General features: G+C 68.9%; 57 protein-coding genes and 3 tRNA genes (1 of these 60 only partly in view). 25 read left to right on the forward strand and 35 right to left on the reverse strand.

What is annotated here, in order from left to right:
* Positions 1–99: 99 nt before the first annotated feature.
* The gene (locus HOV77_RS22045; protein WP_290864559.1) at positions 100–621 is read right to left on the reverse strand and encodes a hypothetical protein; all 522 of its coding nucleotides are present in this window, start codon (positions 619–621) and stop codon (positions 100–102) included.
* Positions 622–699: 78 nt separating this feature from the next.
* Here HOV77_RS22045 and HOV77_RS22050 point away from each other — a divergent pair, with 78 nt between their 5' ends.
* Complete coding sequence (locus tag HOV77_RS22050) at positions 700–1,839, forward strand: D-alanine--D-alanine ligase family protein (RefSeq protein ID WP_290864560.1); 1,140 nt, start codon at positions 700–702, stop codon at positions 1,837–1,839.
* 133 nt (positions 1,840–1,972) lie between these two features.
* Here the strand turns inward: HOV77_RS22050 and HOV77_RS22055 are convergent, their stop codons facing one another.
* From HOV77_RS22055 to HOV77_RS22065, 3 genes are all read right to left on the reverse strand, one after another.
* Entirely contained in the window at positions 1,973–3,088 is a 1,116-nt protein-coding gene (locus HOV77_RS22055; RefSeq protein ID WP_290864561.1) for a cystathionine gamma-lyase, read from the reverse strand.
* Between the two features lie 118 nt (positions 3,089–3,206).
* Positions 3,207–4,196, reverse strand: a complete 990-nt coding sequence (locus HOV77_RS22060) for an NAD(P)H-dependent glycerol-3-phosphate dehydrogenase (RefSeq protein WP_290864562.1) — start codon at positions 4,194–4,196, stop codon at positions 3,207–3,209.
* Positions 4,193–4,936, reverse strand: a complete 744-nt coding sequence (locus HOV77_RS22065; protein WP_290864563.1) for a lysophospholipid acyltransferase family protein — start codon at positions 4,934–4,936, stop codon at positions 4,193–4,195. The genes HOV77_RS22060 and HOV77_RS22065 overlap by 4 nt, the downstream gene beginning before the upstream one ends.
* Before the next feature lie 42 nt (positions 4,937–4,978).
* On the opposite strand from HOV77_RS22065, the gene cofC reads away from it, so the two are divergent.
* The 4 genes from cofC to HOV77_RS22085 are packed head-to-tail and all read left to right on the forward strand — an operon-like array spanning position 4,979 to position 8,699.
* Complete coding sequence (cofC, locus tag HOV77_RS22070) at positions 4,979–5,566, forward strand: 2-phospho-L-lactate guanylyltransferase (RefSeq protein WP_290864564.1); 588 nt, start codon at positions 4,979–4,981, stop codon at positions 5,564–5,566.
* A gap of 9 nt (positions 5,567–5,575) precedes the next feature.
* A complete protein-coding gene (locus HOV77_RS22075) occupies positions 5,576–6,370 on the forward strand; it encodes a CHAD domain-containing protein (protein WP_290864565.1) in 795 nt (264 codons plus the stop codon).
* Positions 6,371–6,379: 9 nt separating this feature from the next.
* Positions 6,380–6,577, forward strand: a complete 198-nt coding sequence (locus HOV77_RS22080) for a cold-shock protein (RefSeq protein WP_290864566.1) — start codon at positions 6,380–6,382, stop codon at positions 6,575–6,577.
* A 55-nt stretch (positions 6,578–6,632) separates the two neighbouring features.
* Positions 6,633–8,699 carry an RNA degradosome polyphosphate kinase gene (locus HOV77_RS22085; RefSeq protein ID WP_290864567.1) on the forward strand — a complete coding sequence of 689 codons (2,067 nt, stop codon included), beginning with the start codon at positions 6,633–6,635 and terminating at the stop codon, positions 8,697–8,699.
* 72 nt (positions 8,700–8,771) lie between these two features.
* Here the strand turns inward: HOV77_RS22085 and HOV77_RS22090 are convergent, their stop codons facing one another.
* The 3 genes from HOV77_RS22090 to leuC form a co-directional block, all read right to left on the reverse strand.
* On the reverse strand, positions 8,772–9,401 hold the full coding sequence (locus HOV77_RS22090) for an HU family DNA-binding protein (protein WP_290864568.1): 630 nt from the start codon (positions 9,399–9,401) through the stop codon (positions 8,772–8,774).
* 191 nt (positions 9,402–9,592) lie between these two features.
* Positions 9,593–10,180, reverse strand: coding sequence for a 3-isopropylmalate dehydratase small subunit (leuD, locus tag HOV77_RS22095; RefSeq protein WP_290864569.1), 588 nt, complete (start codon positions 10,178–10,180; stop codon positions 9,593–9,595).
* Positions 10,181–10,206: 26 nt separating this feature from the next.
* A complete protein-coding gene (gene leuC, locus HOV77_RS22100) occupies positions 10,207–11,619 on the reverse strand; it encodes a 3-isopropylmalate dehydratase large subunit (protein WP_290864570.1) in 1,413 nt (470 codons plus the stop codon).
* A 49-nt stretch (positions 11,620–11,668) separates the two neighbouring features.
* Between leuC and HOV77_RS22105 the strand changes: the two genes are divergently transcribed.
* Positions 11,669–12,355, forward strand: coding sequence for an IclR family transcriptional regulator (locus HOV77_RS22105; protein WP_290864653.1), 687 nt, complete (start codon positions 11,669–11,671; stop codon positions 12,353–12,355).
* Between the two features lie 124 nt (positions 12,356–12,479).
* Here the strand turns inward: HOV77_RS22105 and HOV77_RS22110 are convergent.
* Positions 12,480–12,552: transfer RNA gene (locus HOV77_RS22110), tRNA-Glu, on the reverse strand.
* 93 nt (positions 12,553–12,645) lie between these two features.
* Positions 12,646–12,717: transfer RNA gene (locus HOV77_RS22115), tRNA-Gln, on the reverse strand.
* Positions 12,718–12,832: 115 nt separating this feature from the next.
* On the opposite strand from HOV77_RS22115, the gene HOV77_RS22120 reads away from it, so the two are divergent.
* Positions 12,833–13,507, forward strand: coding sequence for a DUF1345 domain-containing protein (locus HOV77_RS22120; RefSeq protein WP_290864571.1), 675 nt, complete (start codon positions 12,833–12,835; stop codon positions 13,505–13,507).
* Here HOV77_RS22120 and HOV77_RS22125 read toward each other — a convergent pair.
* Positions 13,504–14,316: a fumarylacetoacetate hydrolase family protein gene (locus HOV77_RS22125; RefSeq protein ID WP_290864572.1), complete on the reverse strand. Its 813-nt coding sequence runs from the start codon at positions 14,314–14,316 to the stop codon at positions 13,504–13,506. The two genes, HOV77_RS22120 and HOV77_RS22125, sit on opposite strands and share 4 nt — an antisense overlap.
* A gap of 58 nt (positions 14,317–14,374) precedes the next feature.
* Between HOV77_RS22125 and HOV77_RS22130 the strand changes: the two genes are divergently transcribed.
* Positions 14,375–15,247 carry a 3-methyladenine DNA glycosylase gene (locus HOV77_RS22130; protein WP_290864573.1) on the forward strand — a complete coding sequence of 291 codons (873 nt, stop codon included), beginning with the start codon at positions 14,375–14,377 and terminating at the stop codon, positions 15,245–15,247.
* Here the strand turns inward: HOV77_RS22130 and HOV77_RS22135 are convergent.
* The 3 genes from HOV77_RS22135 to HOV77_RS22145 form a co-directional block, all read right to left on the reverse strand.
* Positions 15,219–16,175 carry a hypothetical protein gene (locus HOV77_RS22135; RefSeq protein ID WP_290864574.1) on the reverse strand — a complete coding sequence of 319 codons (957 nt, stop codon included), beginning with the start codon at positions 16,173–16,175 and terminating at the stop codon, positions 15,219–15,221. The two genes, HOV77_RS22130 and HOV77_RS22135, sit on opposite strands and share 29 nt — an antisense overlap.
* A complete protein-coding gene (locus tag HOV77_RS22140) occupies positions 16,172–16,492 on the reverse strand; it encodes a PadR family transcriptional regulator (RefSeq protein ID WP_290864575.1) in 321 nt (106 codons plus the stop codon). The genes HOV77_RS22135 and HOV77_RS22140 overlap by 4 nt, the downstream gene beginning before the upstream one ends.
* A 78-nt stretch (positions 16,493–16,570) precedes the next feature.
* Positions 16,571–17,923 carry a glutamine synthetase family protein gene (locus HOV77_RS22145; RefSeq protein WP_290864655.1) on the reverse strand — a complete coding sequence of 451 codons (1,353 nt, stop codon included), beginning with the start codon at positions 17,921–17,923 and terminating at the stop codon, positions 16,571–16,573.
* 123 nt (positions 17,924–18,046) lie between these two features.
* Here HOV77_RS22145 and HOV77_RS22150 point away from each other — a divergent pair, with 123 nt between their 5' ends.
* From HOV77_RS22150 to HOV77_RS22185, 8 genes are all read left to right on the forward strand, one after another.
* Positions 18,047–18,805: a hypothetical protein gene (locus HOV77_RS22150; protein WP_290864576.1), complete on the forward strand. Its 759-nt coding sequence runs from the start codon at positions 18,047–18,049 to the stop codon at positions 18,803–18,805.
* A 15-nt stretch (positions 18,806–18,820) separates the two neighbouring features.
* Positions 18,821–19,732, forward strand: a complete 912-nt coding sequence (locus HOV77_RS22155) for a hypothetical protein (RefSeq protein ID WP_290864577.1) — start codon at positions 18,821–18,823, stop codon at positions 19,730–19,732.
* Positions 19,729–20,745 carry a hypothetical protein gene (locus HOV77_RS22160; protein ID WP_290864578.1) on the forward strand — a complete coding sequence of 339 codons (1,017 nt, stop codon included), beginning with the start codon at positions 19,729–19,731 and terminating at the stop codon, positions 20,743–20,745. The genes HOV77_RS22155 and HOV77_RS22160 overlap by 4 nt, the downstream gene beginning before the upstream one ends.
* 4 nt (positions 20,746–20,749) lie before the next feature.
* Positions 20,750–22,519: an NAD+ synthase gene (locus tag HOV77_RS22165; RefSeq protein ID WP_290864579.1), complete on the forward strand. Its 1,770-nt coding sequence runs from the start codon at positions 20,750–20,752 to the stop codon at positions 22,517–22,519.
* 84 nt (positions 22,520–22,603) lie between these two features.
* The gene (locus HOV77_RS22170; RefSeq protein WP_290864580.1) at positions 22,604–23,998 is read left to right on the forward strand and encodes a trehalose-6-phosphate synthase; all 1,395 of its coding nucleotides are present in this window, start codon (positions 22,604–22,606) and stop codon (positions 23,996–23,998) included.
* 17 nt (positions 23,999–24,015) lie between these two features.
* On the forward strand, positions 24,016–26,550 hold the full coding sequence (gene otsB / locus HOV77_RS22175) for a trehalose-phosphatase (protein WP_290864656.1): 2,535 nt from the start codon (positions 24,016–24,018) through the stop codon (positions 26,548–26,550).
* 330 nt (positions 26,551–26,880) lie between these two features.
* On the forward strand, positions 26,881–27,528 hold the full coding sequence (locus tag HOV77_RS22180; protein ID WP_290864581.1) for a hypothetical protein: 648 nt from the start codon (positions 26,881–26,883) through the stop codon (positions 27,526–27,528).
* A 27-nt stretch (positions 27,529–27,555) separates the two neighbouring features.
* Positions 27,556–28,698, forward strand: coding sequence for a beta-propeller fold lactonase family protein (locus HOV77_RS22185; protein WP_290864582.1), 1,143 nt, complete (start codon positions 27,556–27,558; stop codon positions 28,696–28,698).
* A 171-nt stretch (positions 28,699–28,869) separates the two neighbouring features.
* Here HOV77_RS22185 and HOV77_RS22190 read toward each other — a convergent pair whose 3' ends face one another.
* Genes HOV77_RS22190 through cobC form a run of 4 tightly spaced genes read right to left on the reverse strand, consistent with a single transcriptional unit; the run spans position 28,870 to position 33,146 of the window.
* Positions 28,870–29,811, reverse strand: a complete 942-nt coding sequence (locus HOV77_RS22190) for a polysaccharide deacetylase family protein (protein ID WP_290864583.1) — start codon at positions 29,809–29,811, stop codon at positions 28,870–28,872.
* 16 nt (positions 29,812–29,827) lie between these two features.
* Entirely contained in the window at positions 29,828–31,033 is a 1,206-nt protein-coding gene (gene cobA, locus HOV77_RS22195) for a uroporphyrinogen-III C-methyltransferase (RefSeq protein ID WP_290864584.1), read from the reverse strand.
* Positions 31,030–32,079: a nicotinate-nucleotide--dimethylbenzimidazole phosphoribosyltransferase gene (gene cobT, locus HOV77_RS22200; protein WP_290864658.1), complete on the reverse strand. Its 1,050-nt coding sequence runs from the start codon at positions 32,077–32,079 to the stop codon at positions 31,030–31,032. The genes cobA and cobT overlap by 4 nt, the downstream gene beginning before the upstream one ends.
* Before the next feature lie 5 nt (positions 32,080–32,084).
* Positions 32,085–33,146, reverse strand: coding sequence for an Rv2231c family pyridoxal phosphate-dependent protein CobC (gene cobC, locus HOV77_RS22205; RefSeq protein ID WP_290864586.1), 1,062 nt, complete (start codon positions 33,144–33,146; stop codon positions 32,085–32,087).
* Between the two features lie 111 nt (positions 33,147–33,257).
* Between cobC and HOV77_RS22210 the strand changes: the two genes are divergently transcribed.
* On the forward strand, positions 33,258–35,492 hold the full coding sequence (locus HOV77_RS22210; RefSeq protein ID WP_290864588.1) for a transglycosylase domain-containing protein: 2,235 nt from the start codon (positions 33,258–33,260) through the stop codon (positions 35,490–35,492).
* Between the two features lie 85 nt (positions 35,493–35,577).
* Here the strand turns inward: HOV77_RS22210 and HOV77_RS22215 are convergent, their stop codons facing one another.
* Positions 35,578–36,144: a GNAT family protein gene (locus HOV77_RS22215; protein WP_290864590.1), complete on the reverse strand. Its 567-nt coding sequence runs from the start codon at positions 36,142–36,144 to the stop codon at positions 35,578–35,580.
* A gap of 149 nt (positions 36,145–36,293) precedes the next feature.
* On the opposite strand from HOV77_RS22215, the gene HOV77_RS22220 reads away from it, so the two are divergent.
* Positions 36,294–37,097, forward strand: coding sequence for an SURF1 family protein (locus HOV77_RS22220; protein WP_290864592.1), 804 nt, complete (start codon positions 36,294–36,296; stop codon positions 37,095–37,097).
* Between the two features lie 10 nt (positions 37,098–37,107).
* Positions 37,108–37,662 carry a hypothetical protein gene (locus HOV77_RS22225; protein WP_290864594.1) on the forward strand — a complete coding sequence of 185 codons (555 nt, stop codon included), beginning with the start codon at positions 37,108–37,110 and terminating at the stop codon, positions 37,660–37,662.
* Positions 37,663–37,797: 135 nt separating this feature from the next.
* Here the strand turns inward: HOV77_RS22225 and HOV77_RS22230 are convergent, their stop codons facing one another.
* The 6 genes from HOV77_RS22230 to HOV77_RS22255 form a co-directional block, all read right to left on the reverse strand.
* Positions 37,798–39,168 (reverse strand): dipeptidase, encoded by a 1,371-nt coding sequence (locus tag HOV77_RS22230; RefSeq protein WP_290864596.1) that lies wholly within the window; start codon positions 39,166–39,168, stop codon positions 37,798–37,800.
* Positions 39,169–39,189: 21 nt separating this feature from the next.
* Positions 39,190–39,768 carry an AAA family ATPase gene (locus tag HOV77_RS22235; protein WP_290864598.1) on the reverse strand — a complete coding sequence of 193 codons (579 nt, stop codon included), beginning with the start codon at positions 39,766–39,768 and terminating at the stop codon, positions 39,190–39,192.
* Positions 39,765–41,285, reverse strand: a complete 1,521-nt coding sequence (locus HOV77_RS22240; RefSeq protein ID WP_290864600.1) for a cobyric acid synthase — start codon at positions 41,283–41,285, stop codon at positions 39,765–39,767. Before HOV77_RS22240 ends, HOV77_RS22235 begins: the two co-directional genes overlap by 4 nt.
* The gene (locus HOV77_RS22245) at positions 41,282–42,220 is read right to left on the reverse strand and encodes a cobalamin biosynthesis protein (RefSeq protein ID WP_290864601.1); all 939 of its coding nucleotides are present in this window, start codon (positions 42,218–42,220) and stop codon (positions 41,282–41,284) included. The genes HOV77_RS22240 and HOV77_RS22245 overlap by 4 nt, the downstream gene beginning before the upstream one ends.
* Before the next feature lie 33 nt (positions 42,221–42,253).
* Entirely contained in the window at positions 42,254–42,649 is a 396-nt protein-coding gene (locus tag HOV77_RS22250) for a hypothetical protein (RefSeq protein ID WP_290864603.1), read from the reverse strand.
* Positions 42,650–42,855: 206 nt separating this feature from the next.
* Positions 42,856–43,524, reverse strand: a complete 669-nt coding sequence (locus HOV77_RS22255; protein WP_290864606.1) for a single-stranded DNA-binding protein — start codon at positions 43,522–43,524, stop codon at positions 42,856–42,858.
* Positions 43,525–43,640: 116 nt separating this feature from the next.
* Between HOV77_RS22255 and HOV77_RS22260 the strand changes: the two genes are divergently transcribed.
* Entirely contained in the window at positions 43,641–44,648 is a 1,008-nt protein-coding gene (locus HOV77_RS22260) for an alpha/beta hydrolase (protein WP_290864608.1), read from the forward strand.
* Here HOV77_RS22260 and HOV77_RS22265 read toward each other — a convergent pair.
* Positions 44,578–45,117 carry a hypothetical protein gene (locus tag HOV77_RS22265; RefSeq protein WP_290864610.1) on the reverse strand — a complete coding sequence of 180 codons (540 nt, stop codon included), beginning with the start codon at positions 45,115–45,117 and terminating at the stop codon, positions 44,578–44,580. The two genes, HOV77_RS22260 and HOV77_RS22265, sit on opposite strands and share 71 nt — an antisense overlap.
* A 91-nt stretch (positions 45,118–45,208) precedes the next feature.
* Here HOV77_RS22265 and HOV77_RS22270 point away from each other — a divergent pair.
* A tRNA-Arg gene (locus HOV77_RS22270) sits at positions 45,209–45,284 on the forward strand.
* A gap of 56 nt (positions 45,285–45,340) precedes the next feature.
* Here HOV77_RS22270 and HOV77_RS22275 read toward each other — a convergent pair.
* The 4 genes from HOV77_RS22275 to HOV77_RS22290 form a co-directional block, all read right to left on the reverse strand.
* Entirely contained in the window at positions 45,341–45,817 is a 477-nt protein-coding gene (locus tag HOV77_RS22275) for a hypothetical protein (protein ID WP_290864612.1), read from the reverse strand.
* Between the two features lie 200 nt (positions 45,818–46,017).
* Positions 46,018–47,079, reverse strand: coding sequence for an LCP family protein (locus HOV77_RS22280; RefSeq protein ID WP_290864614.1), 1,062 nt, complete (start codon positions 47,077–47,079; stop codon positions 46,018–46,020).
* A 27-nt stretch (positions 47,080–47,106) separates the two neighbouring features.
* On the reverse strand, positions 47,107–47,691 hold the full coding sequence (locus tag HOV77_RS22285) for a cellulose binding domain-containing protein (RefSeq protein WP_290864616.1): 585 nt from the start codon (positions 47,689–47,691) through the stop codon (positions 47,107–47,109).
* An 8-nt stretch (positions 47,692–47,699) separates the two neighbouring features.
* Entirely contained in the window at positions 47,700–48,662 is a 963-nt protein-coding gene (locus tag HOV77_RS22290; RefSeq protein ID WP_290864618.1) for a helix-turn-helix domain-containing protein, read from the reverse strand.
* A gap of 70 nt (positions 48,663–48,732) precedes the next feature.
* Here HOV77_RS22290 and HOV77_RS22295 point away from each other — a divergent pair, with 70 nt between their 5' ends.
* Positions 48,733–49,995, forward strand: coding sequence for an MFS transporter (locus HOV77_RS22295; protein ID WP_290864620.1), 1,263 nt, complete (start codon positions 48,733–48,735; stop codon positions 49,993–49,995).
* Positions 49,996–50,062: 67 nt separating this feature from the next.
* On the opposite strand, the gene HOV77_RS22300 is transcribed toward HOV77_RS22295, so the two are convergent.
* The 3 genes from HOV77_RS22300 to HOV77_RS22310 all read right to left on the reverse strand — a co-directional run bounded on the left by HOV77_RS22300 (position 50,063) and on the right by HOV77_RS22310 (position 52,268).
* Positions 50,063–50,689 (reverse strand): MerR family transcriptional regulator, encoded by a 627-nt coding sequence (locus tag HOV77_RS22300; protein ID WP_290864622.1) that lies wholly within the window; start codon positions 50,687–50,689, stop codon positions 50,063–50,065.
* A gap of 20 nt (positions 50,690–50,709) precedes the next feature.
* Complete coding sequence (locus HOV77_RS22305) at positions 50,710–51,417, reverse strand: DUF1775 domain-containing protein (RefSeq protein ID WP_290864624.1); 708 nt, start codon at positions 51,415–51,417, stop codon at positions 50,710–50,712.
* Between the two features lie 83 nt (positions 51,418–51,500).
* Positions 51,501–52,268 (reverse strand): serine/threonine-protein kinase, encoded by a 768-nt coding sequence (locus tag HOV77_RS22310; RefSeq protein ID WP_290864626.1) that lies wholly within the window; start codon positions 52,266–52,268, stop codon positions 51,501–51,503.
* A 113-nt stretch (positions 52,269–52,381) separates the two neighbouring features.
* On the opposite strand from HOV77_RS22310, the gene HOV77_RS22315 reads away from it, so the two are divergent.
* Entirely contained in the window at positions 52,382–52,822 is a 441-nt protein-coding gene (locus HOV77_RS22315) for a MarR family transcriptional regulator (RefSeq protein ID WP_290864629.1), read from the forward strand.
* 100 nt (positions 52,823–52,922) lie between these two features.
* Here HOV77_RS22315 and HOV77_RS22320 read toward each other — a convergent pair whose 3' ends face one another.
* Both HOV77_RS22320 and HOV77_RS22325 read right to left on the reverse strand, forming a co-directional pair.
* Positions 52,923–53,126, reverse strand: coding sequence for a DUF397 domain-containing protein (locus HOV77_RS22320; RefSeq protein ID WP_290864631.1), 204 nt, complete (start codon positions 53,124–53,126; stop codon positions 52,923–52,925).
* Positions 53,127–53,223: 97 nt separating this feature from the next.
* Entirely contained in the window at positions 53,224–54,099 is an 876-nt protein-coding gene (locus HOV77_RS22325) for a helix-turn-helix transcriptional regulator (RefSeq protein ID WP_290864633.1), read from the reverse strand.
* 190 nt (positions 54,100–54,289) lie between these two features.
* Between HOV77_RS22325 and HOV77_RS22330 the strand changes: the two genes are divergently transcribed.
* Both HOV77_RS22330 and HOV77_RS22335 read left to right on the forward strand, forming a co-directional pair.
* On the forward strand, positions 54,290–54,487 hold the full coding sequence (locus HOV77_RS22330; protein ID WP_290864635.1) for a DUF397 domain-containing protein: 198 nt from the start codon (positions 54,290–54,292) through the stop codon (positions 54,485–54,487).
* Positions 54,488–55,130: 643 nt separating this feature from the next.
* On the forward strand, positions 55,131–56,063 hold the full coding sequence (locus HOV77_RS22335; protein ID WP_290864637.1) for a sigma-70 family RNA polymerase sigma factor: 933 nt from the start codon (positions 55,131–55,133) through the stop codon (positions 56,061–56,063).
* A 61-nt stretch (positions 56,064–56,124) separates the two neighbouring features.
* Here HOV77_RS22335 and HOV77_RS22340 read toward each other — a convergent pair whose 3' ends face one another.
* Positions 56,125–56,835, reverse strand: partial view of a C40 family peptidase gene (locus tag HOV77_RS22340; protein ID WP_290864639.1) — the 3' portion only. 222 nt of this gene lie beyond the right edge of the window; the window shows 711 of its 933 coding nt (coding positions 223–933); its start codon lies off the right edge, out of view; it ends in the stop codon at positions 56,125–56,127.

The following is a 56,835-nucleotide window of genomic DNA, read 5'->3' on the forward strand; positions in this document are numbered from 1 at the left end:
ATCGTCGGGTTCCGACATTCTTGGCGGTTCACGGTTCCTTGATCGTCGGATGCCGACAATCGTGGGCGTAAAAGCGCCTTGATCGTCGGCATCCGACGATCACGCCACGCCGTGGACGACTTCGCGGCCGACGTCGGAGTCCCCCGCGCGGGCCAGCGCTTGGATCTGACGGCGTACGACCAGGAGCGGGAGGATGCCGAAGACGCCGAACGAGATGTCGATCGCGGTCCACCAGAGCGGAATGCCGCGTACTGGGCCGGCGATCAACGCCAACGGCACGACCGCCACACAGGCGAGCATCGCCCACTCGACGACCCAGATGTTGCGTACGGGGTCGCGGATCGGGCCGACGAAGGCCAGTGCGATGACCAGGTGGGCGAAGGCCAGCCAGTCCGTCCCATACGCGATGAAGGGGTAGCGCGCGTCGGTCTCGACGATGCCGGTGTGAATGCGGTCGATCCAGTCCGCGACGCCACCCGGAAGCGGCAGGCCGTCGGCCAGCCCATGCAGCATCTTGACCTCGGTGACCAGCGGAAACGCGGTCAGACCACTGAGCACGAGGCCGATCAGGAACAGGAAGATCCAGACGCGGATTCGGCGGAGACGCCGTTGCGAGGTCATGCGGTGAGCATACTTGAACACGTTCAAAACCGCGCTGCGGGGATGATCACGCCGTGAGCAGCGGGTAGGGTCAGCGGCGTGAGTGAGACGCCCCGGAAGACCCGAGTCGCCGTGATCTTCGGCGGCCGCAGCACCGAGCACGCGATCTCGGCCGTCAGCGCGGGCAGCATCCTGGCCGCGCTGGACCCCGCGGAGTACGAAGTGGTGCCCATCGGCATCACGCGCGAGGGTCGCTGGGTCCTGACCTCCGGTGATCCGTCGCAACTGTCGATCACGGCCGGCGACGGTCCGGGACGGCTGCCCGAGATCACCGCCGAGTCGGGCGACCAGGTCATCCTGCCCGGCGATCCGACCGGCTCCGACCTCGTCCTCGCCGGCGGGGCGGCACTGACCACTCTGGAACCCAGCCACGGCTCGACCGCGCTGTCCGACATCGACGTCGTCTTCCCGGCCCTGCACGGGGCGTACGGGGAGGACGGCACGATCCAGGGCCTGCTGGAGATGGCCGGAATCCCGTACGTCGGGGCGAACGTCTTCGCGTCGGCCGCCGCCATGGACAAGGAGTTCACCAAGAAGCTCGCCGTGGTCGAGGGCATCCCGGTCGGCCCGTACGCCGTCCTCCGAGCCGGTCAGTCGCTGGCCGAGGAGGACAAGCAACGCCTCGGCCTCCCCGTCTTCGTCAAGCCGTCCCGCGCCGGATCGAGCTTCGGCATCACCCGCGTCAACGACTGGGCCGACCTGGACGCCGCCATCGCCACCGCCCGCGCCATCGACCCCAAGGTCTTGGTCGAGGCCGCGATCTTCGGCCGCGAAGTCGAGTGCGGAGTGCTCGAGGGCGAATTCGGCGGGGCGCCGGAGGCGTCGGCACTGGCCGAGGTCCACGTCAGCCCGGATCACGTCTTCTACGACTTCGAGGCGAAGTACCTCGAGGACGCCACGACCTTCGACATCCCGGCCGACCTGCCGCCGCATGTGACGGCCCGCATTCAGGACCTGGCCCGGCGGACCTTCGCCGCGCTCGACTGCGCCGGGCTCGCCCGGGTGGACTTCTTCGTCGCCAACGACGGCGAGGTCTACCTCAACGAGATCAACACCATGCCGGGGTTCACCGCGACGAGCATGTTCCCCCGGATGTGGGCGGCCAGCGGAGTCGACTACCCGAAGCTGGTCACCCGGTTGGTGCGTACCGCGCTGCGGCGGGGAACCGGCCTGCATTGAGGCGCTCGCCGGCACGCCTTCAAGATCCAGTGCCCGTGGTCTGCGATATGCCCCAAGTCGATCAGTGCGCCGGGGAGTCGATCAGGGCCGCCGGGACACGACACGCCGGTCGATCATGGCGGAAAGTTCATGATCAACGAGAAAGGGACAGGGCGAGGGCCGAGGAGAAGTCGGCGAGAAGGTCGTCGGCGTCCTCAATCCCACAGGAAAGCCGAACGAACCCGGGAGCGGTCCGGTCACCCCATTGCTCCCGCCGGTCGGCCGTAGTGTGCAACCCGCCGAAGCTCGTCGCCGCCACCACGAGCCGAGAAGCCCGCAGGAACTCCGCGACGGCGGCGGCCGAGGGCAGGGTGAAGCCGATGATCCCGGGAATCCGCCGCATCTGCCGGGAGGCGACCTCGAACGACGGGTCACCGGGCAGTCCGGGCCACCGCACGTTCGACACCGCAGGGTGCGTACTGAGGAAGGTGGCCAGCGCACTCGCGTTCAAGGTCTGCTGCCGAAGCCGAAGGTCGAGTGTAGACAGCGATCGCCGGGCCAGCCAGGCGTCGAACGGGCTCGGGATCGCGCCGGCGAGCGTACGCCAGGACGCCATATGCTCATACAAAGCAGGCGAGAGAGCGGACACGTACCCCAGGAGCAGGTCGGAGTGCCCGCTCAGCGCCTTGGTTCCGGAGGCGACCGAGATGTCCGCGCCGAGGTCCAACGGCCGCTGCCCCAACGGGGTGGCGGCAGTGTTGTCCACCGCGACCAACGCGCCCGCAGCATGCGCGGCTTCCGCCACCTGAGCGATGTCGACGACGTCCAACGACGGGTTCGCCGGTGATTCCAGCAGCACGAGGCGTACGCCGTCGAAGGACGGATAGGGTCCGGCGGTCGGTGCCTCGACCACCCGAATGTCCAAGTCGGCCAGGAACGACGACGCGAAGGTACGCACGTTGTAGTACCCGTCGCTGGGCAGCATCAGGGTGTCGCCGGGACGCAGCACCGTCATGAGCACGGCTGAGATCGCAGCCTGGCCGCTGGGGAAGGCGAGGGTGTCCCCACCTTCCAACTCGGCGATCGCGGCCTCCAGTACGCGCCTGGTCGGGTTGTCGCCCCGGCCGTAGCCGTCGATCCCGGGTTCGTAGCCCTCGGCCGGGAGTGCGTACGGCGCGGCGAAGACCGGTCCCGGCTGCAGCGGATCGCCGGGCGACAGTGGCGGCAGGCCGGCATGGACGCAGCGGGTGGAGTCGCCGAGTGAGCTCATGGCGCGAGACTAACGCCCGCCGACCCGGCCCGGACCGGCAAGACGGGTGATCTTGAACGGAAAACGTCGCCCCGGCAACCGGAACCATTCAAGATCAAGACTGACAAGATCCAACGGGCTACTCGGCCTTGACCTCGCGAGTCATCAGGGCCCGGACGGCCACCCGCGGGTCGAGTCCTTCGTGGCAGACTCGTTCGACCTGTTCGGTGATCGGCATCTCGACGCCGTGGGCGCGGGCGAGGTCCCGGATGGATAGGCAGCTCTTGACGCCTTCGACGGTGTACTTGGCGGCTTCCTGCGCCTGCTCCAGCGTCATGCCGCGACCGAGGTACTCGCCGAAGGTGTGGTTGCGCGACAACGGCGACGAGCAGGTCGCCACGAGGTCGCCCAGTCCGGCCAGCCCGGAGAAGGTCAGCGGGTCGGCGCCGAGGGCTACGCCGAGGCGGGCGGTTTCGGCAAGGCCCCGGGTGATGAGGGAGGCGCGGGTGTTGTCGCCCATGCCCATGGCCTGCGCCATCCCGTACGCCAGAGCGATGACGTTCTTGACGGCCCCGCCGAGTTCGCAGCCGATGACGTCGTCGTTGGTGTAAGGGCGGAAGTACGGCGTGAAGACGGCCTTCTGCACGCGCGCGGCCCGGTCGATGTCCTCGCAGGCGACGACGGTCGCGGTCGGCTGCTCGGCGGCGATCTCCGGCGCGAGGTTGGGCCCGGTGACGACGGCGACCCGGTCCGGCTTGACCCCGGTGACCTCGACGATGACCTGGCTCATCCGCAAGGTAGTGCCGAGTTCGACGCCTTTCATCAGGGAGACGACCGTCGAGTCGGTGTCCAGATGCGGCCCAAAAGCCGTCAAATTAGACCGCAATGTCTGCGACGGGACCGCGAGCACCACCAACTCCGCGTCGCGCAAAGCAAGACTAGCGTCAGTAGTGGCAGTCACCCGAGACCCGATGGGACCGGACATGTAGCCCGGGTTCTCGCCGGTGGAGGAGATCGCGTCGACGACAGACGACCGCCGGGCCCACAGGACCACGTCGTTGCCGGCGTCGTTGAGAACCTTGGCGAAAGTGGTGCCCCAGGAACCGGCACCCAGCACGGCGGCTCTCACGCCTGCCCCTTTCCAGCGCGAACGGGCACGTAGATGGGCGGTGCCGGCTCGCCCCGGATCTCACTGAGCAGGTCGCGTATGTGGTTCGTGATCTCGTCGGTCACCGCGTCCAGCACGGCCCGCGTGGGTTCGGCTCCCTGCCAGGCGCTCAGGTCCACCGGCGGACCGGCCCAGACCGCGACGGGCACCCGCTTGAGCCGGAACTTCTTGGTGCGCGGATCGAAGAGCTGCTGAGCGCCGTCCTGCGCGATCGGGATGACCGGGGCGCCGGTGGCCAGCGCCAGCCGCGCCACGCCGGTCTTGCCCTTCATCGGCCACAAGTTCGGCTCGCGGGTCGTGGTGCCCTCGGGGTAGATGACGACGCAGCCACCGGCCGAAACCGCCGAGATCGCCGCGTCCAGCGCTTTCGCCGCGTCGACCGTGCCGCGGAACACCGGGATCTGGCGGCACCAGTGGAGGATCTTGCCGGCCACCGGGATGCGGAACACGCTTTCCTTGGCGAGGAACTGCGGCCAGCGTCCGCTGTCGTAGACGTAATGCGCCGCGGTGAACGGGTCGGCGTGCGAGACGTGGTTGAACGCCAGGATCACGCCGCCGGTCGCGGGAATGTGCTCGAAGCCGCGCCAGTCACGCCGGGTCAACGCCGTCATCAGGGGCTTCACCAAGATCACCGCGAATCGCGGCCAGAATCCCAGCTTGCGCACGCCTCCGCCTTCCCACAGCACCCGTCGAGGAGTCATCATGCCTGCCCGACCGGGGCGTCGGCCAGTCAGGCTGGCAAGATGCTGCCGGTGGGATGGTCGCTGCTCGTGCCGCTCAAGGCACTGCCGCGGGCGAAGACCAGGCTCCGTGGAGCGCTTGCCGGAGTGGGTCACGAACGGCTCGTGGTCGCTCTCGCTCTTTCTACGGTACGCGCAGCGCAGCGCGCCGACGGCGTACAGGAGGTCATCGTGGTGACCGGGGATCAGCGGCTCCGCCGCGAGCTGACGCCGTTCGGAGTGCGGTTCGCCGACGACGCGGGCTCGCTCAACGGTTCCCTGGTCTTGGCGGCAGCCGCCCTGGCCGGCCGCTCGGTCGCCGCCCTCACCGGGGACGTGCCGGCCCTACGCCCGGTCGAGTTGGCCGAAGCGCTGGCGTTGGCCGACGTCCGGTCGTTCGTCCCGGATCGGCCCGGCGTCGGGACGGTGCTGCTCGCCGCCCCGGCCGGGGAACCGCTGCGACCGCAGTTCGGCCCCGATTCGGCGTACGCACACGCCCAGTCCGGCGCGAAGCGGCTCGACGGCGTCTGGCCGACGTTGCGCCGCGACGTGGACACCGCAGCCGACCTCGAGGAAGCCGTAAACCTAGGCTGGAAGCTCGATCTTTCCTAGGCTGGAGGGGTGCCACGCTCGGCTGCTGCCGTTCTGCGGCGCGCCGCTGACGGCTGCGCCGATGGGCTGCTGGCGGCGGAACCGTTGATCCGCGCGAACACCCTGTCTCCCGACGGCGACACCCCGGTGCATGACGCGCGGGTGGCGGTCCGTCGGCTGCGTTCCGTTGTGCGTACCTTCACCAGAACGCTGGACGAAGCATGGAGCCGGCGCGTGCGCGCGAATCTGAAGTGGCTGGCGGATCTTCTGGGTGCCGCGCGCGACGCGGAGGTGTTGCGGGCCCGGCTGCGCGCGACGGGCGACCGGCTGGACGTGGCCGCGTTCGACGAGGCGCTGCGAGCGCGAGCCGAAGCGGCCCGGACCGACCTGCTGGCGGGCCTGGACAGCGCGCGGCTGCCGCTGCTGGTCGCGTTGCTGCGCGAACCGGAGTTCCGCGGGCGAGCGCACCGACCGGCCAAGAAGGTGCTGCCGAGACCGGTACGCCAGCAGGTCCGGCGGTATGAGACCGCGGTAGCCGACCTGACCCGCGACTCCCCGATCGAGCAGTGGCATCGGGTCCGTATCCTGGCCAAACGAGCCCGGTACGCCCTCGACATCGCCGGTCATGGTCGGCGCGCCAAGGAACTGGCGAAGGTGCAGAGCCTGCTCGGCGAGCACCAGGACGCCGTCGTCGCAGCTCGGGCGTGGCGGGAGTTGGCCCCGGCCGATCCCCGGACCGCGTCCCGCCTCGTCGAACGGGAACTCGCCGCAGCGCAACGAGCCCGGGAAGCCTTCCTCGCCGCGCCGTCGATTCCCGGTCGGTAGGCTGACCCCATGCAGGGCACCGTTTCCGAGTTCGATCCGCAGACCCGCGCCGGGGCGGTGCTGCTCGACGACGGCACCGAGGTCCGGTTCTCCCCCAGCGCGTTCGCCGCGGGCGGGCTGCGCCTGCTGCGTCTCGGGCAGCGACTCCGGCTGGAGCGCGACGAGCACGGCGAGGTGGTCCGCGTGACGTTACCCACGATGCCCTGAGCTGAGTTGCCGGAAGTTCACCTTCGCGTCACCCAAGCCTGGGAAGAATGAACAGGTGAGCTCCTCAGCAGCACCGGCCACCCCCGCCGAACCGCCGGCCGATCTGCCCGACGATCGGTTCCTCAACCGCGAGCTGTCCTGGCTCGACTTCAACGCCCGGGTCCTCGCCCTGGGTGAGGATCCCGCCACTCCACTGCTGGAACGGGCGAAGTTCCTCGCCATCTTCGCCACCAACCTCGACGAGTTCTTCATGGTCCGGTTCGCCGCGCTGCAACGGCGCTGGCAGACCGGCCTGCCGTTACGGGGCGCCGACCGCAAGCCCGCCGCTCGGCAGCAGCTCGACCTGGTGACGTCGCGAGCCGCCGAGCTGGTCGCCCGGCACGCCGCGTGTTTCGAGGAACACGTACGCCCAGAGCTCGAAAGCGCCGGGGTCGTGGTCGAACGGTGGAGCAAGCTCTCCGAGGAGGAACAGTCCCGGCTGCACGAATACTTCCTGGAACACCTGTTCCCGGTGCTGACCCCGTTGGCGGTCGATCCGGCGCACCCGTTCCCGTATATCTCGGGACTGTCGCTCAACCTCGCCGTGGTCATGCGGGATCCCGACGGCGGGCCGGATCTGTTCGCCCGGGTGAAGGTCCCGGCCAACGTCCCCCGGTTCACCGCGCTCGGCAGCGGGCGGTACATCGCGGTCGAGGAGCTCATCGCGGTCCACCTCGCCCGGCTCTTCCCCGGGATGTCCATCGTGGAGCATCACCTGTTCCGGGTGACCCGCAACGCGGAGGTCGAGATCGAGGAGGACCGGGACGAAGACCTCCTCCAGGCGCTGGAGCGGGAACTGGCCCGGCGGCGCTTCGGTCCGCCCGTACGCCTGGAGGTGGCCGAAGGGATCAGCTCCGACGTCCTGGAGACCCTCGTCCGGGAACTCGCCATGGACGAGCGCGACGTCTATCGCGTACCGGGGTTGCCGGATCTGTCGGCGCTGTGGCAGATCTACGAAGAAGCGGACCGCCCCGAGCTGAAGGAGCCGAGCTTCGTCCCGCCCACCCATCCGCGCCTGCGCGACGGCGAACGCAGCATCTTCTCCGTCATCCGCGACGGCGACATCCTGGTGCACCACCCGTTCCACTCGTTCTCGACAAGCGTCCAGCGCTTCATCGAGCAGGCCGCCGCCGATCCCAACGTCCTGGCGATCAAGCAGACCCTCTACCGGACCAGCGGCGACTCCCCGATCGTGGACGCCCTGGTGGACGCGGCCGAGGCGGGCAAACAGGTCGTGGTGGTGGTCGAGGTGAAGGCTCGGTTCGACGAATGGGCCAACATCGGCTGGGCCCGGACCCTGGAACGCGCGGGCTGCCACGTGGTCTACGGGCTCGTAGGGTTGAAGACCCACGCGAAGATAGCCCTGGTCGTACGCGAGGAAGGTGCGGTTCTGCGCCGCTATTGCCATGTCGGCACGGGCAACTACCACCCGAAGACCGCGCGGCTCTACGAGGACTTCGGTCTGCTGACCGCCGCTCCCGAAGTCGGCGAGGACGTCACCGAGTTGTTCAACCGCCTCACCGGATACGGCCGGCCCCCGTCCTACCGGCGGCTGCTGGTGGCCCCCGAAGGCGTCCGGTCGGGTCTGCTGGAACTGATCGAGGGTCAGGCTGCACGGGGTCGCCGGGGACTCATCCAGATGAAGGTGAACTCCCTCGTCGACGAGGACATCGTGGACGCCCTGTACGCCGCTTCCCGCGCCGGAACCCAGGTGGATCTGGTCGTACGCGGCATGTGCACGCTGCGGCCCGGCGTACGCGGCCTGTCCGAGCGCATCCGCGTACGCTCGGTGCTCGGCCGGTTCCTGGAGCATTCCCGGGTGTTCCGGTTCGGTCAGGGTGCGGTCGCCCAGTGGTGGCTGGGTTCGGCCGACGTCATGCGGCGCAACCTCGATCAGCGAGTGGAAGCCCTCGTCCGGGTCGCCGATCCGGCTTCGATCCAGCAGCTCAGCTCGATGATGGAGCTCTACCTCGCCGACGAGTCCGGTGGCTTCGACCTCGGTGCCGACGGGGTGTGGCAGCGGCGTACCGGGCGGGATCCGCAACTGGTGCTGCTGTCCGGCGCGACCGCCCAATCCAGCTAGCGCGCTCGTCTGGCAGTGCGTACGCGAACAGGCGCCCGTGGAACCACGGGCGCCTGTTAGGTGTCAGCCTTCTCAGCGTCGAGCGGCCTTCTTCGCCGGAGCCTTCTTGGCGGGCGCCTTCTTCGCGGTCGCCTTGGCCGCCGACTTCGCCGGAGCCTTCTTGGCCGCGGTCGCCTTGGTCACGGCCTTCTTGGCCGGAGCCTTCTTCGCCGCCACCGACTTCTTGGCGGGCGCCGACTTGGTCGCCGCCTTCTTCGCCGGAGCCGTCTTCTTGGCAGCGGCCTTCGTCGCGGTCGCCTTCTTGGTCGGCGCCGCCTTCTTCGCGGCCGCGGTGGTCTTCTTGGCCGCCGCCGTCGCCGTGGTCTTCTTGGCGGCCGCGGTCTTCTTCGCCGCGGCAGTCGCCGTCTTCTTGGCCGCGGCGGGCTGCTTGCCGCTCGCCACCGCCTCCTTGAAGCCGGCACCGGCGCGGAACGCCGGAACGGCCGTCTTCGGCACCTTCACCGCTTCGCCGGTGCGCGGGTTACGCGCGGTCCGGGCGGCGCGCTGCCGCTTCTCGAAGACGCCGAAGCCGGTCAGCGAAACCTTGTCGCCCTTGGTGACAGCGGTCTCGATTTCGGCCAGAACGGCGTCCAGCGCGGCGGTTGCGGTCTTCTTATCCCCCAACCGGGCGGCGAGCGCCTCGATGAGCTCGGCCTTGTTCACGGTTCCCTCCCGAGTGTTTCCTTACTGGACTTTCAACCAGTCATTCTTCGCGCACGGTAAGCCCTGCCATACACATTTCCAAACACGTGACGGGTAAACGGCATTTGTGTCGCGCGTATGTCTCTAACTGGCAGTGTGCAACAAAAGTGAGGCCCGCGCTCGTTGAGCGCGGGCCTCGGGGTTCGCTGAAATCAAGCGACAACCGGTTGGTACACCGGGCGTGCGGCTTCGAAAGCGGTGATGGCGTCGGCGTGCAGCAAGGTCAGGCCGATGTCGTCCAGCCCTTCCAGCAAGCGCCAGCGGCTGAAGTCGTCCAGCTCGAAAGCCCAGGTAGAAGCCCCGGCGCGGACTTCCCGCGCGGCCAGGTCCACAGTAACCTCAGCCGTCGGGTCGGATTCCGAACGGGCCCAAAGACTTTCGACTGCATCGATGGGTAGCTCGACCGTCAACAGCCCTTGCTTCAACGAATTCCCCCGGAAGATGTCACCGAATCGGGGAGCGATGACCACCCGGAAGCCCCAGTCCCGCAGGGCCCAGACGGCGTGTTCCCGCGACGAGCCGGTGCCGAATTCGGGGCCGGCCACCAGAATCGAGGCCTCGGCGTACGCCGGATCGTTGAGCACGAAGGCCGGATCCTCGCGCCAGGCGCTGAACAACCCGTCCTCGAACCCCGTGCGGGTCACCCGCTTCAGGTACACCGCTGGGATGATCTGGTCCGTGTCCACGTTAGAGCGGCGCAGCGGGACGGCCGCCCCGGTGTGGCTGGTGAACTTGTCCATGTCTCGCGTTCCTCGGTTTTCTTCGATCAGACCAGGTCGGCGGGCGCGGCCAGGCGGCCCACCACGGCGGTGGCGGCGGCGACGGGCGGGGAGACGAGGTGTGTACGCCCGCCCTTGCCCTGCCGGCCCTCGAAGTTGCGGTTCGAGGTGGAGGCGGAGCGCTGGCCCGGCTTCAGCGTGTCGGGGTTCATGCCCAGACACATGGAGCAGCCCGCGAACCGCCATTCCGCGCCCGCTTCGGTGAACACCTGGTCCAGTCCCTCGGCCTCGGCGGCCGCCCGGACCGCAGCCGAGCCCGGAACCACCAGCATGCGTACGCCGTCGGCCACCTTGCGGCCCTTGAGCACTCCGGCGGCGGCCCGCAGATCCTCGAGCCGGCCGTTGGTGCAGGAGCCCACGAAGACCACGTCGACCTCGACCTCACGGAGCTTCTGGCCCGGCGTGAGACCCATGTACGCCAGCGCCCGCTCGGCGGCGGCCTTCTCGGCTTCGTCCACGAACGACTCGGGGTCCGGGATCGCGGCGTCCAGCGGAGCACCCTGACCCGGGTTGGTGCCCCAGGTGACGAACGGGGTGACCTGGCTGACGTCCAGCGTGACCTCACGGTCGAAGACGGCGTCCTCGTCGGTACGCAACGTGCGCCAGTACTCGACTGCCGCGTCCCAGGCGTCGCCCTGCGGCGCGAACCGGCGGCCCTTGAGCCAGGCGAAGGTCGTCTCGTCCGGGGCGATGAGGCCGGCCTTGGCGCCCCATTCGATGGACATGTTCGAGATGGTCATGCGGCCCTCCATGGAGAGCTGCTCGATGACCGGGCCGCGATACTCCACGACATAGCCGCGCCCGCCGCCGGTGCCGACCTGCGCGATGAGCGCCAGAATCAGGTCCTTGGCGGTTACGCCGGGCTGCAGTTCACCGACGAAGTTCACCGCCATCTGCTTGGGCCGCGCCTGCGGCAGCGTCTGCGTCGCGAGGACGTGCTCGACCTCGCTGGTGCCGATGCCGAAGGCCAGCGCGCCGAAAGCGCCGTGCGTCGACGTATGCGAGTCGCCGCACACGATCGTCGTGCCGGGCTGGGTCAGGCCCTGCTGCGGGCCCATCACGTGTACGACGCCCTGCTCGGGGTCGCCCAGCGGGTGCAGCTTGACACCGAACTCAGCGCAGTTGCGGCGCAGCGTCTCGATCTGGGTCCGGCTGACCGGATCGGCGATCGTGAGGAGATTGTCCGTGGGGGTGTTGTGATCCTCGGTCGCGATCGTGAGATCCGGCCGACGCACCGGGCGGCCCGCCATCCGGAGGCCGTCGAAGGCCTGCGGGCTGGTCACCTCATGAAGCAGATGCAGGTCGATGTAGAGCAGGTCGGGTTCGCCGGCTGCGGATCGGACTACGTGCGCGTCCCAGACCTTCTGGGCGAGCGTCTTCATCACTGTGTCTCCCACCATATGGACATCCCAGCTTTTGGGAGGTATGTTTCGGTGTGTGGGACACAGTATGTCTGGCGTGGGCGTCCTTGACAAGGCGGTAGTGATTCTGGCCGCCTGTGTGGATGGCGCGAGCCTCGCCGAACTCGTCGAACGCACCAAGCTGCCGCGGGCAACGGCGCACCGGCTGGCGCAGGCCCTGGAGATCCATCGCATGCTGGTACGCGACACGCAGGGCCGCTGGCGCCCGGGCCCCCGCCTCGGGGAGCTCGCCAACGCCGCGCCCGACGTCCTGCTGACCGCAGCCGAGCCGCTCCTAGCCGCCCTACGCGACAACACGGGCGAAAGCGCCCAGCTGTACCTGCGCCGAGCGGACGAGCGCATCTGTGTGGCCGCCGCCGAACGCGCCTCCGGCCTGCGCGACACCGTGCCGGTCGGCGCGATACTGCCGATGACGGCCGGGTCGGCAGCGCAGGTGCTGCTGGCCTGGGAACCGCCGGAGGCGGTCATGCCGCTGCTCCCGCGCTCCAAGTTCACGGGCAAAACCCTCGCCGAGGTACGCCGCCGCGGGTGGGCGCAGTCGGTCGCCGAACGGGAAGCCGGTGTGGCGAGCGTCTCCGCTCCCATCCGCGACCGCACCGGACGGGTGATCGCCGCGATCAGCGTCTCCGGCCCGATCGAACGCCTCGGCCGCCGGCCCGGCGACCGCCACGCCATGGCGGTGGTGCGCGCCGGCCAGCGCCTCTCCGGCCTGTAGCCCCTTCCTTGCAGATCACGGTTACGCATGCCAAACGCGCCCGCGGAAGCCTGCGTAACCGTGATCTGCAGGGAGAACGAGCGCAAAGCAAAGCGCCGCACTCGAAGGAGTGCGGCGCTGTCTGTAGCCCCGACCGGATTCGAACCGGCGCTACCGCCTTGAGAGGGCGGCGTCCTAGGCCGCTAGACGACGGGGCCGTAGAACTTTCCGGATTCACACTTTTGCCGCCTTCCGGCGGCGAACTGAACCTTACCAGATCCAGCTCCCGGGCGCTAAATCGCGCTCGGTTGCTGGGGTACCAGGACTCGAACCTAGACTAACTGAACCAGAATCAGTTGGGCTGCCAATTACCCCATACCCCATCGACACCGGTAACCCGAAGGCTTCCCACTGCCGAGGAGGAACTTTACCCGACCGGTTCGGGACGCGCCAAACCGGTATCCCCCCGTGTTTCGTGAGGCGCACTACGCTGCGGGTGTGGTCGATGTCCTTCCCGCCTGGCTGCGCCCCACCCGGGGCGAACACCGTACGCCGGCCGCGCTCGCCGTCCTGGTGATGATCGGCTTGCAACTCAAGGTTTCGCACGCGCTCGACGTCCGCCCCGGCTGGCTGATTCCGGTGATCGAGGGCGTACTGCTGCTGGTGCTGCTCCTGTCGAATCCGGGCCGGGTGAACCGGGAGACCCGTTGGCTTCGGTGGCTCGGGCTGAGCCTGGTCGCGGCGGCCAGCCTCGCCAACGCGTACGCCGCCGGCCGGCTCGTCTATGACATCGCCACCAAGCACGACGAGGTACGCGGGCTGTCCCCGGGCGTACTGCTGCTGACGGGCGGGGCGGTCTGGCTGACGAACGTCATCGTTTTCGGGCTCTGGTACTGGGAACTCGATTCGGGCGGTCCGGCGGCCCGCGCGAACGCCCGCAAGGACCGGCCCGACTTCCTCTTCCCGCAGATGACAGCGCGGGATCTGGCGAAGCCGGACTGGGAGCCCGGCTTCGTCGACTACTTCTACGTCTCGTTCACCAACGCGACGGCGTTCAGCCCCACCGACACGATGCCGATGAGCCGGTGGGCCAAGCTGACCATGATGTTCGAGTCGGCGGTCTCCGTCACCGTGGTCGCCCTGGTCGTCGCCCGCGCGATCAACATCCTCTAGAGGTTCAGGACGGGGTTCGCGAGCGTCCCCACACCCTCGACGCTCACCGTGACGACGTCGCCTTCGGTCAGCGGGCCGACCCCGGCCGGCGTACCGGTGAGGATCACGTCGCCCGGCAGCAGCGTCATGACGTGGGACACGTACGAGATCAGGGTGGCCACGTCGAAGACGAACTGACTGGTGCGGCCGAGTTGGCGTACCTCCGGCTCGTCACCGGCGTGCCCCACCTCGCAGCGCACCTCCAGGTCGGAGGCGTCGAGCTCGGTCGTGATCCACGGACCCAGCGGGCAGAACGAGTCGAAGCCCTTGGCCCGGGTGAATTGGACGTCGGCCTTCTGCAGGTCACGGGCGGTGACGTCGTTCGCACAGGTGTAACCGAACACCGTCTTGAGCGCGTCGGCCCGATCCACCCGGCGGGCGCCGGTGGCGCCGATCACGATGGCCAGCTCGGCCTCGTGCTCGACCTGGTGCGACTGCGGCGGGAGCCGGATCGGGTCGTTCGGGCCGATGACCGAGGTCGTCGGCTTGAGGAACAGCAACGGCTCCTTCGGGACCGCGTTGCCCAACTCGGCCGCGTGCTCGGCGTAGTTGCGGCCGACGCAGACGACCTTGCTGGGCAGGATCGGCGACAGCAGCCGGACGTCGGCCAGCGCCCAGCGCTCGCCCGTGAACTCCAGCTCGCCGAACGGATGGCCCTTGATCGCCGCAACGGTCAGGCCCTCGGTCCCGGCCGAGTCGCCGGCCGGGGACGAGCCTTCGACGACGCCGAAGGACATGCCACCGGAATGAACAAAGCGTGCGATCCGCACCACAACCCCCACCAAGTAGCGAGCTCAACACCCCAATCTATCGCCGTACCCTGGGACGGTGAGCGAGAAGGTCCTGCCAACCGAGCGATGGCGCGAGCGTGCGGCCGCGCACGAGGCCCGGGTGGACCGCTGGCTCGGCAGCCACCTGGCTCGTCGCAAGGACGGCGTCAAGCATCCCGTCGAGGACTTCCTGTTCACGTACTACTCGCATCGCCCGGCTCAGCTTCGCCGCTGGCATCCCGGTTTCGGGGTGGTCCTGGCCGACGGGCCCACCCAAGCGCCGTACGTCGCGGTCCAGGGCGGCACGACCGTCGATCCAGACCTGCTCGCGCGCCGCCTCGACTCGGTGCGCTGGATCCGCGATCTGCTCGCGGCCACCGCCTCGCGGCCGCCCCAGCTCGGCTGCTTCGGCCTGCACGAGTGGGCCATGGTCTACCGGCAGACCCAGGAACAGGTCCGCCACAACGCCTGGCCGCTGCGGCTGTCTCCGGCCGCGACGGCTCAGGTCGTCGAAGACCGAGGGGTACGCTGTACGCACTTCGACGCGTACCGATTCTTCACCGAGCCGGCCCGGCCGCTGAACCTCCTGACGCCCACCCGCGACCGGCAGACGGAGTTGGAGCAGCCCGGGTGCCTGCACGCCACCATGGACCTCTACAAGTGGGCGTACAAGCTGTCTCCGCTTGTGCCGAGCGAACTGGTGGCGGACTGTTTCGAGCTGTCCCGGGCGGTCCGCGAACTCGACATGCAGGCCAGTCCGTACGACTTGGCCGATCTCGGCTACGAACCCGTGCGGATCGAGACGCCGGAGGGGCGGGCGGCGTACGCCGTGCGCCAGAAGGACTTCGCCGAGCGCGCCGCTCCGCTGCGCGCCCGGCTCATCGAAGTCTGCGACGACCTGCTCAGCGAGTCGGTGCCGTCGTCGGTGTAACCGACGGAGTCGTGGTCGGTGCGACGGTGGGTGCAGCTGTGGGACCACCGGTCGGCGAGTCGCCCGGGTAGAGACCCTGGTGGCGGCACAACCGGGCGAGCACCGGCCAGCGCTCGTACTCCCAGGTGAGGATCGCGTCGCAGTTGTGGATCTTCGCGTCCACGTAGGACTCGCTGTCCAGGTTGATGACGGAGACCTGGCTGAGCACCTGGCCCTTGGCGTCCACCACCACGAGGTTGCCGCCGCCCTGCCAGGAGGCGTCGACCCATTGCCCTGGGTACTCCCCGTAGTAGCCGCCGCCGTATTCCCGGGTCGCCTGGTCGTCGACGTTGACGAGGAGGCCGATCCCGAACAGCACGAGTCCGGCGGAGACCACGCCGGAGCCGACCCGCTGCCAGCGCTTGACGCGGGTCGCCGCGGTGCGGCCCAGCCAGACCGACGCGACGATCATCGCCAGCGCCACGATCAGTCCACCCACGACACTGTCGCCGATCCGGGGCAGCGCGCCTTCCGGGCCACTGCCGCCGGAGACGACCTCGCACAGGATCCAGGCCGCGAGGTATCCCCGGACGACCCACCAGCCGGGCCGGAGCAACCGGCCGAACTCGCTGAGGCCCGCGTACCCGATGATTCTGCCGATCTGGCGATCGGTGGTCCGCAGCCGCCCCTTGGCCTGGACCACCAGCGTGGACAGCCGCGCCCCGCCGCCGGCCGGAACCGACGCGCCGAGCGTGGCGCGCAACTCGGCGGCATAGGCGGCCGGGGTGCCGAGGCGAGCCTCCAGCGTGCCGCCCTCCGCCTCGACCTCGGCCGCGACCTCCGCGAGGTGAGCCGGCAGGTCTTCGAGCAGTTCGGCCCGGATGTCGTCGGGCAGGTCGGCGAGTGCCGCACCGACGGCGGCCGCGTAGTGCGCAATGTCGAGATTCATCGGCTCTCCAGCAGGGCGTCCATCGTGGCGGCGAATCCGCGCCAGGTCTCGCCGCCGGTTTTGAGCTGACTGCGACCGGACGGATTCAGCGAGTAGTACTTGCGGTGCGGTCCCTCTTCGGAGGGGACGACATACGTCGTCAGGTAGCCGGCCGCGAAGAGGCGGCGCAGCGTGCCGTAGACCGAGGCGTCGCCGATCTCGTCCAGCCCGGCGCTCCGCAGGCGGCGCAGGATGTCGTACCCGTAACCGTCCTCTTCCCGGAGGACCGCGAGCACGGCGAGATCGAGGACGCCCTTGAGGAGCTGGGTCGTATCCACGCACCGCACACTACTGCGCTTACCGAAGTACCGTCAACAAAAGAGAACCCGCCACGCCGAGCGGAGCGGGTTCCTTGGTCAGAGCGCGCCGAGGTAGCGACGTCGCTCGTACGGGGTGACCTCGCGGCGGTATTCCTCCCACTCGGCCCGCTTGTTACGCAGGAAGAAGTCGAAGACGTGCTCGCCCAGGATCTCGGCGACCAGCTCCGAGCCGGCCATCACATCGATCGCCTCGGACAGGTTCTCCGGCAGCGACTCGTAGCCCATCGCCTTGCGCTCGGAGTTCGACAGCGACCAGACGTCGTCCTCCGCCCCCGGCGGTAGTTCGTAACCGGCCTCGATGCCCTTCATGCCCGCACCCAGGAGGACGGCGTACGCCAGATAGGGGTTGCACGCGCTGTCGAGCGAACGCACCTCGACCCGGGCCGAGTTGGGCTTGCCGTACGCCGGAACCCGCACGAGCGCCGACCGGTTGCGGTGCCCCCAGCACACGTACGCCGGAGCCTCGGTGATGCGGTCGGGCAGCTGCTGCGGGAAGAGCCGCTTGTAGGAGTTGACCCACTGGTTGGTGACCGCCGTGAACTCCCGCGCATGGGTGAGGATGCCGGCGATGAACGCCCGGGCCACATCCGAGAGCTTGTAGGGATCGGCCGGATCGTGGAATGCGTTGCGTTCGCCCTCGAACAGCGACAGGTGGGTATGCATACCGCTGCCGGGCTGGTCGGTGAACGGCTTCGGCATGAAGGTCGCCTGCACCCCGTGCGACAACGCCACTTCCCGCATCACGTGCCGGAAGGTCATGATGTTGTCCGCCGTCGTCAGCGCGTCGGCGTAGCGGAGGTCGATCTCCTGCTGACCGGGCGCGACCTCGTGGTGGCTGAACTCGACCGAGATGCCGATCCGTTCCAGGGCCAGCACCGCCTGCCGCCGGAAGTCCCGGGCGATCGCATGCGTGGTGTGGTCGAAGTAGCCGCCGGAGTCGACCGGCGTGGGCACGCCGCCGTCGACGGGGCTGTTCTCCAGCAGGAAGAACTCGATCTCGGGGTGGGTGTAGAAGGTGAAGCCCTTCTCCGCCGCCCTCGACAGCGACCGGCGCAGCACGTGCCGCGGGTCGGCCCAGCTGGCGTTGCCGTCCGGCAGCAGGATGTCGCAGAACATCCGGGCGCTCTCCCCGGACGAGCCGCCCTCGAACGGGAAGACCTGGAAGGTCGTCGGGTCGGGCATGGCGACCATGTCGGACTCGTAGACCCGGGCGAAGCCCTCGATCGCCGAGCCGTCGAAGCCGATGCCCTCGTCGAAGGCGGCCTCCAGCTCGGCCGGGGCCACGCTGACCGATTTCAGGGTGCCGAGCACGTCGGTGAACCACAACCGGACAAATCGGATGTCGCGCTCTTCCAACGTCCGGAGCACGAACTCCTGCTGACGGTCCACGGCTTCCGACTCCTCCATGCGCGCGATGATCTGCTGCGGTTGGCAGTCAACACCGATCACGTTACGCGGGTGTTACAGCGGCTGCTCACGTCACGCTCGGAAAGCCCAGGCGTTGAGCAGCACGTGCGCACCCTGTACCTCTCGCCGGCCCGCCGCAACGCCGTGCTCAGCGGTATCGCGGCTGGGAGTGCCGCCGTCGCGGTGCTGACCGTGCTCGCCGTGCTCGGCTTGCGGCCCAGTACGCCGGTCGCCGCTCCGACCGCGCCGGCCACCGCGCTGCCCAGTCTGCGTACGGCGTTGCTCGAAGGTGGTGATCTGCCCGCCTCCTTCGAGGTCCGGCCCACCCCCACCGCGGTACGCACACCGAAGCGTACGGAGCGGTGTCAGAGCCTCGTCGCCGATCCGGCGTCGCTGCTGCGGTCGCTGCTGCCCAGGCCGGACGCTTCCCCGTCGCCGGTGACCGCCCGGCACGTCGGCGCGGACGACGGCGTACTGGACCAGGCCGTGCAGATCTTCGCCCGGGGGCAGGCCACCTCGGCAGTGGACACCATCCGCAAGACCGCCAAGTCCTGCGGCACCTTCACCGCTCGCCTCGACGACGGCACGAAGGCCCGGGTCAAGCTCACCTCGACCAGTGTGGAGAGTCTGCTCATCGGCGACGCGTACACCGTGAGCATGACGCTGACGACGAAGTCCGGGCAGCAGACGGGTTACCTCGCCGTCAGCCGCGTGGGCGACACTGTCTCGGTGCTGCGGCGTACCGGTCCGAGCGGGGGACCCGCGCTCGACCGGCAGATCCAGGACCTCGTCGGCAAAGCCCTGGACAAACTGGTGGTGCTAGGCGATCCCCGCCTCGTGGGCACCGCACCGGCGCATCGCTGACCTACTATGCCGGGGGTGCCCCTCACCCCCACTTGGACCCGGAAGCTCGCCGCGATCCTGGTCGGCTCGCTCGTCGTCCCGATCGCCGTGGAGTTCGTCCTCGCGCTGATCAAGGGCGAGTCCTACAACCTCGGCCGGGCCGCCACCGTGGTCGGCGCGGTCGGCTTGGTCTCGCTCGGGCTCTACCTCAGCCGCCCGTCCGCGCTCACCTTCCGGCTCAGCATGGCGGTCTTCCTGCTGGCCGCCGGGATCATGCTCGCCCTCTACGGCTTCCTCGTCGCCTCGGTCGACGGCATGTTCGACGGCCGCGTCGCCCACGCCGCGGTGGGCGCGGTCGCGGTCTGCTTCGGCCTGATCATCGGTTCGATCGGCGTGTACGCCTTCAGCGACGCCTGGCGGCAGCACCCGGTGACGATCCCGGAGCAGCGGGAACCGGCCCGGTCGGTGAACGTCAAACGATTCGCGCCCTACCGGCCGGAGGCGCACCAGAATCTGGTGGAGCTGTGCCGGACCCGGCTGGACGCGGCCGACCTGCACTACGTCGCGTACTACGCCGGGCACCAGGCCGTGTTCCGGGTGGACATGCTCGACGATCCCGCTCTCGGGTCCTTTCACGGACTCGTCGAGCCGCAAGCCCGGCGAGAGGCGTACGACGCACAGGGCCCGGAGGTCGAGGCAGCGCTGACGAGCTTCAACCGCACCTTCAGCGGGCTCGACGTCGGCGTACTGATCCGGCTCGTGCTCGACGTCGAACGGGGTGCGGTCTACTACTTCACCGTCGACCGGGACACCGGCCGCTACGTCCTGGCGGTCACCCTGGATCAGGAGCAGGTGCACCGAACGGACGCCAAGGTCGCCAAGCTCGTCGACGACCTACGCCATGCGCTGGGCTTTCCCCGGATGACCGAGCTGGAGCAACGCAAGTGAGGCGGGCGGCCGCCCTGCTCGCCATGGCCGCGCTTGGCTTCGGGGCGGCTTGGCTGACCGGGACCGGCCCGTCCGAGATCATCGCGTACGCCGCCTATCCGTACGTCACGGCGGCGCTGCTCGCCGTCGGGCTCTACGGCAGCGCGTACGGGATCGACCTGATCGAGGCTCGCCAGGACCGGCGGCTCATCCTGCTCGCCGTGACAGTGGGCGTACTGGTGAAGGCGACGCTCATCGGGGTCGTGCTGGCGCTGGCCTGGCAGGACCCGTTGTTCCTGCTTCTCGGCATCGTCGTGGCGCAGATCGATCCGCTATCGGTCGCGGCCGCCCTCGGCGACGGGCGGATGTCCGGCCGGGCCCGCTCGCTGCTCGCCGCGTGGGCGTCGTTCGACGATCCGCTGACCGTCGTGCTCGCCGTCTCGGCCGCGAGCGTGGTCGGCGACCTGCGCGGGCACCCCGGCGACGGCCTGCTCGCCGGGCTCTCGGCGTACGCCGTCGAACTGGCGGCCAACCTCGCTCTCGCCGCCGGCGCCTTCGTCGCGTACCAGTGGGGCCCGAAGAAGACCTGGTGGCGCACGGGCCTGCTGATCGTCGCGGCGGCCGTGGCGGTGTGGCAGTTGTGGCTCCTGGCGATCGCGCTGGTCGGGCTGTTCCTGCGGCCGCGCAGGCTGGCCGCGGTGCTCCCGGGCGCGGTGAACGCGGCGCTAGCGGGTGCGGTGCTGCTGCTCGGCGCGTTGCTGATCGGCGGGTTCGACCCACTCCGCGGGCTGAGCCTGGGATTGGCCGCGTTCGCCGCCCAATGGGTGGTCGCGGGGTGGCTGACCCGGGGCCTGCCGGTGCTCGACCGGGCCCAGTTGCGCCTGGCCCAGCAGAACGGCATCACCGCGATCGTGCTGGCCCTGAAGCTGGAACCGACGTTCCGGGGCGTAGTCGCCGTCGTCGCCCCGGCCATCGTGGTGACGAACGTGACGCATCTCATCGCCAACCAACGGCGGGCGGTAAAGGCAGAATGAGGGCATGCCGACACTGCGCATCGCTCTGGCCCAGGTCAATTCCACCGTCGGCGACCTGACCGGCAACGCCGCCACTGTGCGCGCCTTCGCGGCGCGCGCCCAGCAGGCCGGCGCCCACCTGGTCGCCTTCCCCGAGATGATGCTGACCGGCTACCCCATCGAGGACCTGACCTTCCGCGAGTCGTTCGTGCAGGCCTCGAAGGCGGCGCTGGCCAAGCTGGCCGAGGAGTTGGCCGCCGACGGGCTCGGCGAACTCGCCGTCGTGGTCGGCTATCTCGACGCCGACGGGCCGGCCCGGCTGGGCGCCGACTCGACCGTCCGGCACGGTCCGCGCGACTCGCTGGCGCTGCTGCACCGGGGCTCCGTCGTGACCACCTACGACAAGCACCACCTGCCCAACTACGGCGTCTTCGACGAGGACCGCTACTTCGTCCCCGGCGACACCCTCACCATCGTGCGGGCGGCGTGGGCCGACGGCACGGCGGCCGACATCGCGCTGAGCGTCTGCGAGGACATCTGGCAGCCGGGCGGCCCGTTCACGGCGGCCGGAGCAGCCAAGGCGGCTCTCGTCGTCAACATCAACGCGTCGCCCTACGAGCGCAACAAAGACGACGTACGCCTCCCGCTCGTCGCTCGGCGGGCCGTCGAGGCGGGCGCTGCGGTGGCGTACGTGAACATGATCGGCGGCCAGGATGAGCTGACCTTCGACGGCGACTCGATCATCGTCGGGCCGGACGGACGGCTGCTCACCCGCTCCGGTCAGTTCACCGAGGAACTTCTCGTGCACGACCTCGACCTACCGGCCGCCGACTCCGGCTGGACGCCGCCGGGCGCGGCTGCGGGGCTGACCCTGCGTCTCCAGCCGCTGGCGACCTCGTGGGCGGCTCCTACCGGCGAGCCGGCCGTGGGCGGGGTCGCCGAGCGGCTGCCGGACGAGGCCGAAGTCTGGGGCGCGCTCGTCCTCGGGTTGCGCGACTACGTCGAGAAGAACCGCTTCAAGTCGGTCGTCCTGGGCCTGTCCGGCGGCATCGACTCCGGCGTCGTCGCCGCGATCGCCGTCGACGCGCTCGGGCCGAAACGGGTCGTCGGTGTCAGCCTGCCCAGTGCGTACTCGTCGGAGCATTCGAAGGGCGACGCGGCCGATCTCGCCGAGCGCACCGGTCTGGACTACCGGGTGCAACCGATCGCGCCCATGGTGGACGCCTTCCTCAGCACCATGACGCTGACCGGATTGGCGGAGGAGAACCTGCAGGCCCGCGTACGCGGTGTGGTCCTGATGGCGCTGTCCAATCAGGAGGGTCACCTGGTGCTGACCACCGGCAACAAGAGCGAGCTGGCGGTCGGCTACTCCACGCTCTACGGCGACTCCGTCGGCGGGTTCAACCCGCTCAAGGACGTCCCGAAGACGCTGGTCTGGAAGCTCGCCCGGTGGCGCAACACGGTCTCGCTGGGCGGCATCGCCGCTCCGATCCCGGAGAACTCGATCAGCAAGCCGCCGAGCGCCGAACTGCGCCCGGGCCAGCTGGACTCCGACAGCCTGCCGGACTACGAACTGCTGGACGCGATCCTCACCGGATACGTCGACGGCGACCTGGGCCGGGATCAGCTGGTGGCCGCCGGGCACGACGCCGCGCTGGTCGACAAGGTCATCCGGATGACGGACTCGGCCGAGTACAAGCGCCGGCAGTCCGCGCCGGGAACCAAAATCAGCTTCAAGGCCTTCGGCCGCGACCGTCGTCTGCCGATCACCAACAGGTGGCGCGAAGGGGCCTGAGCAGCGGGTATACCCACAGTTCCGTGGGTACAAACGTCGCGTCCGGGAGAAATAGCGCAAGATCGCCACGATAGGATGCAGGTCATGACGGGACGAAGCTCGTTCGTGGTGGTCGCCAACCGACTTCCGGTCGACGAGGTCCCCGACGAGGAACGAGCCGGCGGGCGACGCTGGCGGCGCAGCCCCGGTGGGCTCGTCACCGCGTTGCACCCCGTGCTCGTCCAGCGGGACGGCACGTGGATCGGCTGGGGCGGCTCGGCCGGGCCGGCCCCCGCGCCCTTCATGGTGGACGGCATCCGGCTGCACCCGGTGCCGCTCGACGCGGACGAGATCGCCCGCTACTACGAGGGCATGTCGAACTCGACGATCTGGCCGCTCTACCACGACGCCGTGGAGCCGCCGATCTTCCGCCGTCGGTGGGCCGCCTCCTACCGTGAGGTGAACGCCCGGTTCGCCGAGGCGGCCGCGCAGGTCGCCGCGCCGAACGCCACCGTCTGGGTGCAGGACTACCAGCTGCAGCTGGTCCCGGCGATGCTCCGGCAGGCCCGGCCCGACCTGCGGATCGGGTTCTTCCTGCACATCCCGTTCCCGCCGATCGAGCTGTTCATGCAGCTACCGCAGCGGGCCGAGATCATGCGTGGACTGCTCGGCGCGGATCTCGTCGGCTTCCAGCAACGGCTCGCGGCGCAGAACTTCGTCCGGCTGGCCCACCACGTCCTCGGCGCGCCCGTCTCCGGCAGCGTCATCGAGTTCGAGGACCGCCGGGTCAAGGCGGCGGCGTTCCCGATCTCGATCGACGTCGGCGAGATCGACCGGCTCGCCGACAACCCGCTGATCCGTACGCGGGCCGAGCAGATCCGCACCGAACTCGGTGAGCCGAAGACCGTCATCCTCGGGGTCGACCGGCTCGACTACACCAAGGGCATCGAGCACCGGCTCAAGGCGTTCCGGGAATTGCTCGCCGAGGGACGGCTGACCGTGCCCGAGACGGTGATGGTCCAGGTGGCCACGCCCAGCCGCGAAAGAGTCGAGCATTACCAAGCCTTGCGGGTGAAAGTCGAGCGTGAGGTCGGTCGGATCAACGGCGATTACGGGCGCGTCGGCGTGCCTGCTGTGCATTATCTGCACCAGTCGTACAGTCGCAGTGAACTCGCCGCGCTCTACCGCGCGGCGGACGTCATGATGGTCACTCCACTACGGGACGGCATGAACCTGGTCGCCAAGGAGTACGTCGCCGCCCGCGCGGACGCGGGCGGCGCGCTCGTCTTGAGCGAATTCGCCGGTGCCGCCTCGGAGCTTCGCCAGGCTTTCCTGTGCAACCCACATGACCTGGACGCCGTCAAGGACTCGTTGTTGCGAGCCGTACACGTAGACCCGGACGAAGCCCGCAAACGTATGTCCATCATGCAACGCCACCTACGCCGAAACGACGTGGCGCACTGGGCACGATCGTTCCTCACCGAGCTGGGCAGCCTCTAATGAACACAGCACTTTCCATCGCCACCGCGGAGAGCGTGGTCTCCGCGGACGGCTTCGACCCCGACCTCCGCCTGGCCGTCACCCGGATCGCCCGGGTGCCCCAACTGCTGGTCGCCTGCGACTACGACGGCACCCTCGCGCCGATCGTGGAAGACCCGACCGCGGCCAAACCCCTCCCCGAGGCGGTGGCGGCCATCCGATCCCTCGCCGCACTCCCCCAGACCACCGTCGCGGTCGTCTCCGGCCGCGCGCTGCGCGACCTCGCCGCCCTCTCGCGGCTGCCCAGCGAGGTCCATCTCGTCGGATCGCACGGCTCCGAGTTCGACGTCGGCTTCGTCCAACGCCTGGCTCCCGAGCTGGTAGCGCTGCGTACGCGGCTGCAGTCCGAGCTCAACTCGATCGCCGCGCAATTCCCAGGGGTACGCCTGGAGGCGAAGCCGGCGTCCATCGCCGTCCACACGCGGGGTGTCGACCAGCCGATCGCGGCGGCGGCCTCCGACGCGGTTCGCAAAGGCCCGGCCACCTGGCCCGACGTGCACGTGACCCACGGCAAGGAGGTCATCGAGCTGTCGGTGATCTCGACGCACAAGGGCACCGCGATCGACGCTCTGCGTACGCAGTTGTCGGCCAGCGCCGTGCTCTTCGTGGGCGACGACGTCACCGACGAGAACGCCTTCCGGCAGCTGCACGGGCCCGACGTCGGTGTGAAGGTCGGCCCCGGCGAGACTGCGGCGGCGTACCGGGTCGCCGACCCGTTCCAGGCGGCTCGCGTACTCGGTTTGCTGCTGGAAACGCGGCGGCACTGGCTGTTCGGCGAGCGCGCGGTGCCGATCGAGCGGCACTCCATGCTGGCCGACGGCAACACCGTCGCGCTGGTGACCCCGGATGCCCGGATCTCGTGGCTCTGCCACCCGCGCCCGGACTCCTCCGCGATCTTCGCCGACCTCGTCGGCGGTTCGCCCGCCGGGCACTTCACGGTGCGCCCGGAACGGGGCGGCACCCCGCTCGGGCAGCGCTATCGGCCCGGCACGATGACGGTCGAGACCCGCTGGTCCGGCCTCACAGTGACGGATTGGCTGGCCGGGGACTCCCTGGTACGCCGAATCTCCGGAAACGTCCCCGCGATGCTGGAGTTCGCCCCCCGCCCCGGATTCGGGCAAGTGGCGGTGAGCCTGCAGCCGATCGGCGACGGCGGCGTACTGGTGCTGGGTTCCAATGAGCCGGCCGCGCTGTGCAGCCCCGGCGTGGACTGGGAGATCGACCTCGACCGGGGTTCTGCCCGGGCCCGGGTGGACCTCGCTGCGCTCGGCGGAGAACTGACGCTGGACCTGAAGTTCGGCTCGCACGACGCGACACCGCATCCGATCCCGTCGAGCGAGCGGTTGGAGTCGGCCGAGCGCCCGTGGCGGGACTGGGCGTCCACGCTCAAGCTGCCGGCCAAGCACCGCGAACTGACCCTACGCAGCGCGCTGACCCTCCGTGGGCTGTGCCACCAGCCGACCGGGGGCATCCTGGCGGCGGCCACCACGTCGCTGCCCGAGGAGCTCGGCGGCGTACGCAACTGGGACTACCGCTACTGCTGGCTCCGGGATGCGGCGATGACCGCACACGCCCTCGTCGACCTCGGTTCCCTGGCGGAGGCCGAGGCGTTCCTGCGCTGGGTCGACGGCTGCGTCGAGCGTACGGGCGGCCACCCGGAACGGCTGCACCCGCTCTACGGCATCGACGGCTACCCGCTCGGCCCGGAGGCGGTCATCGACACCCTCCCCGGGTACGCCGGCTCCAGGCCGGTCCGGGTGGGCAACGCCGCCGACGCCCAGCTGCAGCTCGACGTCTTCGGCCCGATCGCGGACCTCCTGGCGGCGGTGGTGGAAAAGCGCGGCAAGGTACGCGACGAGGAATGGCGGGTGCTCGAGGCGATGGTGCAGGCGGTCGAACGCCGCTGGCACGAGCCCGACCACGGCTTGTGGGAGGCCCGCATCGCGCCCCGGCACCACGTGTACTCCAAGGTGATGTGCTGGATGACGGTCGACCGGGCCCTGTCGGTCGCCCGCCACTACGGCGACGCCGACCACAGCGCGTGGGTCACGTTGCGCGACAAGATCGCGGAGAACGTCCTCACCTACGGCTGGAACGAAGAAGTCCAGGCGTACTCGGTGGCGTACGGACACCCGGAGATGGATGCCTCCTCGCTCTGGATCGGACTGTCCGGTCTGCTCGCCGACGACGACCCCCGCTTCCTGTCCACGGTGCTCGCCATCGAAGCCGACCTCCGCAGCGGCCCGGTCGTCTACCGCTACCGCTGGGACGACGGCCTGCCCGGCCGGGAAGGCGGCTTCCACATCTGCACCGCCTGGCTCATCGAGGCGTATCTGCGTACCGGTCGGCGGGCCGACGCCGAGGAACTGTTCGAGCTGATGATCGACACGGCCGGCCCGACCGGCCTGCTGCCCGAACAGTACGAGCCGGACTCCGAGCGCGGGCTGGGCAACCATCCGCAGGCCTACAGCCACCTCGGGCTGATCCGCTGCGCCACCCTGCTCGACTCGTAACCGCCCGCGCGCGAATGAGGGGTCCGCAGGCGCCTGCGGACCCCTCTCTTGCCTCGGGTGCATGCTCCGTCGCAGAGGCGGTCCCGAGGCCTCTTAGAGAATTCTATTCATGACAAACAGGGGAATCGCAATACCGCATTAGTTGTCCACAGAATGCGGTAGTGGGCGAACGTTATCCACAAGAGAATTCGCGAGCAGCTTGCGCAATCGTTCGGCGAAGGTCTAATTTGCCCTGAGCTAGAAAAGAAGCGCGCCCCGGGGGCTTGCTTTCGCAGAGGCGGTCCCGGGGCCTACGTCCTACAGCTTAGCTGCCATGTGGAGGTTGCACAAGTGCTCTCCGAAGTCTGCCGGCTCATCGCCCCCGCCCGACTCGCCACGTACTCAAATGCCACGGACGGTGACGTTGTCAAGGCACTAAGTCTCTATCGCTGGAATCAGGACATTGCCGGAGGCTTTCTGCGGCCGCTCTGCAATCTTGAAGTGGCGTTGCGGAATAGCCTCGTTGATCAGATAGAAGAACTCACTGCGCCGTTACCGTGGTGGGAACACAGTGCACTTCGCAACGAACCCAAGTTCGATCGGCGCATCCGAGACGCGGTCAGCCAGTTGCGCTTCCTCCGCCGATCGCTGACCCGGGATAATCTTGTCCCCGAACTGTCCTTCGGTTTCTGGGTGGGCTTGCTGAGCTCGAACTTCGACCGGACACTCTGGCGAGCCGGCCTCCACCTGGCCTTTCCGCATTTTCCCGGCCCCCGTCGAGAGCTGCGGGCCACCTTTCAGATCGTCCTGAACTTGAGGAATCGGATCGGGCACCACGAACCCATCTACCATCGCCACCTCGCCGCCGATCACGTCACCATCCACAAGCTGCTGGGCTACTTGTCGCCGGAGATGCGCGGATGGAGCCTGACGCAGGATCCGCTGCCCGTACTGATCGGCGGAAACCCGGTGCCACGCCAGCGGATTGCCGCCCCGTAGCGACAAATCACACATATCGTCACCAGGGTGCGTCGATACACCGCGATCCTGCTGACCTGTGTGCTCGCTCTGCCCGCAGCCTGTGCGAAGAGCGACGGCACTCAGAACACCGTGGTCCCGCTGGCGAGCGCCAGCGCGAGCCCAAGCGCCACCAAAGGCAAACTCAACGTGTACGCCGACGCCGCAGCGAATCTCCTGCGCGCGGACGTCAAGGCGGACAAGGCTCTCGTCTACGTACCGAACACGCAGAGCGACGACGTCTACGTCATCGACCCGGCGACCTACAAAGTGGTCGATCACTTCTACGGTGGCGCCGAACCACAGCACGTCGTGCCGTCCTACGACCTGCGTACGCTCTATGTCACGTCGAGCCGGGTGCCGGGCGGGTCGGTGCTGCCGATCGATCCCCGGACCGGCAAGCCGGGCAAGATCATCCCGGTGCAGGACGTCTACAACCTCTACTTCACCCCGGACGGGAAGTACGCCTGGGTGGTGGCCGAGGCGTACCAGCGCATCGACTTCTACGACCCGAAGTCGTGGAAGCTGGTGAAGTCGGCGAACTTCCCCCAGTGCGAGGGGATCAACCACATGGACTTCACCGTCGACGGGAAGCTGGCCCTGGCGAGCTGCGAGTTCGCCAACCGGATGGTCGTCATCGACGTCGCTTCGGGCAAGCTGGTCCGGGATCTGCCGCTCGACGTGGTGCCGGACGGGATGCCGCAGGACACCCGGCTGCTGCCGGACGGGTCCGCCTTCCTCACCGCCGACATGCATGCGAACGGGGTCTACGTGTTCGACGCGCAGGCGAATCGGCGTACGGGGTTCATCCCGACCGGCCGGGGCGCGCACGGCATCTACTTCAGCCGCGACGGCAAGCGGGCCTTCGTGTCCAACCGCGACGAGGGCAGCGTCTCAGTGCTCGACGTCGCGACGCGTAAGCCGATCACCAAGTGGCAGATCCCCAATGGCGGCAGCCCGGACATGGGTGCGGTGTCGGCCGACGGCAAGACGTTGTGGCTGGCCGGGCGCTACCACGGCGAGGTGTACGCCATCGACACCGCGAACGGGCACCTGCGGGCTCGCATCCCTGTCGGCTCCGGCCCACACGGGTTGCTGGTGTGGCCGCAGCCGGGGCAGTACTCCCTCGGGCATACGAGCAACATCCGCTGAGCTGCGCGATCCTGGCGCAGGGCTTACGACGCAGGATCCGGGATAACGCGGCCTCGCACGCCGTTCGAGACCGCGTTATCCCGCATATCGCGAAGCCCCCGCGCGAAAGCACGAAGCGAAGCCCGTGCGAAAGCGCGAGAGCCCCAGCGCGGAAGCGAAGCAAGACAAGCGTCAGACCTGCCCAGCGTGCAGCGGAAGACTGACGCCGTACAACCGAGGAGGATCGACGCCGGGAGGAAGCGCCTCCAGGTGGAAGCGAGTCACAAGGTTGGGCAGCACCGAGCGCAAAGCGGCGACGGTGTTCCGTCGATCACCGCCACCGTCGTGCATGAGCACGATCGAGCCGGGCCCGGTTTGCCCGATGACGGTCATCGCGATGCTGCGCGACGGCGGTTTGGCCCAGTCTCGCGGGTCGACCTGCCAGTGCAGCGGGCTCATGCCGAGGCGGATGGCCGCGGCGACGACCGCCGGGGTCCACGCGCCACCGGGCTGACGGAAGTACGAGATCCTGGCACCCGGAACCGCGCGGTGGATCGCGTCGTTGGTCCGCCGCAGGTCCGCGGTGATCGCGGCTTCGCTGCGCAGCCCGAGGCCGATGTCGTGCTGCCAGCTGTGATTGCACAGCGTGTGGCCTTCGGCCACGATCTCCTGGACCAACTGCGGGAACTGGGCCGCCATCAGGCCGATCACACAGAAGGTCGCCTTGATGTGGTACGCCCGAAGCAGTGTCAGGACTTGGGGCGTCCATTGGGGGTCGGGCCCGTCGTCGAAGGTCAACGCGATGTCCGGATAGCCGGTGGTGACCCGGCTGCCGAAGGGACCCCGGGCTTCCCGAGGCAGTGGTGGCCGGTTCGGCCCGGTGATCGGTACGCGTCGAGGCGCAGGCAGGGCGGCCCGGGCGGGCCCCTGAGCGACCCCGGCTTCGGTGCCCTCCTTGGCCAGGCGCTCGGCCGACGCCGGGTCAGAGCCGGCCGCAGGGTCAGAGGAGCCGGCCGCGACGTGCGGTTTGCTCGCCGTCATCCGGCCGAGGATGTGCCCGCTGCCCAGCAGGGCGACGACCACCCCTGCGAGGCCGACCCACTTGATCCAGCCTTTAGCGCCGTTAGCACTCACTCACTAGTTATATCGGCTAACTATCCGCAAATGGTGCAGATCCCGACAGTAGCGCAGAAACGACCTCACCGATGACGGTGATGACCGGAGTACGCAGATCACCGGCGGCCTCCGCGATCGACGTCAGCGGGGCGCGTACGACGATCTGCTGGGACGTCGTCCCCTCCTGGATCGCCGCTGCCGGAGTCTGCGGATCACGGCCCTCCCGGATCAGGGTGGCCGCGATCTCGGCCAGGTGCCGCAGCCCCATCAGAACGACGATCGTGCCCCGGGATCGGCCCAGCGCGGTCCAGTCGACCAGCGACTGCGCCGACGAGGGTGCCACATGGCCCGAGACCACCGTGAACTCGTGGGTGATCCCGCGGTGGGTCACCGGGATGCCCGCGACGGCGGGGACGGAGATCGCGCTGCTGACGCCGGGCACCACGACGACCGGTACGCCCGCCTCAGCGCACGCCAGCGCCTCTTCCCCACCCCGCCCGAAGACGAAGGGGTCGCCGCCCTTGAGGCGTACGACGAACTTCCCGGCGAGCGCCCGCTCGACGAGCAGATCGTTGATGTGCTCCTGAGCAGCCGCCGCGCCGTAGGGCAGCTTGGCGACGTCGACCACTTCGACCTCGGGGCGCAGCTCGTCGAGCAGTACGCCGGGCGCGAGCCGATCGGCGACCACCACGTCGGCCGCGTTGAGCAGTCGCCGTCCCTTGACCGTGATCAGCTCGGCGTCGCCCGGTCCGCCGCCGACCAGCGCCACCGTTCCGGGCAGCCGATCGGTGTCCGTAGTGGACGCCAGGAGGGTCGCGATCCGGTCCCGCACGCTCATCGACAGCCGGGGTGAGCCGCCGCCGAGCACCGCCACCGTGACCTGCCCGTGCCGGGTCACAGCCGGAGTCCACGCGGTGGCCGCGTGCCGGTCGTCGGCGCGTACGCAGAACACCCGGAGCTCTTCGGCGACCGCGCTCACCTCGGCCGCGGCCGCCGGATCGTCGACGGCGACGTGCACCAGCCACGCACCGTCCAAATCGGACGGCTCGAACAGTCGAGCGCGCCATTCGAAGCGACCGGCCAGCCCCTGCAACGCGGGCGTGAGGACGGGGGCGACGACGAGCACGTCAGCGCCCGCCTCCAACAGCGCCGGGATGCGGCGCGTGGCGATGGCTCCCCCGCCGACGACCACCACGCGGCGGCCTTCCAGGCGGAGGCCGAGGGGATACAACGTGCTCATTTCTCGCTGACTCCGGCGGAATCGAAGGTGGCCACCTCGTGCAGTACGCGTACCGCCGAGGCGACGATGGGCAGCGCGAGCAGGGCGCCGGTGCCCTCGCCTAGCCGTAGACCGAGATCGAGCAGCGGCTCGAGATCGAGGTGGGCCAGGGCGACCGCCGCGCCGGGTTCCACCGAGAGATGCCCGGCGATCAGGGCGCTCGCGGCGTCCGGCGCGAGTTCGACCGCAGCGACCGCCGCCGAGCAGGCGATGACCCCGTCCAGAATCACCGGTACGCGTCGCGCCGCCCCGCCGAGGACGAGCCCGGCCAGCGCAGCGTGCTCAAGTCCGCCGACGGCGGCCAGTACGCCGACCGGATCGGCCGGATCGGGCCGGTGCAGCTCCAGCGCCTGCCGGATGACTGCGATCTTCCGGCTGTGCGTGTCGCTGTCGATTCCCGTGCCGAGGCCGGTGACCCGGCCGGGATCGGCCCCGGTGAACGCCGCGATCAGCGCCGCCGCCGGAGTCGTGTTCGCGATCCCCATGTCCCCGGTGACGAGCACCCGGGTGCCGGCGTCGACCAGCTGGTGGGCGACGGTGATGCCGACTTCGAGCGCCTGCTCGGCCTCCTCGCGGGTGAGCGCGGGTTCGACGGTGAAGTCCCGGGTCCCCGGGCGTACCTTGGCCGCGATGAGCTTGGCCTCATCCGGAAGCGGAGCGGCGACACCGACATCGACGACGGTGACGTGCGCGCCGGTCTGCCGGGCGAACGCGTTGACCACCGCGCCACCGGCCACGAAGTTGGCGACCATCTGTGCGGTGACCTCTTGTGGCCAGGGAGTGACGCCTTGCGCGTGTACGCCGTGGTCCCCCGCGAAGATGGCGACCGTCGCCGGGTCCAGCAGCGGCGGCGGGCATTCCCCGGCCAGGCCGCTGAGCCGGATCGACAGCTCCTCCAGGGTGCCCAGCGAGCCGGCCGGTTTGGTCAGCCGGCCGTGGCGGGCCCGCGCGGCGTCCATCGCGGCGGCGTCGAGCGGCCGAATCGCCTCGACCGTACGCCGTAGCAACTCGCTCATGTCAGCACCCCTCTCAGAACCGCGCGCAGCTGGTCGACGAACGCGTCGGTGGTGGCCTTGTCGCGTACGGCGACGCGCACCCAGTCCGGGCCCAGCCCGGGGAAAGTATCGCCCCGCCGGACCGCCCAGCCCAGCAGGCGCAGCTGTTCGCGTACGCGTGCGGCTCCGGTCAGCCGGACGAGCACGAACGAACTGCTCGGTTCGCCGGCCACCTGCACGCCGGGCAGCGTACGCAGGGAGCTCACCAGATGGGCGCGCTCTTCCACCAGGTGGACGGCGATCTCGTCGGCCGCCCGGCGCGCCTGGTCGCTCGAACAGGCGATCGCCGCGGCCAGCGCCGGCGTGCTCACCGGCCACAGCGGAGCGACCGCGCGCAGCCGGGCCAGCAGGTCCGGCCGGCCGAGCAGGTAACCGATCCGGAGCCCGGCCAGCCCCCACGTCTTCGTCAAACTGCGCAACACCAGCAGTCCGGGCAGGTCCCGCCGGTGGGCCAGACTCTCCGGCTCGCCCGGCACGGTGTCCGCGAACGCCTCGTCGACCAGCACCACCCGGCCCGGCCGCACGAGCTGCTCCAACGTCCGCGCGGGATGCAGCACCGAGGTGGGATTCGTCGGATTGCCCACGACCACCAGGTCCGCGTCCGCCGGCACGTCCGCCGGGTCCAGCACGAACGGCGGTCGCAGCACGAGCCGTCGCACCTCGTGGCCCGCGGCGCGCAGCGCCGCTTCCGGCTCGGTGAACTGCGGATGCACAACCAGCGGTGTGCGTACCCCTAGGCCTTGAGCGATCAAAGTGAAAGCCTGCGCGGCGCCCGCGGTCAGCAGCACCTCATCGCTCGCGCGGTTGTGCCTGGTCGCGACGGCCTTACGGGCCGCGCGATCATCTGGATACGCCGAGAGCTGTGCCAGGGATTCCGTGAGTGGCGTCGCGAGCCAGCCGGGCATGGGCGCGAGCCGGACGTTGACCGCGAGGTCGACGAGGCCGCCGGCGTCCCCGGCCACCTCGGCGTCGCCGTGATGATGAAGGTCCGGTTCGGGCGTGTTCTCGGGGTGGGGCACGTCGTTAGGAGATCACAGAGGGTTGTCGCGTAGCCGACGGAGGGCCGCATTTCCTCGCGCCGTTTGTCGCTTTCAATCACCTCATAGCTAGACATGTCCTACCTTGGACTGGTGATAAAGCGCACCCTCTCCGCGACCGGCCGTCTGACACCGATTCTGCGAGCCGGGCTCATCTCCGGCGTCATCGTGGCCGCGGTGACGTATCCTCTGGCCGCCGTCGGCGGGCTGGGGGTGAAGTCCGGATTCGACTGGTACCAGGCGCTCCCCGCGGAGCTGACGGTGCAGCCGCCGGCACAGACCACCTACGTGTACGCCAACGACGGCAAGACGTTGCTCACCACGTTCTACGAGGAGCATCGCAAGTACACGCCGATCAGCGAGATGTCGGAGAACATCCAGCACGCCATCGTGGCGAGCGAGGACGCCCGCTTCTACGAGCACAACGGCGTGGACGTCAAGGGCATCGCGCGAGCCTTCGTGGCCAACCACAACTCCGGCCAGGTGACTCAGGGCGCCTCGACGCTGACCATGCAGTACGTCCGGGCGACCCTGCGCGACGGCGCGCAGACCCCGGCCGAGGTGCAGCAGGCGACCGAGCAGACCAGCGGCCGAAAGATCCGGGAGATCCGGCTCGCGATCGCGCTCGAGAAGCAGATGTCCAAGCAGGAGATCCTGGAGCGCTACCTGAACGTGGCGTACTTCGGGCACCGGGCGTACGGCATCTTCGCGGCGTCGCAGATCTTCTTCTCGAAGACGCCCAAGGACCTGACCGCGACCGAAGCGGCGACGCTGGCCGGACTGGTGCAGGCGCCGTCGCTCTACGACCCGGCCGCCTCCGACCAGCGGGCCGCGACCGAGCGGCGCAACTACGTGCTCCAGCGCATGTCCGACCTCGGATATCTGTCCGCCGACGAGTCGGCCAAGGCCGCCGCCCAGCCGATCAAGCTGAAGATCACCAACCCGCCGAACGACTGCATCTCGATCCCGGCGAAGCTGAACAGCATGGGGTACTTCTGCGACTTCTTCAAGTCGTGGTGGATGTCCCAGCCCGCGTTCGGCAACAACCCGGCCGAGCGGGAGGCGAAGCTCCGCCGGGGCGGCTACCGAGTGGTGACCTCGATCGATCCACGCGTTCAGGCTGCCGCGCAGAAGAACGTCGTCGCCAACGTGAGCAAGAGCAACCCGTACGCCCACGGCGTCGTGCTGGTGCAACCGCGTACCGGCATGGTCAAGGCGATGGGCTTGAACCGCACCTACTCGCTGGACCAGAGCCACAACGGGACGAACACCGACTACCACAAGGCGGGCAAGATCCCGGGCACCTACCCGAACACGGTGAACCCGCTCAACGGCGGTGGCTTCAACGGGGCGGGTTACCAGGCTGGATCGACGTTCAAGATGTTCACCCTGCTGGCGGCGCTTCAAGCCGGCTTCAAGATGAACCAGTCGTACTACTCGCCGCAGCGCCTGGTCTCCAAGTACTGGGCCGGCTGGGGTGAACGCGGCTCCTGCGCGGGCGGCCGGTGGTGCCCGACGAACGCCAGCGGTTCGATGACCGGTACGCAGAACATGTGGACCGGCTTCGGAAAGTCGGTGAACACGTACTTCGTGCAGCTGGAGCAGGCAGTCGGCTCCGACGCGGTGGTACGCATGGCGCAGAGCCTGGGACTGTCCTGGCACAACGACGTCGACAAGATGATGGCGACCTACCCGCGGAGCAAGACGTGGGGCGCGTTCACCCTGGGCGTCGCCGACACCACGCCGCTGGAGATGGCCACGGCGTACGCCGCCGTCGCCGGGGACGGCCTCTACTGCGAGGCGCTGCCGGTGCAGTCGATCAGCAACCCGGACGGCACCCCGACGACCTGGACGAACGAGCAGGGTCAGACGGTCGAGGTCGCCGCACCGCGCTGCAAGCAGGTCGTACGCCCAGAGGTCGCGCACGCGGCCACCGACGCGGCCCGCTGCGTCACCGGATACGGCGCTTCGAGGGGCGGCTGCGGCAGCTGGAACACCACCGGCGGCAGTGTCTACAACATGCTCGGCCGGCCGATCGCCGGTAAGACCGGTACCACCGACGACACCCGCGCGGCCTGGTTCGTGGGCTTCACCCCGGAGTACGCCGCCGCGAGTTTCATGGCCGACCCGGACAACCCGTTCCACGCCGTCGGCGACTGGAACTACAACGTTCCGCTCCAAGCGGTGGCCTGGACCCTGCGGGACGCCCTGAAGGGTCAGCCGATCCGGTACTTCACTCCGCCGCCGGCGTCGATCCTGGGCAAGGGGTCCTACGTGGCCGCGCCTCAGGACGCCGCGCCGTCGAAGAAGAAGAACCGCCGCCGCTAGCTTTTGCCCTGCAGATCACGGTTATGCATGCTTCCCACTGCGCTTTTAGCCTGCGTAACCGTGATCTGCAGCTGACGAGGTCGCGCTACTTGAGGTCGGCGGCGACGAGCGACCAGACCTCGAGGTCGACCCGGCCGCTGTGCACGAACCCGGCGTTGCGCATGAGGCCTTCGTAGGTGAAGCCGGCCTTCTCGGCGACGCGACGGGAGGCGAGGTTGCCGGGGGCCACCCGCAGCTCCACCCGCTGGAAGCCGTGTTCGAGCAGCAGCGCCAGGCTGAGCGCGTCGACCGCCTCGGGGGCGAAGCCGAATCCGCGCATGTCGGAGGCCACAGCATAGGAGACCTCGGTCACCCGGGCCGCCCAGTCGGTGCGCTTGGTCCACAGCGAGCCGATCAACGCGCCGTCCTCGCGCCGGACGATCCCGTAATGGTCGCCCGCGCCGCTGTCACGGCGTTCGGTAGCCAGCTCCGTACACCACGCCCGCCCCTCGATCTGCCCGAACTCCTTCGGGAACGGCAGCCACCGCTGGACGAGCTTGTCGGCGAAGATCTCGCCGACCGGCTTGGCGTCGTCAGCCTCCAGCGGACGTACGTCCAGCCGGGGGGTGGCCACGGTCAGGGTGGGGAAGCGCCGCACCGCAACTTCCGACATGCTGACTCCGATCGCTCGGCGAGCCCGGGTTGCCCAGGGCCAAGGGGCACCTTACCCAATGTTCTGTCCAGATGCCGGTCGTGGAGCTGGATGCCCGCTGACAAGATGCTCCCAATCGGTGACCGTGCTCACGTATGTAGGCTCGGCTGGTGCGTACTGTGCTGACCGCCCGCTGGCTGGGACTCTTCGTCGCGGCGCTGGCCCTGGCCGCGATCATGGTGTTCCTCGGCCGCTGGCAGCTCGACCGCTATGAGCTGCGGACGACGATGAACGATCGGATCGCCGCCGGCGAGTCGGGCGAAGCCGTTCCGGTGGCCTCGGTCCTCCCCCGCCCCGAGGGCGGTGCCGGGACGGTCGGCGCGCGTACGCCGGACGACGCGGCGTGGCAGCGCGTTTCGGTCACCGGCGTCTACGACAGCACCCGTGAACTGCTGGTACGCAACCGGACCGGGCAAGGGCAGGCCGGGTTCGAGGTGATCACGCCGCTGGTGCAGGCGGACGGGACGGCGGTCCTGATCGACCGCGGCTGGATCCCGGCCAGCCCCAAGGGCCCGACCGTCGCGCCGGCTGTCCCCGCCGCGCCCACCGGCACGGTGACGGTCATCGGCCGAGTGCACCCGTCGGAGAGCGGCGGCACCGACACGCTGACGGTCGACGGGCGTACCGAGATCCGCCGCATCGTGACCGGTCCCATCGCGCGCTACCTCAACCAGTACGCCGTCTACGACGCGTACCTGCTGGCGGTGGACGGCACGCCCGGCGTCACGGCGGCCCCAGTGGCGGTGCCGACGCAGAACGCCTGGCAGAACGCGGCGTACGTGGTCCAGTGGTGGCTGTTCGCCGGGCTCACCCTCGTCGGCTTCGTCTACCTGCTCCGCAAGGAGATCAAGCAACCCTCGTCGGCGCAGCCCGACCGGGTGGAGGGTTCCCAAGAGGCAGCGCCCGTCCCCTAACCTGATGGCCATGACCGTCTCGGACCCGGATCCCACCCCGGTCGACCCCTTCATGACGACGCACGCCCTGCCACCGGCGCTTCCCGCCGCGGAGCCTTATCCCGGGTACGCACCCGACGAGCCGCCGCCAGCGGCACCACCGCCGCCCGTGGCACCGCCGCCGGTCAGCCCGGCGCCGCAGCTCCCGGCGCTTGCGGTCACTCCGGGACCGCCGCCACCGGTCGTGGCCCGGGTCGGGGAGATCTCCGTCAGCTCGACCACCGTTTACACCCCAACGGGTGAAATGCCACTGCGCGGTTCGCAGTGGATCGTGACGGACCAGTGGCAGGCGCACTCGAAGATCCCGGTCTGGGCCATCGTCTTGTGCATCGTGACGTTCTTCTGCATCCCGATCTTCAACTTCCTGTTCCTGCTGGCGAAGGAGACCTACTACACCGGCATGGTGGTGGTCAGCGTGACCAGCGCGGGACGGCACTACGTGGCGCGGATTCCCGTGAACAGTCAGGTTCAGGTGGCCAACCTGCAGAGCCAGGTGAACTACATCCGGTCCCTGGCGGCGCTGTAAGGCACCAGCTCCGCGTTGGAGGGCGCTGAACGCGCGCCGGATCAGGGTTCCGGGTCGAATCTTGGAGGTTGATTCGACCGAGAACCCTGATCCAGCGCCAAACGCCAGCGCCAAACGCCAGCGCCGAAAAACGGCTCAGAGCGCAGCGACGTTGCGCAGCAGCAGCGCCTCGGCCAGGCATACCTTGGCGAACTCGCCCAGATGCAGGCTCTCGTTCGGCCCGTGTGCCTTGGCGTACGGGTCCTCGACCCCGGTGACCAGCACGGACGCTCCCGGGAAGGCCTCGGTGAAGGTGGCGATGAACGGGATCGAGCCGCCGACGCCGATGTCTACCGGCTCGGTGCCGTCCCAGGCCTCCCGGAAGGCGGACCGGGCCGCCTCGTACGCGGGGCCGGTCGCGTCGATGACGATCGGGTCGCCGTCGTGCTCGAAGGTGACCTCGACCTGAGCACCCCAAGCGACGTGCTTTTCCAGGTGCGCCTTCAGGATGTCGTACGCCCGCCGCCGGTCGTCGCCAGGCGCGAGCCGGAGACTGATCTTCGCCTTGGCCGTGGGGACGATCGCGTTGGGCGCCTCGCCCGTCCGGGGCGCGTCGACGCCGAGGATCGAGATGGCAGGCTTGGTCCAGAGCCGCTCGACGATGCGGCCGGTGCCGACGAGCTCGACTCCGTCCAGCAGGCCGGTCTCCTCGCGGAACCGGTCCTCGGGGTAGTCCAGCGGCGACGCGGCCGTCGAGACCAGCCCTTCGACGGCGACGTCACCATCGTCGTTGTGAAGCGTGGTCAGCAGGCGCGACAGCGTCATGAGCGCGTCGGGCACCGCGCCACCGGCCATGCCGGAGTGCACGGCCTGCTTCAGCACCTTGACCTCGACGAACAGGTTCACGATGCCGCGCAGTGAGGTGGTCAGCGCGGGGACGCCGATGTCCCAGTTGCCGGAGTCGGCGATCACGATGACGTCGCTGCGCAGCGTCTCCTTGTACGCCTCCAGCAGCTCCGGCAGGGAGGCGGAGCCGAACTCCTCCTCACCCTCGACGAAGACGACGACGCCCACCGGCAGCCGGTCGTCGGCGGTGCCGGAGCCGAACGCCCGCAGCGCCGCCACGTGCGCCATGACGCCGGCCTTGTCGTCGGCGCAGCCCCGGCCGTAGAGGCGTCCGTCACGCTCGACCGGCTCGAACGGGTCGCTCTCCCAGAGCGCCCGGTCGCCGACCGGCTGGACGTCGTGATGGGCGTACAGCAGGACGGTGGGCGCACCGGGCGGGGCCGGCTTGACGCCGATCACGGCCGGGTGCCCGTCGCCGATCCGGGCGATCTGGGTCTCCAGGCCGCAGCCGCGCAGCAGCTCCGCGACCGCCTCGGCGGAGCGCTCGAGCGGAGTGAAGTCGAAACCGTCGAAGGCGATGCCCGGGATGCGGGCCAGCCGCTCCAGGTCCGCGCGAACGCCGGGGAGCTCGCGCTCCACCGCCGCGCGCAGCTCCTCGACGCTGAGGGTGGGTGTGGTCATGGTCTTGATCCTAACGACACGTCAGATCGTGATCAGGACATCCACCAGGTCAGGCGTCCGGTCCGCGGCGAAGTGCCCCTGCTCGCGAGCCTTCCAGACGCGCAGGAAAGGCATCGCGGACTCCGGGTCCCGGGCTCGCAACCGCTCCCAAGCCAAATCATCTGGTACGCCGAGGAAAACCGTCAGATCAGCGAGCTGACGCATGGCGGCGCGCCCGGTCGAGACGCCTTCGACGAGGACGACGTCGACCTGATGGACGACGGTGATCTCGTCGACGAACCGCTCGTCGATCCAGTCGTACCGGTGATAGCGGCCCGGCTCGCCCCGGCCGAGCGGCTCCAGCACGTCCCGTTCGAGCCTCTCCCAGAAGGTGAACTGGTCGTCCCACCCGTCGAGCACGTCGTCGGTATGCACGACGTCCACCGACGCGCCTCGTTCGAGCAACGCCGTACCGAGTTCGCCGGCGAAGGTGGTCTTGCCCGCGCCGCTCTGCCCGTCGATCGCCACGATCCGCGTACGCCCGGATCGCGGCTCCTTGGCCAGAACCTCGTCGGCGACCTCGGCCGCCGTCTCCCGGCGGAGGCGGCGTACCTCGCTCACTGGACGGCTCCGGGGGCCAGCAGTGGCAGATCGGCGGGCGGACCATGCTCGATCAGCCGCCACAGCGCCTCGGTGTCGAGGTGCTCCTCGACCAGGTCGCCGAGACGGTCCACAGTGGCCTGCCGAACCGCGGCGAACTCCGTGTCCGGCGCGGGTTCGAAGCCGTCGCGCCCGGCCAGACCGGCCGCCAGCCGTAGGAACCGGCGGCGGAACTCGTCCGACTCGAACGCGCCGTGCCAATGCGTACCGAAAACCGAGCCACTGCTGACTCCGTCGTCCCCGACGAACGGCGTGAGCTCCCGCCCGATCCGGCTGATCCGGCCGTGGTGGATCTCGTAGCCGCGTACCCCGGCGTCGAGCGCCGTGCCGACCGGCCGCCCCAAAACCTTGTCCGGGGCGAACTCCACGTCCACGTCGAGCAGGCCGAGCCCGGCGACCTCGCCCGCCCGGCTCTCGACGTCGTCCCGAATCGACCGGGCGAGCATCTGATAACCACCGCAGATACCGAGCACCGGGCGGCCCGCCGCGGCATGGGCCGTCACCGCGTCGGCGAGCCCGGACTCGCGCAGCCAAGCGAGATCGGCGATGGTGGATTTCGACCCGGGCAGGACCACGAGGTCGGCGGCGGCGATCTCGGCCGGTTCGGCGGTGAACCGCACCGCGACTCCCGGCTCGACGGCGAGCGCTTCGGCGTCGGTGGCGTTGGAAACCCGAGGCAGCCGCACGACCGCTACCCGTAGCCATTGCTCCCAGCGCGGCGCTGCCGGCCGCCCCAGCACCCGCCCGTACGCGAGCGAGTCCTCAGCGTCCAACCAGAGGTCCAGGTCGAACGGCAGCGTGCCGAGCACCGGCCGCCCGGTGAGCTGCTCCAGCCTCGTCAACCCGGGAGCGAGTAGATCGAGCGAGCCCCGGAACTTGTTCACGATGAACCCGCAGAGCAATGCCTGATCGGCCGCGTCCAGCAGGGCGAGCGTGCCGAAGAACGAGGCGAAGACGCCGCCGCGGTCGATGTCGCCGACGACCACCACCGGTAGCCCGGCTTGCCGGGCCAAACCCATGTTCACGAAATCGGCGTCCCGGAGATTGATCTCGGCCGGGCTGCCCGCGCCTTCGCAGACCACCACGTCGTACTCCGCCCGCAGGTCGGCCAGAGTGGCGAAGGCGACCTCGGCCAGCCGGGGCTTGAGGGAACGGAAGTTCGCGGCGGTGATGTGGTCGACGGCGTCCCCGAGGAGGACGACTTGACTGGACAGGTCGCTGCCCGGCTTGAGCAGCACCGGATTGAACCGGACATCGGGTTCGAGTCCGCACGCGGCGGCCTGCAACGCCTGCGCCCGGCCGATCTCGCCCCCGGTGCCGTCGGCCCGGATGGCGATCGCCGAGTTGTTCGACATGTTCTGCGCCTTGAAGGGTGCGACCTTCACGCCCCGGCGGGCCAGCCATCGGCAGATCCCGGCGGTGACGACGCTTTTGCCCGCGTCCGACGTCGTACCGGCGACGAGCAGGCCACCGCTCATCGGGATCTCCGGGCGAGCCGGGTCGCGACCGCCACCCCGAGCGCGGCCAAGCCCACTACCCCGCTCAGCTTCGCCGCCCGTCGCGCGTCCGCCGCAACCGGCTTGCCACCGTCGCCGAGCGACGGGCGTACCTCGGTCCGTCCGAAGTAGACGTTCTCGCCGCCGAGCGTCACGTCGAGGGCTCCCGCGAAAGCCGCCTCGCACTGCCCGGAGTTGGGCGACGGGTGCTTCCCGCCGTCTCGCCGCCACACTTGCCACGTACCCCGAGTCCCGCCGCCGACGACGGGAGCGGCCAGCGCCGTCAGCATCGCGGTCAACCTCGACGGAATCAGGTTCGCTGCGTCATCCAGTTTCGCGGACGCGGTTCCGAAGTCTGCGTACCGCTGAGATTTGTGACCCACCATGGCATCGAGCGTGTTGACGGCGCGATAGCCGACGAGCCCGGGAAGACCCGCGACCGCGCCCCACACGAGCGGGGCGACCACCGCGTCGGACGTGTTCTCGGCCACCGACTCGACGGTGGCCCGAGCCAGATCGCTCTCGTCCAGCGCAGCCGGATCGCGGCCGCAGAGATGCGTGATGCGCTCGCGCGCGACCTCGGTGTCACCGGCTTCCAGCGAGTCCGCCATCGCAGCGGCCTCACGCCGCAGCGAACGCCCGCCGAGCACCGCCCAGGTCGTGGCGGTGACCAGCGCGAACCGGGCGAACGGCCGGTAACGGGTGAGCCGGTTCGCCGCGATCGCCGCCAGCACGGGCGCACCCACCGCGACCGCCGTGAAGATCGCGCCGTCGGCCCGGCTGGGCGCGTAGAGCAACCGTTCCACGGTCCCCGCCGCCTTGCCGTACCCGGCGACCGGATGGAACCGGCGCGGATCGCCCAGCAGGGCGTCCAACGCATACCCGGCCGCCATCCCCGCGGCGTCCACCTCGCGCACCCGAACCTCCTGACCACGGCGTGCCAACCGTGATCAGCCTATAAGCGCCCTGATGGTGAACCACGGGGTAGGCCGGGGCGCCGAGACGGCATCCCGCCTGACGTCGTCGTAGAGCATCCCCATCGTCGTCTCCGGCGCCACCATCAGCGTCAGTGGCCGCTTCCGCCGCCAGCGTCGCGTCGGCCGCAGCGTCCGGAAGACGAAACCGGACGGCCGGCGCAGCGCGATCAGCACCGGCGGCATCGTCGTCGTGAACAGGCGGTACAGCGCGGCCTCGGCCGGTTCCTCGCGGACCGTCACGATCACGTCGCCGCCTGACCAGCCCGCCTTGCGGAGGAACCGGCGGAGATCTTCATCACCGAGCCGCCGCCCGAATTCGCAGGCCGCATCACGTACGGCCGCCGCTATCGCCATCTCCTGCCGGGTCACACGTCACCTCCGCCAAGATCAAGTCAACGGGTTGCGCTACGGGCGGCGCGTGCCCCTCTGACGCGCCGCCCGTAGGTGAAGGCCGGCTTCACCGAAGCGTCCTCTCGCCGCGCTCCGCCACCCGCGGCGCTCCGGCGAAGCCGGCCGTCCCGTCCGTCGGCGTCGGGGAGCCCCGACGGACGGGAGTCCTGCCCGATCGGGCTCGGTCAGACGCCGGCCAGCGCCGAGCCGCGGTCGTGGACGTGGTCGTCCGCCTCGTCGTCGTCGAGGTCGTCGGAGTCGTCGTCATCGCCGTCGTCCGTGGCCGTCGCCGTCACGAAGTCGGTCGCGTCGAATGGCGGGACCGGGTCGTCATAGCCGAAGCCGTACGGGCCGAAGCCGGGTTCGTCCACCGCGTTCAGCGGATCGTCCGCTGCCAGCCCGACTCGCTGCTCCGGAGCCGGTTCGGTCGGCTCGCCGCCGAGGCGTACCGGCTCGGTCGGATCGGGCTCGACCTCGCTGGCGGACACGGGCTTGTTCCGCGCGAACCGCGCCCGGCCCCGCGCGAGGTTGTGCCCGACTGCCAGCGCCTCCATCTCGTAGAGGGTCCGCTTGGTGCCTTCGGCGTCCACCCAGTCCCGGGTGTAGATCTGGCCGTATACGACGACGGGGTCGCCGACCATCAAGCTGCTGGCCACGCCGCTGGCAAGCTCGCGCCAGCAGGTGACCCGGACGCGGAGGCCGTTGCCGTCGACCCATTGGCCGGTCGAGCGCTCCAACCGCCGGGTGCTGGCGGCGACCTTGAAGCTCGTGACCAACCGGCCCGAGTTCGAGGTACGCCGCCACTCCGGAGCGGTGAGCAGGTTTCCTACTATCGTGATATTCGTTTCGAACATGCTGGATATCGTGTGGCCTGACAGCGTCCGACGAACAAGTCACGATCATCGATATTGTGGATAGCGCTCGCGTGTGGATAACTCGCCCGGACCAACTCGCGGGTAACTTAATAACCGTGGAGACCGACATCCTGGGTGCGCCGTATGAGCGGCACATCATCGACCTGCCGTCCGACGACGAAGGCCCGGTCGTCGCGACGCTGGTCCGGCGGCGTGCCAAGCAACCGACCAAGCGCGCTGTCCTTTATCTGCACGGGTTCTGCGACTACTTCTTCCAGACCCACCTCGCCGATTTCTTCACCGATCGCGGGTGGGACTTCTACGCCCTCGACCTGCGCAAGTACGGCCGGTCGCTGCTCGGCCACCAGACGCCCAACTTCGTGCGCAGCCTCACCGAGTACTTCCCCGAGATCGACGAGGCGATCCGGATCATCCGCACCGAGGACGACCACGACACCGTCCTGATGAACGGCCATTCCACCGGCGGCCTGATCGGCTCGCTCTGGGCCGACTCGCGCCGGAAGGCGAAATACGTCGACGGCCTGTTCCTCAACAGCCCGTTCCTCGACTTCAACGCGCCCTGGCTGATCCGCCGCCCGCTCGCCCCGATCATCTCCGGCCTGGCCTCCCTCGGGCACTACCGGAAGATCAACATGAACGTCTCGGGCACCTACGGCCGCAGCATCCACGCCGAGCACAACGGCGAATGGAGCTACGACCTGATGTGGAAGCCCATCGAGAGCTTCCCGGTCCGGCTCGGCTGGCTGCGCGCGATCCGGGAAGGGCATCTACGCGTACGCCGAGGGCTGGCGGTCGACGTGCCCATCCTCGTGACCGCATCGGACGCCTCGTTCAAGCAGCCGACCTGGGACGAGGTCGCGCACGACATGGACGCCGTCCTCGACGTGGAACACATCGTCCGCTGGGCGCCCCGGCTCGGCGACAAGGTCACGGTGGTACGCATCCCGGGCGGCAAGCACGACCTCACACTCTCCCGGCCACCCGCCCGCGAGCGGCTGTTCGCCGAGGTCGACCGCTGGATGACGGAGAACTTCAGTGCGGATGAGGCGGATAGTGCCGCCAAACCTCCCACCCGCGCCGCCACACCAGCAGATCCCGGCTGAGCAGACCCTGCCCGCCGGCGAAATGCATCCGGTCGACCGCCCGGCGTACCTTCTCGACCCCGGGCGGCGAACCGGATCCGGTCACCATGACCACATCCCGCGCGGGTACGCCGATCACGAGTTCGCCCGGCACCTGGGGAGCGAGCCGTTCCCAGAACTCGTCCAGCAGCACGGCCGACGCCTCCCAACCGCCGAACGACAACATCAGCACCGGCGGTCGGCCGTCGACCTGAACCTCGGCCGCCCATTTGGACAGCAATTCGAAGGCGTACCGGCGAAGATCGTGCGGATGCAGCCGAATCCGCTGCAGCTCCCGCCACGTCACCAAACCCTGGTACGGCGGTCCCGGCGCGTACCCGACCGCGAGGCTGCCCACGAACTCGTCGAGGACTATGTCCTCCTCGTCCTGCGGATCCAGCTCGTCGAGGGAGACCAGCACCGGGAGAAATGTGGTGCTCATCACGTCCACGAGCGTTAACCTACTCCCGCGTACGCACGCCTCCAATAGGCCATCCAGCGGGTGGGTTTCAACATCGCTTTCGGTACCCTGTGATCAGCGCGCGCCCGTAGCTCAGCGGATAGAGCAGCTGCCTTCTAAGCAGTTGGCCGCAGGTTCGAATCCTGCCGGGCGCACCACTCTGCGGCGCTCTCAAGCGACCGCACCCCATGCCGTCCCTGACGAGAGACCGCGTTCACTGCTTGGTGCCGGTCTTAAGCGGAACGGTCACCGAATCCGTCTCCACCAAGCATTCGCTCCCAAGCAGTGTCTTGATGCTTGGGAACGTCAAGCCGCTCGCCAGGCCGTTAAGCGTCAAGAGCCCCTTCGACGTGACGACGACAGCACGGACGTCGTAGAGAGTCGGTGAACGGCTTCCAACCGACGGAAGATCGTGCCAGCAGTTGGCCATGATGGTCCCTTGTTGGTGGCTGCACTGGCCAACGACTCGCCACTTCTTGTCCCGAACCTGCCGAGCGATCAGTAGCACGTTTACACAATCGCCTTCTTCGATTATCTGGATTGGCTCGTCGCCGCCGATCGGGCCGGGCGGCGTGATGATGGAAGGCCGGCAGTCGGATTCAGGCACCTTCTCGTCACCTTGAGCGTGCTGTTGCATCGCGATCACGACGAGTGACGCGAGCGCAGCTATCACCCGAATCACAGTCGGCACTGCGGACCGACGAACGGTACGGTGACGGTTACGCGTACCGATTTCATGCCCAGTGGCACTCATCATGCCTCGCCTTCGTGGGGGCACACCTCCCCCATGTTTCAACGAAGCAAGACCTCATCTGAGTATGCCAACTTTCCGAATGGCACATCCGGGGCATTGACCGGCCGCATCGGCAAGTGGACGGAGCTAGCAGGCTCTCAGGGGCTGAGGTACTCCGGGTTCTCAGCGAGGAAAACGCCCAACGTGTCGTTCCGAGCCGCTTCGAACATCCGCATCGTGCCGGCGGACAACGCCTCGCCCCCCGCGGGGTCTTCGTTGAAGCTGCCGGCGTTGGTCTTCAGGGTGATGAGGTCGGCCGCGCCGAGCAGCTTGAGGTTGAAGAGGAAGTCGGCCGGGTCGTAGCCGCCGGTATCGAGCTTCAGGGATGCGCCGGCCGCTTGGAGCAGGCCGGAGAGCCGACTCGGGTTGGTGAGTACGCCGATGCCGGTCGCCTTGGCTGCCATGGCCTTGATGAGTTCGCGCTGGTGTTTCTGGCGGTCGTAGTCGCCGTTCGGCAGGCCGTACCGCTGTCGGGAGTAGTCGAGCGCTTCCCAGGCCGCCATGGTGCGACAGCCCTTCTTGTGGATCCAGCTGTTGGGGAGTTGGTGTTCCCCGTCGTAGCTGTAGTACACCGGTTTGCCGTTGTCGTCGATGTAGTGGCTCGACCAGGTGTCCTGTTCGACGCACAGGTCGACGCCACCCAGGGCGGCGATGACGTTCTTGAAGCCGTTGAAGTCGATGACGGCTACGCCGTTGAAGACGATCCCGGTCAGCTGCTCGACGGTCTTCTCGGTGAGCCCCGCGCCGCCGGGCCAGCCCTGACCCTGCTGCGATCCGAAGTAGTACGCGGCGTTGATCTTGTCGTGCCCACCCGCGTACGCGGACGGCGTCCAGCTGGGAATGTCCACTTCGGTGTCTCGGGGGATCGACATCAGGTACGCCTCGTCGTGCGAGGCGGCGACGTGGAGCACCATGATCGTGTCCGCTCGCGAGGTGTTCTCCGCCCAGCCTTCCCGGGTGTCCAGTCCGAGCAGGAGCAGATTGATCGCGCCGGTCATCGGCCGGGCCCGACCGGCGCCGTTCTCGTCGACGTTCGCGGTCTCGATCGAGCCGGTGAGGTCGTTCAGGAAGGATTTGGCCGCCACGATCCCGCCGAACCCCGCGAGGACCAGCAGGACGCCGAGGACGACGATGATCTTCGCGCCAAACCGGCTGCGCACCTTCTCACGATAGGCCCACGAACGGGGTCACGCACACGGTGTTCCGTTGATTGCGCAGCTCAGAGGCTGTCCGGAGCCGCTCAGCTGGATTCCGGCGACGATCTGGGCGCCGGCCGCGAGGGTGCGGTTCCAGCTCTTCGGCGTGAGCGTCACCGTACGCCCGTTCTGCCGGTAGTCGGCCTCCCAGGCGGTGGTGGCGTCCACGCCGTCGGGGAAGGTCAGCACGATCGTCCAGCCGTCGGTCGCCTGAGTCGCGGTCACGACGATCTCCGCGGAGTAGCCGCCGGACCAGCTGTCCTTCACGGCGTACCGGGCGGCGATCCCAGCCCCACGCGTACCGTCAGACGACACAGACGGCGAGCGGGGACGCGAGGATGTCCGTCCGGATGGCGAGGGGGACGACGACAGCATCGGCAGCGTCAGCGACCAGGAAGGCGACGGTGACACCGGCGGCGTGCCACCCGCGATGGCGTCGGGTTCGGGCGAAAGGGGTGCCACGACCGCCAGCACCCCCAGCCCGGCGGCGAGGCCGACGATCACGGCGATCACGGTGTTGCGGAGCCAACCGGGCTGTCTCGGCGTCCACCAGCGAACCGGACCTGGGACATTCACGGGAGGAACTATATGCGGAACGTTCGCCGGTACGCACTGGGCGCGACACCGACCGTCGCGTGCAGACGTTGCCGAAGAGACACCGCGGTGCCGAATCCGGCTTGCCGCGCGACCGCGTCGATCGGCAGGTCGGTCGTCTCCAGCAGCTTCCGCGCGTGCTCGACCCGTTGCCGTGCAAGCCATTCCGCCGGGCTGACCCCGGTCTCCTCGCGGAATCGCCGGGTGAACGTGCGTACGCTCATCTTCGCGTGCCGCGCCAGCGTCCGCAGGTCCAACGGTTCGTGCAAACGCGCCACCGCCCACGCCCGCGTAGTCGCGGTGCTCGTGTCGGTCGGCGACGGCACCGGCCGCTCGATGAACTGCGACTGGCCGCCTTCCCGCCAGGGCGGCACGACACAGCGCCGGGCGGCGCGGTTGGCGACGTCGCTGCCGAAGTCCTGGCGTACCGCATGCAGACAGAGGTCGATGCCCGCGCCGACCCCGGCCGAGGTCAGGATGTCGCCGTCGTCGACGAACAACACGTCCGGCCGGAGCGCGACCTGCGGGAACAGCTCACGGAACGCGTCGGCCCAGAACCAGTGGGTGGTCGCCGGGCGGCCGTCCAGCAGACCGGCCGCGGCCAGCACGAACGCGCCCGTGCAGATCGACATCAGACGCGCGTCCGGACGGCGCGCGGCCAGCGCGGCGGTCACGGCCGCGTCGTTCACCCCGTCAGACAGCGCCGCGGTCCCGTGCACACCCGCCACAACCAGGGTGTCGGCCTGTGGGATCACTTCCGGTCCGTGTTCGGGGACGATCGCGAAGCCTAATTCGGTACGCACAGCGCTGCCGTCCGGCGTACACACCGTGACCTGGTAGAGCCGGTTTCCGGCCGAGTCCCGGGCGGCCAGGAAGATCTGAGTCGCGGTGCCGAGGTCGAATGGGACGACCCCGTCGAGCGCCAGGATCACGACGTGATGCCGATCGGTCATGGCCTGATTCTTTCACATAGTGGCTCTCGGGCCACTCCCCTTGTTCGGGCGTACGCCCGATCATGGTCACGTGACGACTTCCACCCGCTTGCACCGCGCCTGGTCCGTGGCCGCGATCGCGTTCGTGGCGATCATCGGCGCGGCCGGCTTCCGCGCCACTCCCGGCGTCATGATCACTCCGCTGCAGGAGGAGTTCGGCTGGGGCCGGGGCCTCATCTCGGCCGCCGTCTCTGTGAACCTGCTGCTGTTCGGGCTGACCGCGCCGTTCGCCGCGGCGCTCATGGAACGATTCGGCATCCGGCGGGTGGTCGCCGTGGCGCTCGCCGTAGTGAGTCTCGGCAGCGGGCTAACCGTTTTCATGAACGCCAGTTGGCAGCTGGTTCTGTGCTGGGGCGTACTCGTCGGGATGGGCACCGGTTCGATGGCGCTGGCCTTCGTCGCCACCATCACCGGCCGCTGGTTCGTCAAGCATCGCGGGATCGTCACCGGCATACTCACCGCCGCCGGAGCGACCGGCCAACTGATCTTCCTGCCGTTGCTCGCGAACATCACCGCCTCGCACGGCTGGCGGATCGCCGCGTTGACCGTCGCCGGGACTGCGCTGGCAGTGGTGCCTCTCGTGATCTGGCTGCTGCGCGACCACCCCGCCGACGTCGGCACGACGGCGTACGGTGCGAATCCGGCCGAGCCGGTGGCCGCGCCGCCGAGGACGGCGAACGCCGCCGCGCGGGCGCTCGGCAGTCTGCGTACCGCGAGTAAGTCGGGCGCGTTCTGGGCGCTCGTGGTGGGCTTCGCGATCTGCGGCGCGAGCACGAACGGCCTGATCGGTACGCATTTCATCCCGGCCGCACACGACCACGGCATGGCCGAGACGACCGCAGCCGGGCTGCTGGCCCTCATCGGCATCTTCGACATCGCCGGGACGGTGGTCTCGGGCTGGCTCACCGACCGGGTGGACCCGCGACTGCTGCTCGCGGCGTACTACGCACTGCGCGGCTTCTCGTTGCTGCTGCTGTCGCATCTGCTGGACGCGCAAGCCCACCCGCCGATGCTGTTCTTCATCGTGTTCTACGGCCTCGACTGGGTCGCCACGGTTCCGCCGACGATCGCGTTGTGCCGTACGCACTTCGGCGCGGACGGGCCGATCGTGTTCGGCTGGGTCTTCGCCTCGCACCAGATCGGCGCAGCTGTCGCCGCGACCGGGGCGGGCGTGATCCGGGACGCGCTGGGTTCCTACTCGCTCGCCTGGTACGTCGCCGGAGCGTTGTGCTTCATCGCCGCCGCAGTGTCGGCCCGGATCGGCGTACGCCGTCTCGCGCCGGCGACCGCCTGACCGGAGTCCGGTTGATCATGATGTCGGGGGCGGCGACACGCGGTCCGTTGGGACCATAGGTTCATGATCAACGGGAGTATTGGGCGGAGAAGTGCTCCTGGGCGATGCGCCGCAGTGCCACGAGAATCGCCTCGCCCAGGACCGTGCCCGTGATGACCGCCTCGACGGTGCCGGCTCGATCCGGCCGGCGCATGACGAGCCCGACCTCCTCCTCCGCCAGCTTCTCCACGGTTTCGGCGTACGTGTCGAGGAGAGTGGTCAGGTCGTCCTGGCCCAGCGAACGGATGGCGTGCAGGGCATCGGCGACCTGATCGACCTCGGGCCGGTCCGGATACACCTGCCAGCCCCGGCGGCGGATCAGGTCGAGGACGTCCTCTCGGGCCTGCCGCCACTCCGGAGAGGAGCGGTCGGCCCGGGTCGGCCGCGTCAGCAAGTAGTGCGCGGTGCCGCGTACCTCGTGACCGAACTGATGAGGGTCGTCGATCGAGCGCAGCACCTCTTTCACCGCGGTGATGCCCAGCCCGCCGACGTCGACCAGCGCCCGGATCAACCGGACCCGGCGCAGGTGCTCCGGACCGTAGTCGGCCTGATTGCGGCCGGTCGGCGTGCCGGGCGGCAGGATGCCCTCGCGGAGGTAGTACTTGATCGTGGGCAGCGGGACCCCACTGCGCTCCACCAGCTCGCCGACCTTCATGCGGATAGTATAGCTATCCGTTATCCGGCGCGGCGAGCGGCCTTCCGGCGAGCCAGCGTGACGCCGAGGGCCAAGGCGACGCCGGCCAGCACCGTCAGGACGATCCAGCCGCCGACGCCGGTCGGAGCCGAGGCCGGTGCCGCCGCCGAACTCGCCGTGGCGGTCGCTGCTTCCGGCGTACCAGTTGAAGGCGAGACGGAGTCCGACGGAGCGGGAGTGACCAGCGAAGCCTCCGTTGGCGACGCGCCGGGAGCCGCCGCCGCGAGCTTGAGCACGGGCGCCGGGTGCTCGGGGTTGGGGTCGCTCGCGGACGGGAGCTCGATCCAGCGGTCGACGTCGCCGTTGCTGTAGGTCACGAGGGTCTTGAACGCGATGGTCTTGGCGTTCGGCAGCTGCTTGACCTTGATCTTGTACGCGGCGTCGGTCTTGACCTTCAGCGTGGTGCCCGCGACCGTGTAGCCGTCGGCGGTGGGGGTGAGTTTCCAGCCGCTCGGCGCGGCGACGAGGGTGACATCGGCCGGGGCGATGCCCTGCGGGAGCACCACGCGGACCGACGAGATGCCGGCCGAGCCGTTCTCCGCCTCGGCCGAGAAGCTGACGACCGCGTTCTGCGCGAGCGCCTGCGCGGGCTTGGCGCTGACCTCGACGTGCGCGAACGCCTGACCGGCGAGCGCGACCGCGCCCAGGACGACACCGGCGGCGACCGCCGTGAACCTGCGTGTGAACACCTGATTCCCCCTCGTTGACGAGCCTGACGCTGGTAAGTCGCCGGACCGCCCAGGTTAGTTCCCTTGGTTTCCACGCAGTTCCGTCAGACTGTGAGCAGGCTCCAGAGCGTGATCGAGACCTCACGGGCGGACGGCCGACCGGCCGGATTCTTGTCCATGCAGGCCCGGACGAGGTCGGTCAGGCCACCCGGCAGACCCGGGACCGCCAGCACCGGAGCGGGTGCGAGCGCCTTCGGCAGGACGCCTCGCCGCGGCCGGCCGATGCTGCGAGTCTGATACGGCGAACCGCCGGTGAGCATGCGATAGACCAGTACGCCGAGCGAGTACACGTCTTCGGCCCGGCTGAGCCCGTCCTCGGTCGCTTCGGCCAGCCCGTAGTCGATGATCTTCACGCCGACCGGGGTCAGCATGACGTTGTCCGGATTGAGGTCGCGATGCGTGACTCCGCGCCGATGGGCCACCGCGAGCACGTCGGCGACGCTGCCGCCGACTCGCGCCGCCTCCGGCCAGGGCAGCAGCGTACGCCGCTCCATCCGGGTGGACAGCGACTCGCCTTGCAGCAGTTCGAGGACCATGAAGCCGATCGTCGAGCCGTCCGCGAGCGCGGCGTCGCCGTAGTCGTAGAGGCGTGGCACGTTCGGATGGCGGAGCCGCGTAGTGATCATGGCTTCGTTCCGGAGCAGCTCACTGGTCACCGAGTACGCCCGCCCGCGGCCGGACAGGCACTTGACCGCCCGGGCCTTGCCCTCGAAGCTGTCGACCGCCCGGTAGACGTGCGAGACGCCGCCCATCGCCAGCCGGCCCGTCAGGACATATCGTCCACCGAGCGCCGTGCCAACCGGGAGCCACACGACTGAGTAGTTTTCCGCACCGTTGTTACGCGGAACAACAGTAAACCGGTGACGAGAACGGAAACTGGCACATTTGATTGCCCGCCATCAGATGGCGGGCTAACTTTGACGACGTGGGGAACGAACTGACGCTGGAGAATCAGGTCTGCTTCGCGCTCTACTCCGCCAGCCGCGCGGTGACCGCCGTCTATCGGCCGATCCTCGAGCCGTTCGGACTGACCTACCCGCAGTACCTCGTGCTGCTGGTGCTCTGGGAGAACGACCCCGTCACCGTCAAACGCCTCGGCGAGGAGCTGATGCTCGATTCGGGGACGCTTTCGCCGCTGCTCAAGCGGATGATCGCGGCCGGGCTCGTGACGAAGGAACGCAGCTCGGCCGACGAGCGCAGCGTGCTGGTCCGGCTCACGCCGGCCGGGCGGGCCCTCCGGGATCGGGCCGCGAGCGTACCGGCGCAGGTGGCCGCCGCCACCGGATTGACACCGGCCCGGCTCCGCGAACTCCGGACGACCCTGCGGGAGATCGCCGCGACCGCCGCCGGTCTCCCGCAGGCGTGACCGCTTCGCTGAGCCCGCTGGGGCCGCGCTTCTGTGCTGGATCACGGATCTGGGTCATATCTCGGCCAAGATTCGACCTAGATCCGTGATCCAGCTCCGATCATGAACGCTCGTCGAAGTCGCCCGCGAGGACGCCCGCCCGGAACGCCCGCCACTCCTCGCCGGTCAACCGGACCACGGTTTCCGGCGCGAGTGAGCTGCGGATCAGGACGTCACCGCCCTCGAAGCTGACCTCGGCACAGTTGGCGGCTTCACATCTGCTGCTTCGCCGCCATTGCGTCGGCTCCGTCTCCCGCCTGGACATCGACACCACCTTCTGACGTGTCTTGCCGATGTGTCGAGTGTGGCACGTGGAAGCGAGGTGTTTTCGTGGCGTTTCGGAAAGACGACCGCGAATGAATCTAGAGGAATTTTCTCGCGGTCTCCGTCAGGAAACGGCGGGACTCGGCGATCCCGAGCGACATCTCCTCGAGCCGCTGGTACGCGCTCCAGTACCGCTGCGGATCCACCCGATCGATCATGGCCGGCTGCGTCATGCCGCTTTCCACATAGACGAGATCTTCGTCCGTCGGAACCGGGAACTCCATGAGAATGAACGGGCTGGACACGGTGTGAATGCCGGCCTTGAACGGCAGGACCCGGACGTGGATCTGCGGATCCCGGCCCAGCTGCACGAGATGTTCCAGTTGCTCGCGCATGACGGTCGCGTCACCGGCGACCCGCAACAGGACCGACTCGTCGATGATCGCGTCGATGCGCGGCGGCTTCGGCCCACCCAGGATGTTGGCCTGCCGCAGCCGGCGGACCTCCGCGCGTACCTCCTGATCCTCGGGCGACAACCCTTCGATCGCGGTGGTCCGGAGGATCGCGCGGGCGTACGCGGCCGTCTGGAGCAGCCCGGGGACGAACAGCGGCTGGAAGAAGGACAGGTGTGAGGCGTCGGACTCCAGCGCGACGTAGTCGGCGTAGCCGCCGGGCAACCGATCGCGGTACTCCATCCACCACGACCGCTGGCGAGTGGCCCGGGCGAGGTCGATGAACTCGTCGATGAGCCCGGCCTCGGTCACGCCGTACAGCTGGAGGAGTGCTTTGACGTCGGTGACGGTCGGCTTGGTCTTGCCGTTCTCGATCCTGATCATCTTCGAGATCGACCAGTCGAGGGCGTCGGCAGCCTGCTCCTGGGTCCGGCCTGTGTCGTCCCGCGCTGCGCGTAGCGCCTGGGAGAGCCGTCGACGCGCGATGGTCGGGCCGTGCAGGCGGCTGGTCGCGGGCTCCATGCCCTCCTCCGTGGTCGTCCACTTCCCGGCTGGCACCGTTTCGGACTGGCACTGTGTCAGACGGCTTATCGCCACCTGGCGGAGTGCCAGTTATAGAAGGGTATATCGTCCCTTCCGTCATTGTCACTGCGTGGATCTCCATCATGGACGGCCCACGGCTGTGACCAGCCCTGACAATCGGGAGTGTCAGATGGTGGAAGGGCACGCCGCAGTGTGGCGGCGGAGCACGAAATGTGAGGCGACCTCGTGCGTCGAGGTCTCCGACCTAGGCGAGCAGGTCGGCCTCCGCAACTCGGATCATCCGGAGACCGCCATCCGGTTCCCCGTCGAACGGTGGCGGGAGTTCGTGGCCGGCGTACGCGCCGGCGAGTTCGACCACTCGGCATGAACAGACGGCACCCGGGCCTTCACCCCGAGTGCCGTTGAGACCGGCAGCCTTCCAGGGCGAAATCCCAGTCCACTGTAGAAGCTACAGGCGACTCTCCGGCGAACTGACACGACCCCCGGCACCTCCCGCATACCGGTCGGGCGTGGTGAATCGATCACCCGTACGCGTGATAGCCGGTCGTGCACCTTGACATGAGCCGAGTGGCCAGATCCCGCCCACTGACAAGATCATTCAGATTAGCCGTCCCGCCCGGCGGGTACTTCTTTCGCGTATTCCATGATCGAAAGACAACCGATCATGGCCCTTGAGCGTCTCTATACCGCAAGGAGGGGGCGAAAGAAGGGCGGCAGTGACCGGGATCGCACCGCCACAGTGACCTGGATCGCTGCTTACCACCGGGGAATCCGGTGGAATGAATAGGGCAAACGCGGCGTTGAGCTGGAGCGGACCTTCGCGGTCATGGAAAACCGCAGCTTATCGCGCTGATCAGCGAAGTCGCACGTGCCTTTCAGGGGTTTCACAGTTACTTGTGACACTTTCAGACCGGCGAGAAGGAATCAGCTCCGTTGGTCATCTGTTACGCAGATGTCAGCACCGCACACCGTAGCGGTAATTACGGGGGAGGGACCCGAACGTGGAGAACATGACGATCCTGCGCACCGACCAGGTGGCCGAGGAGCGTGACCTCGTCGGCGTCTACCTGCACGAGATCTCCCGCACGCCGCTGCTCGACGCGGCCCAGGAGGTCGAACTCTCGAAGGCCATCGAGGCCGGCCTGCTCGCGGAGCACTGGCTGGACGAGGACAAGATCCCCCAGGGGATCGGCCGCGAAGAGCTCGAGCTGTTGATCTCGGAGGGCAATCGCGCCAAGGACCTGTTCATCCGGGCCAACCTGCGGCTGGTCGTGTCGATCGCCCGCCGGTACGTCCGGTCCGGCATGCCGATGCTCGACCTGATCCAGGAGGGCAACACCGGCCTGGTCCGGGCGGTCGAGAAGTTCGACTACATCAAGGGCTACAAGTTCTCGACCTACGCCACCTGGTGGATCCGCCAGGCGATCAGCCGCGCGATCGCGCAGCAGGAGCGTACGGTCCGGCTTCCGGTGCACCTCGTCGAGGACGTCAACCGGATGCGCAACGTCGCTCGACAGCTCACCCGTGAGCTGGGCTCCGAGCCCGAGCCCGAGCAGATCGCGGCCGCGCTTCAGGTCCCCGTCGAGCGGGTCAACGAGCTGATCCGCTGGTCGCAGGACACGGTCTCGCTCGACACCCCGGTCGGCGACGACGGCGACACCAACCTGGGTGACCTGGTGGCCGACTCCGACGCCCCGTCGCCGGAGGAGATCGTGCTCTCCGCGCTGGAGCGTCAGCGGATCGAGGGCCTGCTCAACCACCTCGACGACCGCTCGGCCGGCATCATGCGGGCCCGCTACGGTCTGGAGGACGGCCGCGAGCACTCGCTCACCGAGGTCGCGTCGCGCTTCTCGCTCTCCCGCGAGCGCATCCGGCAGCTGGAGATCCAGGCGCTGGGCCGGCTCCGCGAGCTGGCTCGGGCCGAGGGGCTCCAGACCGCTTAGTTCCCACTTGTACGCGTAAAGGCCCCGTCCGGATTGCCGGACGGGGCCTTTGTCGCTGTGCTTACGACCTGACGCGGCCGTACCCGTACGGCGTCATCATGTCGATGCTGGAGAGTTTGACCGATTCTCCGAACGTCGGGGCGTGGATGACCTTGCCGCTGCCGACGTAGATCGCCACGTGCCCGAGATCGGAGTAGAAGACCAGGTCTCCCGGGGCCAGTTGCGACCGGCTGATCCGGGCGGTCTCGTCGTACTGGGTGGCCGCGTGGTGATAGAGGCTCACCCCGGCCGCCTTCCAGGCCGCCATGGTCAGGCCCGAACAGTCGTAGCTGCTCGGTCCGTCGGCGCCCCAGGCGTACGGCTTGCCGATCGCGTTGTACGCATAGGTGACGGCGACGCCGGCCTTGCCGGAGACCGCCGGGATCTTCCCGGTGTATCGCCCGGAGGTCCGGCTCGACGTGCCGTACAGCTTCTTCTTCTGCGCCTCCAGCGTCTTCAGATCACCCTCGATCTGCTTCTTCTGGGCGGCCAGTTTCGTCACCTCGTCCTGCGCCTTGGTCAGGGCGAGCTGCAACGCCGAATTCTGATCGTCGTACTTGCTGCCGGCGTCGCGAGCCGACTCGATCACGTTGTTCTGGGTGTCGGCGAGCTCCTGCAGCGTGCCGAGCCGTTCGACGACGTCCGTCGGCGACGAGCCGATCAGGGCGTTCCAGGTGGCCAGCTGACTGCTTCCGGCGTACGCCGACGCCGCCATCTTGGCGACCTTCTGGCG

This window comes from Hamadaea sp. (assembly GCF_013362815.1).
Classification (GTDB): domain Bacteria; phylum Actinomycetota; class Actinomycetes; order Mycobacteriales; family Micromonosporaceae; genus Hamadaea.

Excerpts from the sequence above, each read along its gene's own strand:
- HOV77_RS22045 (WP_290864559.1), bottom strand. The coding sequence starts at position 621 with ATGACCTCGCAACGGCGTCTCCGCCGAATCCGCGTCTGGATCTTCCTG.
- HOV77_RS22055 (WP_290864561.1), bottom strand. The coding sequence starts at position 3,088 with ATGAGCTCACTCGGCGACTCCACCCGCTGCGTCCATGCCGGCCTGCCG.
- HOV77_RS22065 (WP_290864563.1), bottom strand. The coding sequence starts at position 4,936 with ATGACTCCTCGACGGGTGCTGTGGGAAGGCGGAGGCGTGCGCAAGCTG.
- cofC (WP_290864564.1), top strand. The coding sequence starts at position 4,979 with ATGCTGCCGGTGGGATGGTCGCTGCTCGTGCCGCTCAAGGCACTGCCG.
- HOV77_RS22080 (WP_290864566.1), top strand. The coding sequence starts at position 6,380 with ATGCAGGGCACCGTTTCCGAGTTCGATCCGCAGACCCGCGCCGGGGCG.
- leuD (WP_290864569.1), bottom strand. The coding sequence starts at position 10,180 with ATGGACAAGTTCACCAGCCACACCGGGGCGGCCGTCCCGCTGCGCCGC.
- leuC (WP_290864570.1), bottom strand. The coding sequence starts at position 11,619 with ATGGTGGGAGACACAGTGATGAAGACGCTCGCCCAGAAGGTCTGGGAC.
- HOV77_RS22105 (WP_290864653.1), top strand. The coding sequence starts at position 11,669 with ATGTCTGGCGTGGGCGTCCTTGACAAGGCGGTAGTGATTCTGGCCGCC.
- HOV77_RS22135 (WP_290864574.1), bottom strand. The coding sequence starts at position 16,175 with ATGAATCTCGACATTGCGCACTACGCGGCCGCCGTCGGTGCGGCACTC.
- HOV77_RS22165 (WP_290864579.1), top strand. The coding sequence starts at position 20,750 with ATGCCGACACTGCGCATCGCTCTGGCCCAGGTCAATTCCACCGTCGGC.
- HOV77_RS22170 (WP_290864580.1), top strand. The coding sequence starts at position 22,604 with ATGACGGGACGAAGCTCGTTCGTGGTGGTCGCCAACCGACTTCCGGTC.
- cobA (WP_290864584.1), bottom strand. The coding sequence starts at position 31,033 with ATGAGCACGTTGTATCCCCTCGGCCTCCGCCTGGAAGGCCGCCGCGTG.
- HOV77_RS22215 (WP_290864590.1), bottom strand. The coding sequence starts at position 36,144 with ATGTCGGAAGTTGCGGTGCGGCGCTTCCCCACCCTGACCGTGGCCACC.
- HOV77_RS22225 (WP_290864594.1), top strand. The coding sequence starts at position 37,108 with ATGACCGTCTCGGACCCGGATCCCACCCCGGTCGACCCCTTCATGACG.
- HOV77_RS22230 (WP_290864596.1), bottom strand. The coding sequence starts at position 39,168 with ATGACCACACCCACCCTCAGCGTCGAGGAGCTGCGCGCGGCGGTGGAG.
- HOV77_RS22240 (WP_290864600.1), bottom strand. The coding sequence starts at position 41,285 with ATGAGCGGTGGCCTGCTCGTCGCCGGTACGACGTCGGACGCGGGCAAA.
- HOV77_RS22255 (WP_290864606.1), bottom strand. The coding sequence starts at position 43,524 with ATGTTCGAAACGAATATCACGATAGTAGGAAACCTGCTCACCGCTCCG.
- HOV77_RS22290 (WP_290864618.1), bottom strand. The coding sequence starts at position 48,662 with ATGACCGATCGGCATCACGTCGTGATCCTGGCGCTCGACGGGGTCGTC.
- HOV77_RS22300 (WP_290864622.1), bottom strand. The coding sequence starts at position 50,689 with ATGAAGGTCGGCGAGCTGGTGGAGCGCAGTGGGGTCCCGCTGCCCACG.
- HOV77_RS22320 (WP_290864631.1), bottom strand. The coding sequence starts at position 53,126 with ATGTCCAGGCGGGAGACGGAGCCGACGCAATGGCGGCGAAGCAGCAGA.
- HOV77_RS22325 (WP_290864633.1), bottom strand. The coding sequence starts at position 54,099 with ATGGAGCCCGCGACCAGCCGCCTGCACGGCCCGACCATCGCGCGTCGA.
- HOV77_RS22330 (WP_290864635.1), top strand. The coding sequence starts at position 54,290 with ATGGTGGAAGGGCACGCCGCAGTGTGGCGGCGGAGCACGAAATGTGAG.
- HOV77_RS22335 (WP_290864637.1), top strand. The coding sequence starts at position 55,131 with ATGACGATCCTGCGCACCGACCAGGTGGCCGAGGAGCGTGACCTCGTC.